The organism is Saccharophagus sp. K07 (assembly GCF_014336955.1).
Taxonomy (GTDB): Bacteria; Pseudomonadota; Gammaproteobacteria; order Pseudomonadales; family Cellvibrionaceae; genus UBA5868.
This window is the reverse complement of the sequence record NZ_QRAI01000006.1, coordinates 115,344-173,014: the sequence shown is the minus strand read 5'-3', so window position 1 is coordinate 173,014 and position 57,671 is coordinate 115,344. Positions and strand designations below refer to the sequence as shown.

Genomic DNA, 57,671 nt, shown 5'->3' with positions numbered 1-57,671 from the left:
TCAGTGCCATAAGTGTCCCGCCCCCAAGGAATAGGCGCGCGCGAGAAATACAGAGCCTTGCCCTGAAGATCGCTGACCACTTTGACGATATTGGGATTGAAGCAATCGCCTATGGAATGCAGCGGCTCGGACAGGGTCGCGACGCTGGCAAAGGGGTTGGCTGCCAAATTGGTCGCCACCTGATCGATTACCTCGGGGGGCAGCAAAGGCTCATCACCTTGCACATTCACCACTATGGCATCGCCCGGCAAGCCAAGCTGCGTTACCACTTCCTGCAATCGATCAGTGCCGGACTCGTGGTCACCGCGCGTCATACATACGCGGGCGCCAAAGGACAGAGCCACATCCATAACCCGCTGATCATCCGTGGCAATCCAAACTTCCTGGGCAGAACTGCGGCTGGCCGCTTCATAAACCCACTGGATCATCGGGCGACCACCAATCAATTTGAGTGGTTTGGCGGGTAAACGAGTGGAGCCGTAACGAGCGGGGATAATGACAAAAAAGGGAGTCATGAGTTCTCTCGGGTCAGGTCAGACGATCAGTGCTTAGGCAAAGCCTGAATCAAGCGATCTAGCAACGCGTCAGGAATGGACACTTCGACAACCAGCGCCCACCAGTCTTGCGCAGCAAAGGCGCGAACCTTAACGGCATCTTTCTCGGTCATCAATAAGCGGACGTTTTGAAACTGGCGCAGATCACCCGCAGTAAAATGGTGGTGATCCGGAAATTCAAAAGTCGCGCCCTCAAAGCCTAGACCATGCAAGGTGGTAAAAAACCGCTGCGGGTTGCCAATTCCAGCCAGGGCGCTGGCATTCTGCAGGTCGAGCTCGGCAAGCGGCACAACTCGCCCACTGGCAATATGGCGCCAGCCCACCGGTTTGAGGGAAGTTGTAAAGGTTTTGTTCTGCGGCAGCCAGGACTCATTAAACGCTGCGCCGTTGATCAACACAGCGTCGACCTCGCGCAATCGACCCGGCGCCTCCCGTAAGGGTCCCATCGGTATACGCCAGCCGTTACCCAAACGACGCTTGCCGTCGATCACCGCCACTTCCCAGGTGCGTCCCAAACGATAATGCTGCAGGCCATCATCACTCAGGATCACATCGCCCAGTTGGTTTTCCGTTGCATAGCGCGCGGTCGCTACACGATCAGCGCCAACAACAACCCGGCAGCCTGTGGATTCGGCGATCAAAACGGGTTCATCGCCATACTCATCGGCAGCGGCATTAGCTGGCAGTTGGCGGACGGATGTATCGCGGGCACCGTAGCCGCGGCTGATAATCACCGGATTGCGACCGGCCTGCTTAAGTGCTTTGGCGAGCGCGATGATGATGGGTGTTTTGCCAGTGCCGCCGACATTGATATTGCCGATCACCACAACAGGCAGAGAGGATTGGCAAGAAGCGCGGCGCTGGCGGACGCGGCGGATGGCCGCGAGTCCGACAAACAACCACACCAAAGGAAGAAGCAGCCAGAGCCAGTCAGGACGGCTGTACCACTGCCGTTCTACACTGCGGCGCAGCCAGTTCATTGAGAGGAATGTTTTCCTGTCATCACCGCCGCGCCTGTCATTTCTCCACCGGGCGCTTGGTGGTCATGCTCAGTTTGGTGTAACCCAGGCGTCCCGCCGCATCCATTACCTGCACCACTTTTTCATAGGGCACATTGGCGTCCGCAGTGATGATAAATGGAAGGTCTTTGTTGCCCTGACCTTTCTGTTCAATCGCGGTGAGCAGGGTTTGCATCTGGCTATTGACGAGGTTTTCCCCATTAACAGCGTAATCGCCATTAGCGGAGATCATGATTTCGATCTGCTCAACCTGTTGCGGTGCCTGCTGGCCTTCGGCCTCGGGTAAATCCACCTTCAAGTGGGTTTCCTTGGTGAAGGTGGTGGACACCATAAAAAAGATGAGCAGCAAAAACACCACATCGATCAGCGGTGTCAGGTTGATCTCGTCGTGCTGTTTACTTTGGCGGCGAAAATGCACAGAAACATCCTCAACCGGTTTTCAGATCAATACGACGTTCATTGTGCAGAGCATCGACCAGCTTGACCGCCTCTTGCTCCATAGTCACCACCAAAGTGTCCAGACGGCGCAGGAAGAATCTGTGGGCGAGCATGGCGGGAATAGCGACGCACAAACCGGCAGCTGTGGTAATCAAAGCAACCGAGATACCGCCCGCGAGTGCTCCAGGATTACCAGACCCTTGCAGAACGATCTGGTTGAACACTTCGATCATACCGAACACGGTTCCCAACAATCCGAGCAAAGGAGAGACGGAAGCAATGGTGCCCAGTGCGTTTAGAAAGCGTTCCATTTCATGGATGACCTGGCTGGCCGTTTCTTCGATGCTGTCTTTCATCACATCGCGGCCATGACGGGAATTGCTGAGACCTGCGGCGAGAATTCGGCCCAATGGGGACGAGCGGCGCAGTTCTTTGAGTTTTTCACTATCCATCTGGTTGGTCTGAATCCAGTTCCAGACCTGGCCCAGCAAGTTGGGCGGCGCGATTTTGGACGGATTCAACGCCCAAAAACGTTCGATGGTGATGGCGATAGTGACAATGGAGCAAGCAATGATGGGCAGCATCAACCAGCCGCCAGAGACAATGATTTCGAACACCGGTTATCCCCGTTCTCTTTATTTTGCGCCGTATCATACATGATTTACCCTTTGGCGGCGCAACCTGCCGTAGGGAAGCAATGCCGAAGCTGGCTTATGTCCAACTAAGGCACACGGTGCCACAGTTTCTTCCACCGTTCCCGTGCCCGCTCAATTTCAAGACCGCGTTCACTCCAATTGAATATCAGGGCACCTTCAGCCGCCGTGTTGTACATCTCGCTGCCGATTTCCTTGTAGCGCTTTTCGATCGAAGGATGCGGATGGCCGTAGCGATTTTGATATCCCGCGCTGAACACCACATGCCGCGGCTGAGTGCGATAGAGCAAATGGTAGGACGAAGAACTTCGGCTGCCGTGATGGGGAGCCAATAACCAATCCAATTGTGGCAACTGGCCGAGCAAACGACGCTCGGTCGCGCGATCAATGTCCCCCGGCAATAACAGGCGCACTGTCTTCCCTGCCGCCGGAAACTCGATCAGCAATACACATGAACTTTGATTGCCCGCGTCATGTTTTCCAGCAGGCGGCCAGAGAATGGAAAACTTCACTTTTCCGCTGTGCCATTCCTGGCCGGCCTGGCAAAACTCCCCTTCCAAATTGTCTAATGGCTCACCGAAAAAAACGCGTTGTAAGCGGAAAGCCTCAGAGATCCCCGCTATTCCGCCAGCATGATCCAAATCCGCGTGGCTGACCATCAGATTTAATTTCCGCACACCAATACGCCGCAGATAGGGCGCAACTATACGACTGCCTGCATCAAATTGATCGGAATAGGCAGGTCCCGCATCGTATAACCAGGTTTCCCTGGGTGTTTGCAGAACAACCGCCTGTCCTTGGCCGACATCCAATACCGTCACGCGCAGGTCGTAATTTTGCTCGGGGCGAATCCATAAACCTGCTATCAGCCATAAAAAACCGAGCCAGCGAATTGCCAACCCTGCTGGCGCCAACATTAAAAGAGTCCCGCCTGCTACGAGTATGCAGGCCAGCAGAGAGAACGGTTTGGCCGGCCACCAGACTGCCGCAGGCCATTGCTCCAGCCACTGCAGAAACTGCCACAACCAGGAAAAAATCACGTCCATTACCTGCAAGATGCCCCCGGCAAACGCTGGCAGCAGTGAGTGAATCACTGCGGCAATGATTAACGCAGGAACGACTATAAAAGACACCACCGGCACTGCGATCAAATTGGCAACCGGACCTGTCAGACTTGTCGGCAAACCGAGCATCAGCAGAGGCAAGGTCAAACCCAAAGCCATCATCGGTTGGGTATAGAAAAACGCAGACACAGGTTTTTGCGTAAGCCTGCCAGCAAAGCAATAAAACAACAGTGCTACAGCGAGAAAGGACAGCCAGAAACCTGCATTCTCCCAAGCTAGCGGCTCACACAAGCCAACCATCACCAACGCCATTCCCAGCAACGCGAATGGCGAAAAATTCAGCCCGAGCGCGCGGCACGACATCAACGCCATACAGGCTACAGACGCACGGATCGTTGGAATGGAGAATCCCGCTAGCGCCGCATATCCGCCCGCGCCAATACAGGCCATCACTGGAGGTAGGAATTGCATGACGATCGCGTTAGAGCCGCTATGACACAGCTGGATCAAGCGACTGAATAAGGCTCCAAGCAGAAAAAACCAGCCGCCCGCCAAGCTGATATGCAAACCGGAGATCACCATCAAATGCACTGTGCCGGTGGCTTGCAGAGTCTGCCAATCTTTTTGGGTAACCTGACTGAATTCGCCAATCAAGAGCGCGGCCCAAAATCGCTGATATTCCGTGTCCGCCGTCTGCAAAAGCGATTGCACCAAGCGCTCGCGGTAAAACGCCCAGACGCGTTTTTCGCCCTGCAAAGTCGCATTCTTGGAAACGGAACCTGTCGCCACCACGTCCTGCATCAACAACCAGGCGTGATAATCAAATCCATAGGGATTTACGAAACCCCTAGGCCGGCGCAGCTTGACCGTCGCCTGCCATACCTGCCCCGCTTTGAGTTCTTGCCCATCCTCCGCGCCCTGTGGGCGATACCACGACAAACGAACGATCTTTCCCTTCAGCTCGGGGCATTGCTCGACAGCGCAATGAATATCCTCAATCCGCGCAAGAAATACGGAAGAATTGGGATTGTGCTTGGGAATGGAAACTATGGTGAAAGAAAGAAACTGAGAAGACTGATCAAACTCTGGCAGCAATTGAGCGTCACAGATTTTCTGCAGATTCCAGCTGCCGATTGCCATGCCCAATAGAGCGCAGGCGAGATAACCCGCGAATGAAAACCAAACCCGTGCGATAACAAAACTCGCCAGGGTGGCGCAAATCAGTAGCCAAACGGACCAGGGGAAAGAATAAACCGGGATGTGAATTAATCCCGCAGCAAAGAACCAAAGATACAACATGACCGCCTCCATGCGATGACGCCGGGGGCAATCTACCACGAGCCAGCGGAGGGAGCCAATGCCACCTAAATCTAGTGTTAGACGCCATCACTCGGCATAATGGCCAGCCCTCGCAAAAACAAACTGCTGTGAATTCATGCCCCGAAAGCTAATAAAACGTTGGTCCCCCGATCCGCAAAAAATCCGTGAAACCCGGGGGCTGCGGTTTCTTGGCAAGCTGTTAGACGATCCCAACCTGTTTCATCTCAACCGCCAGTCGGTATCGCTTGCCTTTATGGTAGGTCTGTTCGTGTGCTTTATTCCGGTTCCCGGTCAGATGCCAATTGCAGCGGCCATAGCACTGCTGGTGCGCTGTAACTTGCCGATTTCGGTGGGGCTTGTCTGGCTGACCAACCCGGTCACCATGCCAGTGGTTTTTTACGCAGCCTATAAATTCGGGGCATGGTTGCTTGATCGCCCGCCGACGGGTTTCCATTTTGAATTATCGTGGGAGTGGCTGCAGACGGGATTTTTGACGATCTGGAAACCGCTTTTACTCGGCAGCTTGATCTTCGGAGTTGTGTCGGGGATTACGGCGTATTTTTTGGTTCAGGCGTTCTGGCGCTGGCATGTCGCGGATCGCTGGAAACAGCGCCGCGAACGCCGTCAGCAAAAATAATTAGGGCAAAGTAAAAACGACTTTAACCCCGTCTTTTACCGCTGCTTTATCAACATAGGCAATAGCACTGGGATCTGCCGCCACTTTCGCAACAGCTTCGGCGGAATTCCCCAGCTCTGGCGGTGGAGTACCCTTACCGGTAAAAACCAATTTTGACCAATAGGCTTTTAACTGGGAACTCGATTTTCCCAACACCTTTTCATCAAACTGGTGCCGATTGTTATCATCCGCCGACAAATAATAAACCGTTGCTTTGCTGCCGTCGGCGAAGTTGGATTTTTTCACCATAAACAAAGCTTCGAGTTCGTCTTTGGCAAAACTGTTGCTGTTTGACGGATGCACTATAACCACGACTTCCGCAAAGGCAGCCGCGCTTGCAACCGCGCTAAAAAGACAAATTAATAGGCTGTGAATAATTTTCATGGTGCGGCTCCTCAGAAGACCAGGTCAACGCCGAAGCGCAACAAGCGATTTTTTTCACCGGCTTTATCTTCCTCTTCCGTCAAAGCAATTTTAAATGCGGCGGAATGGTGAAAATCGTAACGCAATGTCAGATCTATAAGTGTTGTCTCATCCTCTGCCTGACTTGCTGCACCCGCGAGATACAACGGGAGAGGAACACCGTTCATCAAAATATCTGCTGCTGCACTCGGTATACCATTGAGCACTTCTCGGGGTGCATCGGATTTGGACTTGGAATAGGTCAACAAGGGAATCCACTTACCAAATCGGTATCCAGCAGAAACATAATAGGCATCCGTGTCAGCCAAAAGGCTATCACTCACCTTGTATTGGATGTATTCCACATCAAATAAAAAGTTATTGCGATCTATACCAACTGCGAGCCCCAAAAAATCACCATCGTCGCCATCCAATCGGATGTCACTACCGAGGACGGACAGATCCAAAGCGTTTAAGCCTCCAACAAGCTCTACTCCACTAGCCAACTGCTCATATTCCGTTATCAATATAGTGGCTTTGGCGCGCATATAACCGGCGCGCAGGGTCAACCAATCACGAGTAACCGTCCAGTTAATGCCGGAGAGATTTTCCAGATTCGCCTCATAGCCCATCGCTTCGCCTTCAAACTGGCCATAAATTACCTGCAAAGTGGAATCCCAGCTGCCGAGCTGATTGTTGTATACAAATGAGAGGCCGTCATAACCAGGAAATTCAAGGCCATATACCGTCTGCGGCACATTTATCCAGTTGTAGGCATACCTCACATCAATAAAATCGGAATAGCGGTAAAACGGAATACGGATACGTCCCGCGCTGACCTGCAATTGTTCGCTGATATCGTAGGTCAGATAAGCCCATTCAATAACGGGATCATAAGAATTTTCGCCGCGCCCAATAATCTGCATGGTGGCTTTTAGCTTTTCATCGAGTTTCGCATCGACCTGCAACGCCATCAACGATTCGTGACGAAAATTCAGAGTATCGTCATAATCGTATAAAGTGTCGTCGGAACTCAGCGTCGAACCGCCAACAAACGAGGCAAAACCGCGAAATTGGATATCCGCCGCATTGACCGTCTGAGCGGCTAAGCCCAGCGCCAATGAACAGGCGGTACAACGCCAGATTTGTTTCTTCATAAATCCCCCTTTTATTGTGATTGCCCGGATAGATCAGTGCGTCACACACGAAAACTGCGCGTGATTTCGCTCATTTCCCTGGCAGACTTTGCCAGGCGTTGACTGACAGAACTCAGCAACGCGGAGCGTTCCGCAGTTCTCTCAGAACCTTCGTGAATTTCATTTATTGTCTGCACCACTTCCTGGACGACCCGCGCCTGAATATGGGTGGCCTGCGCAATTTTTTCGTTCATCTGATTGATATTACTGATGGACAAATTAATGGCCTGCAGACTGTCACCGGCATTATTGGCTTTTTCCACACTGATCTGCGCCTGAGCTGCACTTTCCTGCATCACCGACACAGCCGACTTGGCGACCTGCTGCAATTGACTGATGGTTTCCTGAATTTCGAGAGTAGATTCCTGCGTGCGCGACGCGAGCGTGCGCACTTCATCGGCAACTACCGCAAAACCTCTGCCCTGCTCTCCCGCTCTGGCGGCTTCGATTGCCGCGTTCAGAGCCAATAAATTGGTCTGCTCGGCAATGTTTTTGATCACATCCAGCACATTGCCCACTTTACTACTATCTTTTTCCAATTGGCGAATAACATCCTGAATATTTAACACGTTATCAGCCAACTTCTGAATGCTGCGAACAGTTTGCGTCACAATTTCGTGGCCAGCGCTAGCGGTTTTGTTCGCCTCTGCTGCGGCTTTGGCTGCGAGTGTTGCGCTGTCCGCTATATCGCTGACGTTATTGCTGATTTCATCTATAGCGGATTTTGCGCGAGTGGAAGCGTTGCGCTGTTGCTCAATGGTTTGATTAGCAGTCTCAGCCATTTGGTTGAGATTGCCGGCGAGCTCGTTTAAAGGTTCCGACGTTTCCACCACACGCGCGATGACTTTTTGCAATTTGCCCATAAAGGAATTGAACCAGTAAACCAGCTGGCCAATTTCATCGCTACTGCGGGAGTGCAAACGCACAGTTAAGTCACCATTTTCTTGGGCTATATCGCGCAGGGAATTCACCACCTCAATCAAACTGCGCTTAATACCGCGCACCAGCGGGACCGTTACCAGCATCAGCAAAATCAGCGTGATAACTCCCATCACCAAGCCCAACTCCACCAGCTTTTCTGCGGCTTTGTTGGTATCGGCAAACCGGTTTTGAAATTGCTGCAGGCGCTCTTCCTGAAATTTCTCGAGCTTGTTACGGATATTGTCGTAGGACTGATTCATAGCTGCCGAGCGGCTGCCGAGGAGACTGAAATCATCTGCGCCCTCCAACATCATTTTGGAGAGTTCATAGGCTTGGCCGAAATAAGTAGCAAAATCCCGCTCCATAACATCGACTTCTGGACGCAGCGTCCCTACCAGAGTGGCAAGCTGTTGAAAATCCTGTTGCAGCGCCTCATAGGATTTTTGCGCGAGCTGTAGCGACTCTTCATCCGCTGTAGTGGCTGCAGCCTGCAGATCTTCGTTAATACGTTCCAGACCAAAAAGAATCCGATCAGAGAGCCGCAGCACGGGGAAATCGCGATCGCGCGCCGTTTGCAACATTTCGGCATTGCGTAACGCCATACTGGCGTTGATCGTCAAATAAATAGCAAAACTTATCACCGCAAGCAGTGGGATAATATAAATCTTGCGGTCAACTGACAGACCAGAGAGAACAGCCATAAATCATCCGTTGGACTTTGCGCGCCAATAATCAAAGGAAAACCTGGTAGCAAGCGCTTATCACAAAGGAGTATAGACAAGGCCTATTAGGCCGCGAGGCGGGGAGCGGAAAAAAGCAAAAAAGTTTCAATTAGAATGGGTTAATTATAATTCTTGATAACAAAACAGGTTCACTTAAAAGGATGGCATAAGACCTGAAATGGAAACGTAGAGCCAGAACTAGGACCTTTATTCGTAGCGCAACACATCTGCCGGCCGGGTTCGGCTGGCGCGCCACGCGGGGTAGATAGTAGCCAAAAAGCTCATCAGCAAGGCTGTTACCGCGACCTGGGTAATATCACCCGGGGAGATTTCGATAGGAAGATAGGTCAGCGGGTATACATCCGACTTCAAAAATTGGGTGTCAAAAAGCAGTTCAAAAAGGCGCAGCAGCGGCTGCACCACCAGCGACAGCAACAATCCGAACACAACCCCTAGCACGGTACCGATTACGCCAATCAGCGTACCCTGCACCATAAAAATGGCCATGATGTCGCGCGTCGACGCCCCAAAGGTTCGCAAAATGGCGATATCGCCCTGCTTTTCCACTACCACCATTACCAGCGTAGAAACCACATTAAAGGCGGCAATGGCGACGATCAGGGACATCAATAAGGCCACCAGCTTTTTGGACATATGAATGGCCTGATACAAATTGCCATGGGTATTCAGCCAACTGGCGCCATAGTAATTTCTGCCGAGTTGAACCAGCGCTTTCCACACAATATCCCGCGCAGAAAACAGATCATCCACTTTTAAGCGCATACCTGTGACTTTGCTGGGTTCTGGGGTAAAACGCGCGACGCTGGCCAGATTACTAATGGCAAGTGAATTATCCAATTCGGTTTGCGTCTGCAAAATTTTCAGCAGGGTAAAATAGCCGATTCGCGGGGCAACACCGCCATTTTGATCCGGCACCACCAGCATTACCTGTTCGCCTTCTTGCACGCCGAGCCGCTGAGCAATAGCCTGCCCTAATACCAATTGATCATCCGCGGTCTGCAGATGTGTCATTGCGGCCTTCTCTAAAAACTCCTCCATGCGAGACACGCGCAACTCTTCCCTAGGTTCTATGCCGAATAAAACCACAGGTTCGGATTTACCCTGATAGGACACCAAACCCTCCAATTGCACGAAAGGCGCGGCGGCCAAAATACGCGGCTGTTCTTCCAATTGAGCCTGCAATTGTCGCCAATCATCTATGCCGCCCCGTTCATAAACTGCAGCTTGAGGAACCAGGGCGAGAATTTTTTCGCGCAATTCCCGATCGAAGCCATTCATGATCGATAGCACTGTGATCAAAAGGCCAACGCCCACCACCAAACCGGTGATAGAAACGCCGGAAAAAAAAGATACAAACTGATTTTTGCGCGGCGCGCCGGTATAGCGCAGGCCGATAAAAACTGGGAGCTTCATTCTGGCTCCACCTGTTTGAGAGTGCCTTCATCGAGTTCAAAAACCGAATCCATAGTGCGTGCAAATTGTATATCGTGCGTCACTACCACAAATGCGGTATCGATCTGCTCACTCAATTCCTGCATCAATGCTTGGATAGCGCGCGCATTTTTTCCATCGAGATTTCCTGTCGGCTCATCCATCAAAACGCAGGCGGGATTATTTGCAAGCGCACGCGCAATAGCCACACGCTGACGCTCGCCTCCGGATAATTGCGCGGGCTTGTGTGACTCGCGTTTTTCCAAGCCTACTTTCTGCAATAAATGCTGCGCACGTGCCAGAGCCTCTTGCTTGGCAACCCGCGCAATCAATAAAGGCATTGCCACATTTTCCAATGCGGTAAATTCCGCGAGCAGATGGTGGAATTGATAAACGAAACCGAGATATTGATTACGCAATTTGCCGCGCGCATTTTCCGACAGTTTGGAAAATGGCTGATCTTTCAGATACACAACACCGGCATCGGGTTGATCCAAGCCGCCCAGCACGTTCAATAAAGTGGATTTACCGGATCCTGAAGCACCGACAATCGCCACATGCTGACCTGCTTCCACGCGAAAACTGAGACCGCGCAATATTTGCAGCTGCTGAGGGCCCTGCTGGTAGCTCTTATCGATATTGTCGCAGTACAAAACACCACTCATGGCAATTCTCGGCTGGATCAAATGTTGTAGCGCAAAGCTTCAGCGGGAGCGATTTGCGAAGCGCGCCAAGCGGGATAACAGGTGACAAGGAAACTGATCAAGGCTGCACCACTACACACCCAGATCACATCGGACAACATCAGCTGCGAAGGCATGGTGGTCACAAAATAAACCGTCGGATCAAAAATCTGCGCCCCCAGAAATTCTTCTACAGCAGTCACCATAGTCGCCAAATTAAGCGCAACCAAAATTCCGAGCACCGCACCTATCACAATGCCCACTATGCCGATCACCGTGCCCTGTACCATAAAAATGCCGACGACCCCTGCTGCGGATAAACCCATAGTGCGCAACACGGCAATATCTGCGCGCTTTTCCGTAATCATCATGATCAAACTGGTGATGATATTGAACGCCGCCACGGCTATGACAATGCCGAGCATAAGACCAACTACGGCCTTTTCCATTTGAATGGCTTGAAACAGATTTCCCTGAGTTTCACTCCAGTCTTTGGTGATGTATTCAGGTCCGAGATCTTTTTCGATTTCGCTCAACTTGCGCGGTGCTGAATAAATATCGGCAAACCGCAAGCGCAAACCATCCACCCCGCCCTGCCGTCGCAGCAATTTTTGCGCGTCTTCAAAATGGAGCAAGGCGAGCGATTGATCGAGCTGCGCGCCGACTTCAAAAACGCCAACCACGGTAAAACGTTTGGTGCGGGGGAAAATTCCGGCGGGGGTTACAGAGACATCCGGCAAGGTGACTTGAACCTTATCACCCAAGGTCACACCCATATAACGGGCGAGCAGACTGCCGAGCACAATGTGATATTCACCCGGTCGCAAGTCATCAAGGTCGCCGACCAGCATATGCTGATGCACTACGGAGACACTCTGCTCTGCCTCCGGATCTATGCCCTGGATTTCCAGACCGTGCACACTGCCGTCGTAGGTCAAGAGCCCATGCCCTGCAACAAAAGGAGCGGCCCCCACAACATCAGCGCGACTCAGCACTCGATCGGCCACCGAACGCCAATCCTTGAGCGGTTCTTCAGTCTGGATAAACCCGTGCGGTATCACGCGCAAAATCCGGTCTTTCAGCTCCCGATCAAACCCATTCATGACCGACAGCACCACGATCAAAGCAAACACCCCAAGCGCCATTCCAATAAACGCAAACAGGCTGACGAACGAAATAAACGTATTCCGCCGCTTCGCCCAGGTGTAACGCAGGCCTATGTAAAAAGGTAGGAGTAGATTCATGGCGGGCATTAGAGCGGAATTTGTGGGGCAGGACAAGCTGGCGCGCACCTGCGCGACATCCGCAGTGCCAAAGCCTACAAAGAAGCGCACAAACGCAGCTTCAAAAAAGCCGCGCAATACCAGGAAGGCCGAGAGGTTCGCAATAGCCGCCGAGCTAGGGCCATGGAAAAGGATCAAAATTCGGTCGCCACTGGAAGAGACTTGGCAGAACGCGGAAATCGACGCTTTGATCAAACTCGCCAATGCCGGCGCAGCACCAATTTCTAACACAGCTTCAAAATGCGATACGAGATCATTTTCTGCTAGAGAGCCGCACAACAGATTATTTACTACCGGGGATATTGATATATGCGCGCCATTCGGCGGCTATTAGGGGGAAGGAAATCAGGAAGGTCAAAATCAGAAAAGTTAACCGGCACCTACGGCTGCTTGCTACATCATTTCGTCAAAGAAAAGTCCACCACGGGTTACTTAACTTAATAAGCAAACCTTTGCCTTGGCCATAAATAAAAACGGCCCCCGTAGGGGCCGTTTTATCAGTTCTAAAAAATTACCAACCAGTAATTTCTTTCAAACCGTTACCAATGTCCGCCAGACTGCGAACGGTTTTAACACCGGCATCTTGCAGAGCGGCGAATTTCTCGTCCGCCGTACCTTTACCACCGGAAATGATGGCGCCAGCGTGGCCCATGCGTTTTCCTGGAGGAGCAGTTACACCTGCGATGTAAGAAACAACCGGCTTGGTTACATTGGCTTTGATAAAGGCAGCGGCTTCTTCTTCAGCAGTACCACCGATTTCACCGATCATGACGATCGCTTCGGTTTGCGGATCGTTTTGGAAGAGTTTCAGGATATCGATGAAGCTGGAACCTGGGATAGGGTCACCACCGATACCAACGCAGCTGGATTGGCCGAAACCGAAGTCAGTAGTTTGTTTAACAGCTTCGTAAGTCAAAGTACCAGAGCGAGAAACGATACCGACTTTACCTGGCTTGTGGATGTGGCCAGGCATAATGCCGATTTTGCACTCACCAGGAGTGATCACACCTGGGCAGTTGGGGCCGATCAGACGCACGCCGAGTTCGTCACACTTCACTTTGCACTGGAGCATATCCAGAGTCGGGATACCTTCAGTGATACACACGATCAGTTTTACACCGCTGTGTGCAGCTTCCAAAATGGAGTCTTTACAGAAAGGAGCTGGAACGTAGATAACAGAGGCGTCCGCACCAGTTTGTTCAACCGCTTCCGCCATAGTGTTGAATACAGGCAAGCCCAGATGTGTTTGACCGCCTTTACCTGGGGTTACACCACCAACCATTTTGGTGCCGTATGCAATGGCTTGTTCGGAGTGAAAGGTACCTTGAGCACCTGTAAAACCCTGACACAAAACCTTGGTGTCTTTGTTAATTAAAATGCTCATTATTTACCCTCCGCCGCTTTAACAACCAGTTGCGCCGCATCTGTCAGCGTTTTTGCAGGAATGATATTCAAACCGCTTTCTGCCAGAACTTTTGCACCCAGCTCGGCATTGTTACCTTCGAGACGGACAACTACAGGCACTTGCACACCAACTTCGTTTACTGCGCCGATCACACCATCGGCGATCAAGTCGCAACGCACGATACCGCCGAAAATGTTGATCAATACAGCTTTAACATTTTTGTCGGACAGAATGATTTTGAACGCTTCAACCACACGCTCTTTGGTTGCACCACCGCCCACGTCGAGGAAGTTGGCAGGACGGCCGCCGTGCAATTTAACGATGTCCATAGTACCCATCGCCAAACCAGCACCGTTCACCATGCAACCGATATTGCCATCGAGTGCAACGTAGTTGATTTCCCATTTGGCAGCGTGAGCTTCACGCTCATCTTCCTGGGAAGGATCGTGCATATCTCGGATTTTTGGCTGACGGTACAAAGCGTTGCCGTCGATATTAATTTTGCCGTCCAGGCAGTGCAGGTTGCCTTCAGAGGTAATGACCAGCGGATTGATTTCCAACAGCGAGAAATCGTAATCGTGGAACATTTTGGACAAGCCCAGGAAAAGATCAGTGAATTGCTTAACCTGTTTTCCTTCCAAACCAAGTTTGAACGCCAATTCACGAGCCTGGTATGGCTGCGCGCCAGTCAGCGGATCAATCACCGCCTTCAGGATTTTTTCTGGTGTTTCATGAGCGACTTTTTCGATTTCAACACCGCCTTCGGTGGAAGCCATAAACACAACGCGGCGAGATGAACGATCGACAACCGCGCCTAAATACAGCTCTTTGGCGATATCGGTGCAAGCTTCAACCAGAATTCTGCTTACAGGCTGGCCGCGCTCATCTGTTTGGTAGGTCACCAGGCGGTTACCCAACCATTTTTTAGCGAACTCCTCGATTTCTGCTTTGGAGGAAACCAGCTTCACACCACCAGCCTTACCACGACCACCAGCGTGAACCTGGGCTTTTACCACCCATTTGTCACCGCCGATAATGTTTGCGGCGTTGGCAGCTTCTGAAGGAGTTTCTGCCGCGATTCCCTTGGAAACGGGCAGGCCGTATTCAGCAAAAAGCTGTTTTGCCTGATATTCATGCAAATTCATGATTGTTTTCCGTTGGTTGATGCGTTTCCAAATAAGGACGTGGCAGCACGCTTCCTAATCTGGTAACACTGAGTTGAACAACTGGAACTTCGGCGGGTAATGCCTAATTCCCAACAATTTATTGCAAAAGGGTCGAATAACCACCCGCTTTTTCCGATCCTGATTTGCAAAAGGCGCAAGACGATTTTTGATCATCGTTGCGCCTAAGATTTGCGACTTTGCAGTCGTCTGGTTTTTACTTGCGTTTGCGGTTGGTCATGTGGATAGCGTGACCGTGAACCGCCAAAGCAGCTTCGTGAACAGCTTCCGACAAGGTCGGGTGACCGAACACCATCATGCCGAGATCTTCCGCGCTGGAACCGAATTCCATCGCGATAGCGACCTGCTGCACCAGATCCGCCGCGCTGGGGCCAACGATATGGCAACCGAGGATGCGGTCGGTTTTGGCATGAGCGATGATTTTAACGAAGCCGTCTTTTTCGTTAGCAGCCAAAGCTCGGCCGATAGCTGCAAACGGGAAAACGCCAACGTTGTATTCTTCGCCTTCTGCTTTCAATTTCTCTTCCGTTTTACCAACGGAAGCAATTTCAGGGTGCGTATAAATGACGTTCGGAATGATGTCGTAATTCATCACGGTTTTTTGCCCGGCGATACGCTCCGCAACCATCACCCCTTCTTCTGACCCTTTGTGAGCCAGCATAGGACCGCGCACCACGTCACCGATTGCCCATACGCCAGGCGCACTGGTTGAGCACAAATCGTTGACGTAAATAAAGCCGCGTTCATCCAATTTAACGCCGCTGTCTTCGGCCAATAAGCCTTGGGTAAATGGACGGCGACCAACGCAAACAATCAACTTGTCGAAGGTTTCTTTCTGTTCCTTGCCTTCTTTATCGGTATAGGTCACTTCCACTTCTTTTTTGCCGCCTTTTTCCTGCACTTTAGTGCCAGTTACACGGCAGCTGAGGCGAATATCCAAACCTTGTTTGGTCAGGATCTTTTGCGCTTCTTTGGCAACCTGCTGATCCATCATCGCCAGGAAGTTGTCCATGGCTTCCAAACATACGACTTTGGCACCGAGACGGTTCCATACAGAACCCAATTCCAAACCAATAACCCCAGCACCGATCACGCCCAGGCGCTCTGGCACTTCCGAAAACTCAAGCGCACCAGTGGAGTCGACGATGACATCACCATCAACCGGCGCAACCGGAATATTCACCGGAATAGAACCGGACGCCAAAATGACGTTTTCGGCTTCGAGAATCTGCTCTTTTCCTTCGAAGTCAACAAATTGGACCTTTTTACCTGCCAACAATTTGCCGGTGCCGTACAGCGCAGTCACTTTATTGCCCATAAACAGACCAGCGATACCGCCAGTCAACTGCTTAACGATGGCCTCTTTGCGCGCGATCATCGAAGGAACGTCGATTTTCACACCGTCGGCGCTAATGCCGTGAACGCCGAAATCCGCTTTCGCTTCGTGATATTTGTAGGAGCTGTCCAACAGAGCTTTGGAAGGAATACAACCGACGTTCAGGCAAGTACCGCCGTTAACGCCCTTTCCTTCCTTGTTTTTCCACTTTTCGATACAAGCGGTTTTCAGGCCCAGTTGCGCGGCGCGAATCGCAGCCACATAACCCGCCGGTCCGGAGCCAATGACGATAACGTCGTATTTTGTTGACATAGGTTTTATCCCCAAGTGTTTTGTTGTCTCTCAGGAACACTTCTAAAAACCGCAAAGATTTTTAGCCGCGCCCTTTTCGGGTGAAGGGGTTGCGACGCAACCCCGCGACAGATGGTGAAAATTAGACTTCCAACAAAATGCGCGCTGGATCTTCGATCATGTCTTTAATGGCAACCAAGAATTGCACGGCTTCTTTTCCATCGATCAAACGGTGGTCGTAAGAAAGCGCCAAGTACATCATGGGCAGAATTTCTACCTTGCCGTTAACCGCCATTGGACGCTCTTGGATTTTGTGCATACCCAAAATGGCTGCCTGAGGAGGATTCAGGATAGGCGTGGACATCAGCGAGCCGAACACTCCACCGTTGGTAATGGTGAAGGTTCCACCAGTCATTTCCTCAATGCCCAGTTTGCCGTCGCGTGCACGCGTACCAAAATCGCGGATGGCGTTCTCGATTTCTGCGAGACTCATATTCTCCGCGTTGCGCAGAACAGGGACTACCAGGCCTTTATCGGTAGAAACAGCAACACCGATATCTTGATAGCCGTGATAAACGATATCGTTGCCATCAATAGATGCGTTAACTGCGGGAATGCGACGCAGCGCTTCAACTGCAGCCTTGACAAAAAAGCCCATGAAACCGAGTTTGGTACCTTTGTGTGCTTTTTCGAATTGATCTTTGTAACGGCTGCGCAGCGCCATCACCGGCCCCATGTTCACCTCGTTGAAGGTGGTCAACATGGCGGTGCTTTGTTTGGCGTCGAGCAAACGTTCAGCGATACGCGCGCGCAGACGAGTCATAGGCACGCGTTTTTCGATGCGCTGACCTTGACCTTCCAACACTGGAGCTCCGGCAACAGAAGCTTTGGGAGCATCCGCTTTGGCTGGTGCTTTAGCGGATTTTTCGTAGTTGACGATATCTTCTTTGGTGATACGACCGTCGCGACCAGTCCCAGCCACTTTGGAGAGATCTATGCCTTTCTCGCTCGCCAATTTCTGCGCCGCGGGATTTACCAATCCAGCTGCGCTGCTTGCGCTAGAAGAAGATGAAGAAGCGGCAGCTGCGCTGGAAGCTGATTCAGCTGACGCAGAGGACGCGCTGCTGGCGGCTGCGCCTTCGGTGATTTGAGCAATAGTTTCGTTGCTCAGAACGGTTTCGCCCTGTCCTTTGAAAATTTTGGCGATCACGCCGTCGGCGGGAGCCACTACTTCCAAAGTAACTTTGTCGGTTTCAATGTCGACTACCAGTTCGTCTCGAGCGACGGTATCACCTTCTTTTTTATACCAAGTGGCAATAGTGCCGTCTTGTACGGATTCTGGAAACGTGGGGGCTTTAATTTCAATGGTCATTCCGGTTTCGTCCTTCTGTTAAGGCTCATATTTGGCGGGCGTAGCGCACCCTTGGCAAAGCGATTTCTTCATGTAACAGCGCATGTCCCTAAGCTCAGCGACACAAGACGGAGGGTCAGATTGCTTTCCAAGTTGGACAAATCATCTGCCGGGGCAACCGCCGCGCCGCAATCGTATCCGGTGAAATTGCACACAGGCTGAATCAGCCTGTGTTATACCGTCACATCCAGAGCGGCGTTGATAAATTTGTTTTGCTCCTCGACGTGTGTCGACATATATCCGGCAGCGGGAGCGGACGAAGCGGCGCGACCCGCATACCGTAAAAAGGCGTCAGAGTTTACCCTATCCAACACTCGCTTCATACGGTGCTGGCTCGAATACCACGCACCTTGGTTCTTCGGCTCTTCCTGACACCACACAATGTCGGTTACATGTTCGAATGGCTTAAGCGCCAGACGCAGATCTTCTTCAGGGAACGGATACAGCTGTTCAATGCGAATCAAGGCCACGTCTTGCTGCTGTCGCTCTTCGCGCGCTTCAAACAGGTGGTAATAGACTTTACCGCTGCACAAGATAACGCGTTTAACCTTCGACGGATCTACAGTGTTATCTCCGATAACCGTCTGGAAGCTGCCGTGCGCCAGCTCTTCCAAAGTGGAAGTAGCAAGCTTGTGGCGCAAGATCCATTTGGGGCTCATGACCACCAGCGGACGTCGCATCGGCCGAATCGCTTGACGGCGCAGCATATGGAATACCTGTGCTGGCGTAGTGGGGATGCACACTTGGATATTGTGCTCCGCGCAGAGTTGCATAAAGCGCTCGAGACGAGCAGATGAGTGCTCAGGCCCCTGCCCTTCATAGCCGTGAGGCAACAGCAGAGTCAAACCGCACAAACGCCCCCACTTGTGCTCCCCACTGGTAATAAATTGGTCGATCACAACCTGCGCACCGTTGGCGAAGTCACCGAATTGCGCCTCCCAAATAACCAAGGCGTTAGGCGTTGTAGTGGCGTAGCCATATTCAAACGCCAATACCGCTTCTTCAGAAAGGAATGAGTCATAAATAGCGAATGGTGGCTGCCCTTCGTAAAGGTTTTGCAGCGGGATATAGGTCTCGCCCGTTTTCTGACTGTGAATGACTGCATGACGGTGGGAGAAGGTACCCCGACCAACGTCCTGCCCGGTAATACGTACGCGATAGCCCTGCTCCAGCAATGTCGCGTAGGCCATGGTTTCTGCCATACCCCAGTTGATTGGCAGAGCGCCGCGCGCCATTTTCAGGCGGTCTTCATAAATTTTGCTCACCTGCTTCTGCACGACGATTCCGTCGGGGATCTGACAGGCTTTCTCTGCTACGTCTTGCAGAGCTTTGAGGTCATAACCTGTATCAGCAGGTGTCTGCCAATCGTGGCCAAGATAGGGCGTCCAATCGACAAACAAGGTTCTGTCCGGCTCACTGACCAGTCCGCGGGCAACGTGTTCGCCTCGGTCCAACGCCGCGCGATATTCAGTGGACATTTCTTCTACTTGTTGCTCAGTCACCACGTTTTCAGTGACCAAACGCTCTGCATACAGAGTACGTGTCGTCTTGTGTTTGCGGATGATGTTGTACATCACCGGTTGGGTTGCTGACGGCTCGTCGGTCTCGTTGTGACCACGGCGGCGGTAGCACACCAGATCGATCACCACGTCTTTCTTGAATTCGTTGCGGTAATCCATCGCCAAACGCGCAGCAAAAACTACCGCTTCCGGATCGTCGCCATTCACGTGCAGGATCGGCGCTTCGATCATTTTGGCTACGTCGGTGCAGTAATCCGTGGAGCGGGCGTCTTCTTTGCGGCTAGTGGTGAAGCCAACTTGGTTGTTGATGACGATATGAACCGTTCCGCCAGTCTTGTAGGCGCGAGTCTGCGACATCTGGAACGTTTCCATAACGACGCCCTGGCCTGCGAAGGCAGCGTCGCCGTGAATAACAACGGGCACAACTTTCGTTCCCACGACGTCTTGACGACGATCCTGGCGAGCTCGTACCGAGCCTTCCACCACAGGAGAAACGATTTCCAGGTGTGAAGGGTTGAATGCCATGGCCAAGTGCATCTCGCCACCGGGCGTCATGACGTTGGAAGAGAAACCTTGGTGGTACTTCACGTCACCGGAGGTGTCGACGAGTTTCTTACCTTCGAACTCGTTGAACAGCTCGGCCGGGTTTTTACCCAAAATATTGACGAGCGTATTTAGACGGCCGCGGTGTGCCATGCCGATAACCATCTCTTTAGCGCCGTAAGTGCCAGCGCGCTTGATGATCTCGTCCAACATGGGGATAAGACTTTCACCACCTTCCAGCCCGAAGCGTTTGGTACCGGGGTATTTACTGTCGAGGTGACGTTCCAAACCTTCTGCAGCAGTCAAGCTTTGCAGAATCGAAACTTTTTCCGCCGGGTCGAGCATCGGCGTCGAACGCTGGCTTTCCAGGCGGTTCAGCAGCCATTTGCGCTCGGTGAAATTGGTGATGTGCATGACCTCAGCGCCGATGGTGCCGCAATAGGTCTTTTCCAAATCCGCAATAATGTCGCGCAAAGGCGCTTCTGCTTTGCCGAAGGACAAATCGCCAGTTTGGAATACCAAATCCAAATCTGCCGCTGTCAAACCGTGAAATTGCAGATCCAGTTCTGCCAGATTGGAAGGCTTTGCCAGTCCAAGAGGATCCAATTTGGCTTTCTTATGACCGCTCAAACGATAGGCATTGACGAGTTGCACCACCTCGACTTGCTTGCGCTCGTATTTAACATCCGCCGAACCTGCCCCAGGCGCCAACATCGGGCGCGACCGGCTTTTGCCCAGCTCTTCGAAGTATTCGATGATTTCGGAGTGCGGAATATCGTTAGTGACTACACCATCGACACGAGGAAGTTGCTCGAAATAAGCGCGCCATTCGCTCGATACGGAGCTGGGATCGCGCAAAAAGGACTCGTAAAGCTCCTCAACGTAAGCGGCATTACCGCCGGAGAGATGGGAGGTGCTCCAGAGAAGTTCCATTAAACTTTGCTGCATTGTTTTCCACCTGGTTCGGACTACAGAGCGCTAAACGCGACGATGTCGGCTAAATTTCAGCAGGCTGATGACAGCGTTTTGAACGGATCATTGGCCTGTTCCGGCTTATATCAGCCACCCGTCCAAGGCTGCGCTGATGTGCAAAACCCCGCACAGGCGGGGCACTCGAATTATCCAACTTCAGATCAAATAGCCGTTTCGATCTGGACTGACTTCACTCACGCGGCGAGATCATACACCGCGTTGCAACAACATATTGCGAATGTGGCCGATTGCGCGTGTTGGGTTGAGGCCTTTCGGACAAACCGCAACACAGTTTTGAATTCCATGGCAACGGAATACGCTGAAGGGATCATCCAGCTTGCTCAGGCGATGCTCAGTCGCGGTGTCGCGGCTGTCTGCCAGGAAACGGTACGCCTGCAATAAACCAGCAGGACCGATGAATTTGTCGGGGTTCCACCAGAATGATGGGCAGCTGGTTGAACAGCACGCACACAAAATACATTCATAGAGGCCATCCAACTTCTCGCGATCTTCAGGCGATTGCAGACGCTCAATCGCAGGTGCTGGAGTATGGTTCTGCAAATAGGGCTCGATTTTGCGGTATTGCTCGTAGAACTGCGACATGTCGACGACCAAATCGCGGATCACCGGCAGACCTGGCAGAGGACGCAGTACCAAACGACCCTTTTTCACCACAGTGGACAAAGGAGTGATACACGCCAAACCATTTTTGCCCGAGATATTCAAACCGTCGGAACCGCAAACACCTTCGCGGCAAGAGCGGCGAAAGGCCAAGGTCGGGTCTTGCGCCTTCAACAGCTCAAGCACGTCCAAAACCATCAAGTCCTTACCTTGAGTGTTCACCTCATATGTCTTCATATAAGGTGCTTTATCGGTTTCCGGGTTGTAACGATACACTTCAACTTTCAACATACTTTGACCCTTTTACCTCACTCGATTAATAGGTACGGACTTTGGGTTCGAAAGCCTTCATAGTCTTGGGCGCAAAGTTCACTGCGCGCTTGCCAACACGTTTTTCCGCAGGGAAATACAGTGAGTGGCACAACCAGTTCTGGTCATCGCGCTCTTGATAATCTTCACGCGCATGAGCACCGCGGGATTCTTTGCGAGCTTCAGCTGCGATCGCAGTCGCTTCGGCAACTTCGAACAAGTTCTGCACCTCAAGCGCTTCGATACGTGCGGTATTGAAGGTTTGACTCTTGTCCTGCAGCCACAAATTCTCAACTCGACTGCGCAACGCGGCCAGCTGTTTGATGCCTTCCTGCATATATTCGCCTTTGCGGAAAACACCAAAGTAATTCTGCATGATGGTCTGCAGATCTTTGCGTACCACAGAGGCAGATTCACCTGATTTGGATTCATTCAGGCGATTGAGACGCGCCATGGCAGCGTCGATATCGCTGTCACTGGCTGGGCGATATTCCACCCCTTCGCGCAACGCTTTTTCGATATACATACCGGAAGCTCGGCCGAATACCACCAAGTCGAGCAGCGAGTTGCCGCCGAGGCGGTTAGCGCCGTGAACAGATACGCAAGCGACTTCGCCACAAGCATAGAAGCCATCGATCACTTTGTCGTTGCCGCTGGCGTCTTGGGTCAAAGCTTGACCATCAATATTGGTAACAATTCCACCCATCATGTAGTGGCAGGTCGGCACAACCGGGATGGGTTCTTTGACTGGATCCGCGTGAGCGAAGGTACGAGAAAGCTCCAGAATGCCTGGCAATTTCTCATTCAGGGTTTTCTCACCCAGGTGATCCAGCTTCAGGTAAACGTGGTCACCATTAGGACCACAACCGCGACCTTCGAGAATTTCCATGATCATGGAGCGAGCAACAACGTCGCGTCCCGCCAAGTCTTTGGCATTCGGAGCATAACGCTCCATAAAACGCTCGCCATTTTTATTGATCAGATAACCGCCCTCACCGCGGCAACCTTCTGTGACCAGAACACCAGCGCCGGCAATACCGGTCGGGTGGAACTGCCACATTTCGATATCTTGCACAGGGAAGCCTGCGCGCAATGCCATACCAACGCCGTCACCTGTGTTGATGTGAGCATTGGTGGTTGACGCGTAAATACGACCGGCGCCACCAGTTGCAAACACAGTCGCCCGGGAACGGATATAAACAACTTCACCATCTTCCATATTGATGGCGATAACACCAACGACTGCGCCGTCCTGGTTTTTCACCAGATCAACAGCAAACCATTCGTTGAGGAAAACCGTATTGTTTTTGACGTTTTGCTGATAGAGGGTGTGCAACAACGCGTGACCGGTACGGTCAGCCGCAGCGCAGGTACGCGCTGCTTGGCCACCGCGCCCGAAGTCTTTGGACTGACCACCAAACGGGCGCTGATAAATCCGGCCGTTTTCGGTACGCGAGAAAGGCAGGCCCATATGCTCCAGTTCAAATACGGCCTCTGGGCCGACGGAGCACATGTATTCAATTGCATCCTGGTCGCCGATGTAGTCTGACCCTTTTACGGTGTCATACATGTGCCAACGCCAGTCGTCATTGGGGTCCGCGCTGGCAATGGCGCAGGTGATGCCGCCTTGGGCAGAAACTGTGTGAGATCGAGTCGGGAAAACTTTGGTTACAACAGCAGTCTTAAAGCCGGATTGAGCCATTTGCAGCGCTGCTCGCATACCCGCGCCGCCGCCGCCTACCACTATGCCGTCGAAACTGATTGTGCGCATATTAGCCATTTAAGTTAAAACCCCCAGAGAATTTCTAAACCCCAGACGAGGTACGACAAGGTCACCAGCGCATATGCGCTGAGGGCCAGAATGCGCAGAGTCAGCGCCTTTTTGCCCATCATGCGATCCGTCACATAGTCTGTAAGAACGGCCCACAAACCAATCCAGCCGTGGCCAGCAACACTGATTAATGCGAGAAAACTGAAAATGCGCATCCATTGCTGGTCGAACAGGTTACGCCAGGTTGCGTAATCCAATTGCGGATGCGAGGCGATAAAAGCAACTATGAAAATTGTATAAGCAGCCAGAACAATTGCGCTGACTCGTTGAAAAACCCAGTCAAAGAGCCCGCTACGGCCCAGGTTTGTTACCGCCGTTACCATACTAACCACCCCGCTGCTGCCAGAATCAATACAATTGCAACCACTAACGCCAACTTGGCTCCGCGCTGTCCGCCTTCCAATGACTCGCCAATTCCGAGATCCATAAATAAGTGGCGAATGCCCATTACCATGTGATAGGCCAAAGCAGCCAAGACAGCCCAAAGGACAAGCTTCACTACTGGGTTGGCCAGGCATTCTTGCAGCTGATTAAAGCTTTCTTCAGATGTCAGACTTGCATCCAACAACCACATCAACACCAGAATTCCGCCCAACAGAACGACGCCAGAAATACGGTGCGTAATGGAAACGATCGCGGTGATGGGAAATTTAATGGTGGACAGATCTAAATTGACTGGTCTTTTCGTGTTCACAGTGCGTTTATACCTTTTGCTATGGTTGCAATATACCGTCGGTTAAAGGTCAATCCGTCGTACTACGTATTTAAGGGAGCAATAGACGACTCAGAGCGAGTCGGGTAAATGGAAGGCCGCACGTTTGTGCATCTTTGCCCAGTTGACCTTAATAAAAGCAAACAAGGCAAAAGTTGAGAAAACAAGCGCGGTTACGCCTCTCAAAAACGCGCCGAATTATAGTTAGGTGCCTAGGAAAACACAAACAAATTGACACCCAATTCCCCTTGTTTTTCCGGAACTTAATTGAATAAACGCATCAAAACGGCCTAATCGAAAAAATTATGCACCTTAAAGTCGCAGTAGTCTGGGTTCCTCAACTCAAAAACAGATCAAGGACTTAAAGATAGACATTTAAAATAGAATTCGCCTCCGTAGACCTACCCCAAAGCAAAGGCTTTTCTCTATACTAAGCCGCGTCCGGCAATGATCGTTGCATAGAACAAGGCGCTCAGGATGTCGATGTTTGCAGCGCCACCGCAAACTCGATGGTTCCCCCAAGTCTCTCATGCACCCCCTCCGGCGATACATCCGGAAGGAATCTTCCGGTTCCCCGGCAACTCACTTTGCTGACTCCTTCTTTGTTTGGCTACTTCAGCCACGACAACGGTTGCGCGCCAGATCCGCAAGAAGGACAGGTTGCCGGAACCACTTGTATGCTCTTTGAAAGAGTGTTTTGATGGCGCACTTGCAAACCCTGGGGCATAAAGTCTTTTACTACATTAGTTACAGGAGTCCGTAATGACTGATAAGAAAGCACACCTTACGGTCGACGGTTTGAACGAAAGTATTGAGCTGCCGGTCTACTCTGGCAGCGTCGGCCCGGACGTGATTGACGTCCGCGCGCTCACCGGAAAAGGTTTTTTTACCTATGATCCGGGTTTCGTTTCCACCGCGTCATGTGAATCCAAAATAACCTACATTGATGGCGATAAAGGTGTCCTTCTACACCGCGGTTACCCCATCGAAGTTCTCGCGGAGAAGTCAGACTACCTGGAAACCTGTTACCTGCTGCTCCACGGAGAGCTGCCCAATCAAAAACAATACGACGAATTCGTGGATGTCATTACTCACCACACCATGGTGCACGAATCGATCTCCCGCTTCTTCCAAGGCTTCCATCACAACTCTCACCCAATGGCTATCATGTGTGGTGTGGTTGGAGCTTTGTCTGCGTTTTATCACGACTCGCTGGACATCAATAATCCACAACACCGGCTGATCTCTGCCCATCGCCTGATCGCCAAAATGCCGACCTTGGCTGCCATGTGCTACAAACACCACATAGGTCAGCCCTTCATGTACCCCAAAAATGACCTGAGCTATTCCGAAAACTTCCTCCACATGATGTTCGGCACACCATGTGAAGATCCTAAGGTGAACCCGGTGCTGGCGAAGGCAATGGACCGTATTTTCCTGCTGCACGCGGACCACGAGCAAAATGCGTCCACCTCGACAGTACGCTTGGCAGGCTCTTCTGGTGCCAACCCCTTTGCGTGTATCGCTGCCGGTATTGCCACTTTGTGGGGACCTGCCCACGGCGGTGCCAACGAGGCGGTATTGGATATGCTGGAAGAAATTGGCGATGTGAAAAACATCGACAAGTTCATCGCAAAAGCGAAGGACAAAAACGACCCATTCCGCTTGATGGGCTTTGGTCACCGGGTTTACAAAAACTTCGACCCACGCGCCAAAGTCATGAAGCAGACTTGCGACGAAGTTTTGGCAGAGCTCGGATTGGAAGACGATCCGCTGCTGAAAATCGCCAAGCGCCTCGAACAAATTGCCCTGGAAGACGATTATTTCGTGCAGAAGAAGCTCTACCCCAACGTGGACTTCTATTCCGGCATCATCATGAAGGCTATTGGAATTCCAACGGAAATGTTCACTGTGATTTTTGCCACTGGCCGCACCGTTGGCTGGATTGCGCATTGGCACGAAATGATTTCCGAAGGCTTCAAAATCGGTCGTCCGCGCCAGCTTTATACCGGCTACACAACTCGCGACTTTACTGCGCGCGACAAGCGCTAAACTCGCACACTTCTTCCATTTTTTAACGCCCCGCTTACGGGGCGTTTTTATTTCAGCCAACCGCTTTTTATTGGTTAAAAATCACTCTCTCCAAATAACGTAACGCTCATCGGGCTCAGGCGGGTTCCCCCAAGGCTTTCCACGAAGTTATCCACAGATATTGTGGATGGCGCAAACTCCCACCCTACCGCCCATCCAGCAGCTTTTAGTGATACATTGGCCCGCACCTTACCTAAGGAGTCTCGATATGAAATACAACAATATCCTCGAAACCATCGGCAATACTCCTCACATTCGCATCAATCATCTGTTCCGTCCGGATTTGGAAGTGTGGATGAAAGCGGAACGCTTCAATCCTGGCGCAAGCATTAAAGATCGCATTGCCTTGACCATGATCGAAGAGGCGGAAAAAGCCGGAATCATTAATCGTGAAACCGTCATTATTGAACCCACCTCCGGCAACACGGGTATTGGCTTGGCAATGGTGGCCGCAGTTAAGGGCTACAGACTCATTCTGACCATGCCAGAATCCATGTCAGTCGAACGCCGCAAATATATGAAGGCGTTGGGTGCAGAACTCGTCTTAACACCCAAAGAAAACGGCATGGGAGGCGCTATTGCGAAGGCCCAGGAACTGTTGCAGCAACACAGCAACAGCTGGATGCCGCAACAATTTGAAAACCCCGCCAATATCGAAGCTCACCGAACGACAACCGCGCAGGAGATTCTCGCTGACTTCAGTGATGGTCTCGATTATTTGATCACTGGTGTCGGCACCGGCGGTCACATAACCGCGTGCAGCGAAGTTTTGAAAAAAACTTTTCCTAATTTAAAAACCTTTGCCGTGGAGCCGGAAAAATCTCCGGTGATCAGCGGAGGAGAAAAAGGTCTTCACAGAATTCAGGGAATAGGTGCTGGTTTTGTACCGAAAAATCTGCGCAAAGAAGTTTTGGACGGAACCATTCTGGTTAAAGATGAGGATGCCTTCGAAATGGCCCGCCAGTGCGCGCAAAAAGAAGGGATACTTGTGGGAATTTCTTCTGGAGCCAGCCTTGCAGCCTTGAAAAACAAACAGGCAGAAATCCCTTCCGGAAGCCGCGTGCTGGTTTTCAGTTACGACACTGGCGAACGCTATCTTTCTATCGAGGATCTGTTTTAAAAACACCAACAGAAGGTGCATCAACCGATTGCACCTTCCCCCCCCCACCCTATAAAGAAAAGGTCAGTGCAATTCTTCAGGATTTTTTACAGTTTCGCCTTCACTGCGACACTTAGCGCAAATACCGTGCAACTCTAACTGCTGGCTTCTCATTTCAAATCCGGTTTTACGCACGCTATCGTGCAATTCTTTCACCAAGGTTTTTCGCAGCCCGACCTCGGCAACGGAATGGCAACTATCACAAATCAAGAATTGTGGAATTTCATGTTCATGGTCGCAGGCGATATGCGCACAAGGCAAAAATTGGTTGGTGGTTTCCAGCTTATGCACTAGGTTGTTATCGACCAGGAAATTCAGTATGCGGTAAACCGACATAGCAGGAAGGGACTCCTGAAATTTCTCCCGGTAACTTTCCACTATGTCATACGCGGAAAGCGGGGCATCCGACTGAAGAAGCACAACCAGAATGTTCTGTCTTTTGGGAGTCAATTTGACACCCGCGCGATCGCACTCAGTGCGCGCGCGAGCAATGATACTGTCAATCGAATGGATCATGGTCGATACCCAAAGAGAATACGAGCAGACATTCTACACACAACGGGGTGAAGATGGCCGAATCGGTGTACACACGCTGGCGCGGCTTAGGTGAACAATACTCTGGGAGTGAACTGCCGATAAATATTATTAACCGCCTTAATGAGAGACATTATCAAAAGTCGGCCACCAACAAATCCGGCGCTCAAGGGAAGGAACAGTTTGGAGATTGACCTGGCAGACGTTTCTGAAGAAGTCGACCACCAGGTCATACCTGAATTTATTTTTTGGAAAGATAATTTTCTATTATTTCTGCAATTATCTCTGCGTTTTTTTCTTTCAGTATTCCAAGATGATTTCCTTGGACATAAGTTACGCTATGGTCTCTGGCCAATCTCTTCCAGCGGAATTTGCTTGCACCCGTGTAGCTTTTCTCCTCCGTTGCGACAACAAGGTGGACGTGTCCTGCGTATGGTTTCATGCGAGGAGCGTAGTCCATAGCTGATGCTATGTAAGCAAACTTGCGAATGGTTTCGAGGGTTTTGTCTTCCCTGGCCACCTGCTTAGATTCGGCTTTCGGAAGCAAATTATATATCTGCTCCAGAGAAAGCTTTGCCATCTGCATCAGAGGTGCCTGAAAGTTGCCTACACGGATGGACTTTATGAGGCATTGCATTTTTGCCATATATGTCATCGGTGGCTCAGTATCGAATAGCATGAGCAGGTCAACTTTTTCACCGATCTGCGTCAATTGCTGAGCCACTTCATAAGCAAGAATACCCCCGAAGGATGCACCGCATAGCCGATAGGGTCCATTTTTTTGCTTCAGCCGTATTAGCTCTATGTAGTCTTTTGCTAACGACTCGACTGTCTTTATGTTGTTGTCCTTATCGGTGACTTCAATGTCACTGCGCGAATATACCCCGTAATTCGAGAACGACTTTTCGAGATGTTTAGCAATGTCCTTATATAAGTGCACCCCCAAAAGGAAAAAGATTGGTGGCGCGTGCGCAGCACCAGAAAGAAGAATGGGCTTGGGTTGCAATTCTTTTAAGTTCTGTATGGCATATACAATTTGACGCGGTGAAGAGTTTTGGAAAATCTGTCCGATCGGAAACTCAATGCCAAATGAATTGCTAATCATGGATGCCAGAGACACGACCATTAACGAATGTCCGCCATGCTCAAAAAAATCACTATCCATGCCCAAGGCAGGGTTTCCAAGAACTTTTCTGAAAATTTCTAACACATGCCTTTCTACTGGAGTCCCTACAAAATCATCATGAAATTCGGTGGTATCTTGTATTGACGCAGTAGGCAACTCCTTGCGGTTCAACTTACCGTTCGCCGTGCGGGGAATGCGATCGATAGGCGCTATATGCTGTGGCAGCATGTATGGCGGCAGGTGCTTGCTGAGCTGGAGCCTAAGTTCGGCCATATCAGGCAAACTATCACCCTGCACAAACAGCACGAGACGCTGGTCACTTGGAGAATGCTCATGAACAAACGCCACGCAATCTTCTGCCAGCCCCAGTTTCCGAACAACAGACTCGATCTCTCCAAGCTCAATACGATGACCTCTTAATTTGACTTGGCCATCGAGGCGTCCCAAATGTTCGTAGCGGCCGTCGTGGAGCAAGCGTATCCGATCTCCTGTTCGATACATCTTCCCCAATGGCGCTTCTAGGAATGGATCTGCAACAAATCGTTCGGATGTGAGTTCTTCTCGATTCAGGTAACCCAGAGTTACCCCAGTTCCGCCAATATAAAGCTCCCCAGGGGCGCCGATGGGCTGGCGCTGACCGGCAGAGTTGAGAACGTAAAAAGAGGTATTTTGTATGGGGCGTCCGACAGTAATTCGAGAACTGTCAGTGATGCGTTCACAGCTTGACCACACTGTGGTCTCTGTAGGCCCATAGGCATTCCATAATTCAATGCCTGCGGACAGCAAATCTTCCGCTAAGTCTCGGGGTAAGGGCTCTCCTCCGATGATGGCGCGAAAGCCTGGAGAGAGGTTTACTCCGGCATCGCGCAACATTTTCCATGTCGAGGGTGTGGCCTGAAGCACTGTTGCCCCAGTCGTCTTTATCAGCGAGCCGAGTGCCTCACCATCTCGGACCTGCTCCTCGTTGGCAATCACAACTGTAGCCCCATGAGTAAGGGGCAGGAAAAGCTCAAGCACCGAAATATCAAAACTGAGGGTCGTTACTGACACGAGTACATCGTCCGAACGAATACCCGGTTCGAACGCCATTGCATCGAGGAAGTTATCAACGGCCCTGTGCGGAACCGCGACTCCCTTAGGTAATCCCGTGGAGCCGGATGTATAAATCACATAGGCGACAGATTCCGGTGCCGCTGTCACCGGCTCAATCGCACTGCATGCCTTAACGGTATCCAAGTCGATACGTTTGACGGTTGTTGGCAGGTGGGATGCAGCACCGCGGCAGAGCACCACCTCAAGACCGGAATCCTCCACCATATGACGCAGGCGATCTTGTGGATATGACGGGTCCAATGGCACGTAACCACAACCCGAATACAGTACTGCCAAAGTCGCCACGGGAAGGTCACGGGTGCGAGGAACCGACACTCCCACCAACGAACCTGGTTTCACGCCAAATTCCTGCAGCAGAACTCGAATTGCAGCTACTTCTTCCAACAGCTCCCGATAACTTAGTGTCCCCCGGCTGCAGATCACTGCATGTCGTTCAGGCTCGCTTGCCGCCCGCTCTCTAATCCAATCGAGGAACGAGCCAGGCCGCACAGGTTTACTTGTTGACTTGTTCCATTCGCAAATCCTTTCCTGCTCCGCCTCACTGAGGAAGCACCATTTATCTACTGCCCCCCATGACCCAGATGCCAAATAGCGCAAACCAGTTTCCAACTGTTGCACATAAAGTTCAGCTGTCTCTCGATCAAACAACCCGGCGTTGTAGCTCAACACCAATTCCAGCTGATCACCTCGATCAACCAGCCAGAGGGCCAAGTCGGTCAGGGCGCCAGGCAGCGGGGGCCGCTTAACACCGCAAATCAAATCCCCCGACCGAGTCTCCCCCTGCTCTTCAAAAATCACTAATGTGCGAAACAGCTCAGCTCCACTGCTATTTCGGTTGGCGCCGGCCACACGAACGATTTCCTCGAAAGGCACCGCACTGTGCTCTATGGCCTCAAGGCAAACGGTTCTCGTGGTTTCCAGAAAACCATCTATATTCTGCTCGACCGGCACCGGAATTCGCAGCGGCACCAAGTTGATGAAACAGCCGATCAGCTTTTCCGCCTCAGGGAGCAGACGGTTAGCCACTGCGGTGCCGATCACCACTTCGTCCTGGCCCGAATGTCGCTGCATAAGTGCTCCCCATGCAGCAACCCCGAGGACGAAAAGCGATGCACTTCGAGCTCGGGCCAGTTGTCTCAGGCGAGCGAGATCCTGTCCTTCAAGTCGACATGAAACGCTGCCGCCGTCAGTGCTCTGCGCGCTGGTACGAGGACGATCGGTGGGAAGATCCAGCGGGCTTGGCGGGACTTGAAAGCGCTCTCGGAAATATGCCAAGTCGGCATCCCAGGCGCCCGACAACCAATGTTGTCGCTCGCTATAGGCGTAATCGGCAAATGACACCGAGAGTTCTGGTAGAGCGGCTGCGCGACCGGTTACTTCGGCGTTATAAAGTTCTGTGAGTTCGCGCTGCAGAATCTTCGATGAGAACTCGTCGAAAACTATGTGATGGAAATGGAAGAAAAGTACGGGAGATTCGCCTTCGATATCGAAGAGCACTGCGCGAGCCAATGGTCCCGAGGACAAATCGAAAGGACGCATCTGGCGTTCGGCGAGAGCTTCTTCCAAAGCTGCACGCCGAATTGACACCCGCTCTAAAGACCGCCCTTCAGTTTCGAGCAGCCTCTGATAAAGCTCAGCACCATCACCGGCCACTACAGTTCGCAGTGCAGCTTGGCGTTGATAAAGACTCTGTACGGCTCGAGAGAGTGCCTCGACATCGACGCCTGCAGCGAGCTCAAAAACCAGGGGGACGCCATACGCCAGCCCCTGACCTTGCACTACATCCGCAAACCAAATACGTGTCTGGGACAAACTGAGAGGACATGGATCCGGTGCGCGCTGAAGCTCAATTTGTCTCCGGGCGCCCTCCCCTCTGGCCTTCAAAGAATCCAGAAGGCGCGCCAAATCCCGTAAAGTGACATCCTGCGCAAATAGGTTGCCCAATGGAATCTGAATTCCGGTCCGAGCCAGGATGCGGGAGCCAAAGCCAAGCAGTGTCAGAGATGAGCAGCCCAGATCCACAAGAGTTACGTTCAGATCAATCTCCCCTGAACCAAGGACCTCCCCCATGGCTTCAAGTACGATGATCTCGGCTTCATTATCTGCCTGACTGGTATCAGTAGTAACAGGAAGAAGATCAGGCAAAGCCTTGCGATCAAGCTTCAGATTGATATTGAGGGGCAGAGCCTCCAGTTGCATAAACGCCCCGGGAACCATGTAATCCGGCAGCTGCGTTAAGGCAAACCGACGCACTCGCTCTATATCCAGCGGCTCATCTCCGGCGACCAAGTAGCCTACGAGAATGGGGTTTTTTTCCTGCCCTTGAGGGACACGCGCCGCCACAACGGCATCGCGCACGCCCGGAGCGCGTTTTAGCACCCCCTCCACTTCACCGAGTTCAATACGGATACCGGCCAGTTGGATCTGAAAATCTTCCCTGCCAAGAATCTCGACATTACCGCAAGGATGAAATCGTCCCACGTCGCCAGTTCGGTACCAGCGCCGCCCATCGAGTTCGATGTAACGGGCCGCAGTCAAATCTGGCCGCTGAAAATACCCCGACGTAACGCCCGGCCCTGAAAAAATGATCTCCCCGCGCACCCCCACGGGAACTCGCTGCAGCTGCTCGTCGACCACGCGAACTTCCACGTTGGGAAACGGCTTTCCCACAAAGCTCCGCGTTGTTTTAACGTCACGTGCAATCGGGTAGGTCAAACCCATGCAACTGACCTCGGTGCAGCCGTAGATAACGAATAGTTCGGCGCTGCCCGTGTAAGGTTTAAGTCGCTCAACGAGGTCCGGCGGGACCAGGTCACCCCCAGTTGAGAGGTGATGCAGATGATCCAAGCCAGTCCGTTGGCCGGGGAATGTCTCTATGTGCCGCACCAGCGCTTTTAGCAAAGCTGGACCTGCATGCAGCACAGTGACCGCTTCCAATGCTTTGCGCAGACTGCCGGGATCCAAAATGGTGGCTCGATCTAACAAACGCAGAGAGCCGCCACAATAAATGGGCAAAAGTAGATCGAAGAGACTGATACTAAATGTGCTTCGGGCAATCGAGCAGAATACGTCTGACTGATCAAAGCTGTAGCGGGTCTTTGCGGATTCCAGATAGAACAGGAGATTCCCGTGCGTCGCTACCACCCCTTTGGGATTCCCCGTAGTCCCCGAAGTGTAAAAAATGTAAGCCGGTGCCTCAGGTCGAACTTCGGCGCGAGAAGCCGCGCCGAGATCAACTACCTCGGTAAACGGATCGATATCGACCCGCCAATTCTGCCACGCCTGCAGCTCCAGCCCGCCAACCAGATCATCCGTAGTAATGATGACTTTAGGTTGGACCTCCTCCAAAATCGTGTGAATACGTGCTTTGGGATGAGTGGGATCCAGCGGCACATAGACCGCCGCGGCGCGTAGAATGCCAAGAATCGCCGGAAGGAGTTCAAGAGAGGGAGGCAGACAAACCGCGACATTCGCACCAGCCTTTACGCCAGCCAATTTCAACCGCTGCGCCACACAGTTTACCCTGGCGTCCAACTGCGCCAGAGTCAGGCTGCCGCTAGGTGTTACCAGTACACGATGCTCGGGGCGCAGGCGGGCATTCTGTGCCAGGATTTGCGGTAGCGAGACAAATGGAACTTCTCTGGTTTCACTAGACCATTCATGTTCGTACCAACGCTGCTCTGCCGCCGACAGCAGAAGAAAGCCGTCGATAGTCTGGTCGGGACTATCCAGGAGGCGAGCCAATACTGTCGAATAGCGTTCAAACCAAAACGAAGGCACAACGAGGGAATCGGGAGACGCCGCAACCTGCATACTCCACCCGCTGCCCTCAGACAACACAGCGGACAGTGCTCCCGAATGAGCGTCAGATCCCACAAAAGATAAGGTCCAGTCGTTGGGGGACGGCTCCAGTTCAGGAAAAGCAGTGTTGTTACTGAGCACGGCATGAATAAGCTGCCGCACCTCACCCAATCGCTGATCCTTAACGAGGGGAATCTCCAGCATTCGGGATCCCGAAGGGAGCTTCACATGAAGGCGTACCGCTTCACCTGGTAAATCGCGGAAGCGAACCACGGCAAACGCGGCAATGAATATAGAAGCGAGGGCATCCCAGCCATCCCTGCCAAGCACCAGAGCCATGGTCTCCTGCAGAGAGGGTGCAAAGTTATAATTTGGTGGTAACTCAGGAGGTAAGTGACCGGAATCTGCGGTCACATTACCTCGGATTTCTGCCGGGCTGGGCTGCAGTTGGGATGTGTTGAAAAAGGAATCCAATTTGTACAGTCCTATATAATTCACATCATCTATGACAAACCAAGTCTAGAAGGGAAACGGCATCCCCAATTACACCAAAACCCCCCTTCGCTCCTGGTCAAGCTCGATCGACTCAAACAATGCCTGAAAGTTACCCTCACCAAAACCGCGATTACCTTTCCGCTGAATAAACTCGAAGAAAATTGGCCCTATGCTGTTTTTGGTGAAAATTTGCAGCAGGACCCCCCCCCCCTGCTTTTCTCCACCATCAATAAGAATTCTGCGTTTGTGGAGCTCTGCCACACTCTCACCATGCCCAGGAAGTCGCTGGTCAATTTTTTCGTAATAGGTATCCGGCGTATCCTGGAACGGAATTCCGTTATTGCCCAGGGCATCCACAGTTTTGTAGATGTTGTCACTCAGCAGCGCGATATGCTGAATGCCCTCTCCGTTGTACTCACGGATAAATTCCGCGATTTGCGATTTATCATCTTTGGTTTCATTCAGCGGAATGATCACGCGCCCGCAAGGGCTGGCGACCACCTCACTGTATAGACCGGTTTTTTTGCCTTCAATATGGAATGAGCGAACGCGTTTGAAGCCGAATACAGTCTCATAGAAGCGGCACATCCTCTCGACACCGCCACGATTCAAGTTATGAGTCAAATGATCGATTCTTTCCAGGCAGTACTCGCTATCCCGAACATATTCTCTAGTGTAGCCAAATTCGGCAAACAGCTTCTTCTCTGCCGCTTCATCAACCAGATAGATCAAAGACTGGCCGACGCCGTGAATAGCGGGAATGTCATAATCCTTGGTGGTTGCTGGCACCGCGCCAAGCTTTACAGCAAGATCAAACGCCTGCTGGGAATCAGCCACCTTGAAGCCCATTGCGCTCGCGCCACGATAATGAACCGCGCGAAACAACTCCGCGTTTCCACCAGAGGAAGGATTGGAAATGAAGTGGATATGCCCCTGGCGATGCAAAGTTATGGGCTTTTTCTTGTAATGCCCTACCTGGACAAATCCCATCTGCTTAAAGAGCTTTAACAGAGAGCGCGGCTGACTGCCGGAAAATTCAAGAAATGCAAGGTCCAGAACCTGAACAAAGTTCGCAACTGCCATAGGGGTATCCTCAGTATTGACTACTTCTTATTTTCTGATCTTAAGTAAAGCTGGCACCCCTAATGCAAACGCCCGGCCATCCTAGCAAAAGACCGGTAATTTCTCCCCAATACTTTCATTTATTGTCACAAATCGACAATTTAAGTAGCCCCGACAGCTAATTTTTTTCAACATTCATCACAGAAATGATCAATTCTCTGCGGCCTTGAGTTTTCCGCCGCGAAAATTATGTAAAAACCTCCGACATCAACTTTTCGTAATTAGAATTCAGATTGAGAGATGTGACGCAACAAACCTCTTCCAGCTTGTTGTTCTACAAATCAGACCTCCAAAACACCAGTCCTTGCTTGAAAGCCAACACTTACAAACAAAATTGAGGCGAGCCTTAGGCTTTTTGCAGATAGCTTTGAAGACCGAAATATCAAATTTTTCGACGACGGCCTGGTGCAACATCACCAAACCCGCGGGATCAGCCTATAGCGAGTTACCGCTGCATAATCGCGGTATTCGCGAAACTTCATTAAAAAACGCTCTTCGCATAGGATTCGTACTATATAAACCCCCATCCAAAACACAAAGGCGGCAATAATCGGAGGAGTCCAGGCGGATTCAAAGCGGAATATCGTCAGGAAGAAAAACAGGATTTTGAACACTGTGCCGGGATGCCGCACAACAGCATAGGGCCCTCGTGTTTGAATCTTTTTATAGGAAAGGTTTGAGTAGGAAAAACCGAGGCAAGTCGTCGTCAGCACAATTCCCAACAGACTGACAATCGTCGCAACGTTAATCACCATCTCAAACACAGGGTGCATTATCACCAGAGATCCATTCCCGGTAGGAAATGGTACAAAGTTGGAGGCGAAACCGATAAACGGCATATAGCACATCAGAACCACGATCCAGTGAAATGCATTTGGATCAATTTCACGAAATCGCGTTTTTGTCAGCGCTGACTCCCAAAAATATCCCATGGATGCATTGATTGCGTCTATGAGAAACAAAAGTCCCACAAAGAACATCACATTAGTCAACGCCAATTCCGGTCGTCCCAATGAATTGACGACTTGGTTCGTGCCCCAGTACACCTGCTCCACCATCACCGGAATAAAATGCAGTCGTACAATCCAGGACAGCAGCAAGCTTTTGTATCCACGCTTCAGCAAACGGTAGCGCAAGCTCGCCCAATTCCGTTTATAAATGGTGCGAAAAAAAGACAATATTTTTAAGTAAGAATCGTTAAACCAATCAAATCGGCCAGTTTTATATCGCTCCAGATAGAGAAAATAAAATGGAGCCAAAATCAAATAACACTTCAGGAAAAAGCCCACCATCGACACTGTGTGAACAGCAAAATTGGCGTAGAAAGGATGATGGCGATATATGCCGTAGAGACCACCTATCACCCCAGCCCAAAATACGTATTTTCCTGCGCTTTTCTTCAACACCTTGGACCAAGGTTGCTTGTGATTTTGTCTCCCGGGGGTCAGCTGCATGACCAGCGTGTGATAAGCAATCAATACAAAAATTGGTACAAAGAAGAAGGTTGTGTGCGGGAGCACTTGGTATTGAAAGAGCAAGATGCTCACAACAAATGAAATCACTACGCCTACAATGGCCAATGTGGGAGATAGCATCTGGATACAATCCGCTGGATAAAAACGCCGCTTAGCCTAGCGACATTTGCCGAGCGCTTCTATGAACACCATTGCTAATCGAACATTTAATCCAACGCGTCGCCACGCTTATCAGTGAGCGAAGCCTAACCGCCAAACCCTAACAACGCAGCGATTATTGGCATACCAACACACTTGCAAGACTTTCAGCGCGCCACTGAACAAATTAAACGGGCGTATTGCGCCAACTGAGCTAGGATTAAGGGGAGTAAAAGATCGGTACTGGAGAGTAATGACTCACGGATATCGGCAGACTCTAACGAGATATACCAATCCCGGGCTTTTTATATGCGTATTAATGGTCCTATTACCGGGCGAGAAGTGAAGCTCACCCCCGATGATGAAATCGTTTCATCTTCCGACTTGCAGGGCAACATCATCTTTTGCAATGACACCTTCTGCCGGATATCTGGCTTTTCCAGGGAAGAGCTTATCGGCCAGCCCCACAATATCATCCGCCACCCTGACATGCCTCCAGCGGTCTTTGGGTTGATGTGGCAGCGCCTCAAGAGTGGTAAACCCTGGATGGGCGTGGTGAAAAACCGCTGCAAGAACGGCGACCATTATTGGGTAACGGCTTATGTCACTCCGGTTTGGGATGGTGACAAGATTTGCGGATACGAGTCCGTTAGATTCAAGGTGGACCCCGCGTACATCGAACGGGCGGACCACCTTTATAAACGAGCCAATGCTGGCAAATCCTACTTTTCCCTATTCCAGCGCTGGAAAGCCAATTGGGGAGTGAGCACCCTTGCGACGGCAATCTGCTGGCTGCTGTTTGTGGTTTTGTCCGCACTATTGTCTAAGTTTTCCATGTCACTTAGTGCATTGCTGCTTCTTCCCGCCCTCATCCTCGGATTGTTGGCGCGCCAAGTTCGCCGCGTTTCACTGCGAACCGTGCTTAAAGAATCTCATGCTGTCATTCAAGACAAGATTGCAGCCTATGTCTTCACAGGTGGCGTCAGCGAAGTTAACGAGATAAGACTCGCTCAACTGGCCACCCAACTCCGTTTGCGAACAGCCCTGGGCCGCTTCCGTGAATCCGCCTTGGCACTTATGCAGAAGGAGGGCGACGTTGACGCTTCCAGATTACGCATTTTCGAAAGCATGGCGGAGCAACAAGCGGAAACCGCAAATGTCGCCGCCGCTATGGTACAGATGGCCTCAGCAGTACAAGAAGTGGCGTCGGGCGCGAGCCAGACATCCGTGTCGACCAGCAAAGCTGCCGATGATGTTGCCAATGGCCACCGAGTAATGACGGCAGCCCAGGATGCGGTAAATACCCTCTCCTCCACGGTCGCCTCATTGAACGAGGTTATTGGACGCTTGATGTTGGATGGCGGACAAATCGCGCAGGTAGTCGGAGTTATTCGCGGCATCGCCGAACAAACCAACCTTCTCGCCCTGAACGCTGCTATTGAAGCGGCACGAGCGGGTGAGCAAGGCCGCGGCTTTGCTGTGGTGGCTGATGAAGTACGCTCCTTGGCACTGCGCACGCAGGAATCGACCGAACATATCCATTCAATTATCCGTCATCTCGTCAGTGCAACCGACGACGTGCGGACCGGTATGGATAAATGCCTTGCCTCGGTGGATCGCAGTGTTAGCGCCATGAGCAATGTTCACCAGGCGCTCACAGCGATTTCCCAATCAGTCATTCATATAGACCAGATGTCTCACCAAATCGCTGCCGCGGCTGAAGAACAATCGGTTGCCGCTGCGGATATTCAGCGAAACACAAAAACAATTACAGATATCGCGTCCAGGACCCAGAACGATATACAAGAAGCCGAGCAACTGGGAAAAGAGATGGGACAACTCACGGAGAAGCAGTTGGAGTTAGTGTTGCGCTTCCGGTAATACATACGCTTCTGGTACACATAGAGCCAGCGGGGGAAGCTTATAACCCCGGCTGGCTTTGCTTAAGACATTACGCCGCAAGACATTAGCCCGCAGACAACTTCAACCCGATAATTCCCACAATCACCAAGGTCAGGCTGACGACTTTTAACAAAGTTACCGGCTCGTGAAAGGCAATAACGCCGAGTATCGCAGTGCCAACAGCGCCAATACCAACCCAAACGGCATATCCCGCCCCTAGCGGAAGCGAACGAAGAGCAAGACTTAACAGGTAAAAGCTGACGAACATCGCCGCCAAAGTGATAAAGGATGGTACGAACTTGGTAAACCCTTCGGTGTACTTGAGCGAAGTCGCCCAAACCACCTCAAAAATTCCCGCCAGCACCAACAAAAACCAACTCATGATTGAATCCTAAAGCCCCGGGTCGTCCCGGTGTTATTCGAAGCGTAACGGGGTCGTCCCCGGCGCTATAGATGCTCGTACCGCAGCAAAATATTTTACGGCAAGCATTATAGAGTTTACGCCCGAATAAAGATTCTTCCAGATCTCAACTTTAGGCTTTTAAGAGGCCGCCGAATTTGCAATAAAAATGCAACCGCCCACGATCATTAGCGTACCGATGATTTTTGAGAAATTAACAGCTTCACCCAGAAAAAACATCCCGAACAGCAGGGTGAATATGAAACTCAACCCGACGAAGGGATAAGCGATGCTCAGCTCGACTCGAGACAGCACCCATATCCAAATCAGCACACTCACGCCATAAGTAAAAATGCCGGACAAGATCAGGGGTGAAAACATGACTTTCACGACGAGTTCATAGGGTGTACTAGGTTGCCCTACACCCAAGGTCGCTGCCGCGCCCATTTTGAGCATCAATTGCGCGCACGCTGAAAGAAAAACTGTGAAAAGTATGACGACAAAATTAAGTAAACCCATAACGGTTCCTAAATTGACAGAAAAAGAATAACCGCGATGCAAAAACCAGCGAGCCAACTTCGGCGATCCTTTAATGCAAATACAATAGGATCCTCGTCGATTTCACCGCGCGAACTCATGACTAAAATGCGCACGATCCAATAAAGCAAAACTGGACACACCAGCCAGAGAAGATAGGGAAATTGATAGAGCGCTATCACATCGTCACTGTTGAGATACATGGCAAAAACCAGAATGGAAAGCATGCCTGACGATGTCGCCAAACTGGTCAATATCTGCAAGTCGGATGTGTAATAACCGCGTCCGGATATTTTTTTTACTGCGCCGTCGCCCCCGTCCGTTTTGAGAATTTCCGAAATGCGCTTGATGAGTGCAAGGCACAAGAACAAGAACATGGAAAATGCCAATAGCCAAAATGACGGCACAATTCCTACAGCTGCACCGCCAGCAACAATGCGTAATGTGTACAGAGATGCGAGAGTGATAATGTCCACAGTTTGCAAGCGCTTTAGCAAAAAGCTATAGGCGAGGGTTACAACAACATATACGCCGAGAACAAGCAGGAATAACAGGTCTATGTAATACGCGAGCAATGCAGAAACTGGAAGCGTCAATGCAAGAATCAGAAACGCCCGACGAATCGACAAGGTACCAGCTGCCAAAGGTCTAAATTTCTTTTTCCGATGGCAGCGATCCGAGTCCAAATCGGACAGGTCGTTTACCAAGTAGGTAGCCGAGGCACACAGCCCAAATGAGATGAACGCCAATACGCAGGTCCACACCAAGTCCAAATTCATAAATTGATGGGAGGTCAGCAACGGCACAAACAAAAGAATATTTTTTACCCACTGGTGCAGTCGGAGCGCTTTGGCAATAACTTTGACAGAAGGCACAAGTGCTTTGCAGGTGTGCTCCACAGGACAGAGTTCCCGCACCTTTTTGGCGAGCTTTTCCCCGCGCTCCACGACAATCGCACTGGCAGCATGTTTCCAGATTTTCAAATCTCTGGTTTCATTGCCGACATAGGTAAAATTGCCCTCTCCATATCGCTCTACCAGCACCTTCGCTTTTTCACTGCCGGTGAGGTTCAGAGTGGCGGTACTGCCTATGGCGCCGTCAAAAAAGCCGAGATGCGCTGCGATGTTCTGCGCTAATTTTTCGTTGGTCGCCGTGCAGAGAATGATTTCGCGATCTTTTTGTTCGCTCAGATAATTGAGCAGCTCCTGGTTATAGGGAAGCGCCGCAATATCGAAATCCACCAAGGAGGCCAGTTTCATTTTCAAATAAGCTTTTCCGCTAAGCAGCCAGGGGATCAGCATGAGCAAGCACCAGGGATGGCGAAAAACTGCTCTTACAAAAGTCTCATACAAAATATCCGTATGGATAAGGCTGCCATCCAGATCTACCGCAATTGGTGTTCCTGATTTCACGCTTGCACCCCGACCTGTTTCTGCCGCTCTTGCCGATGGAGCGCAAACTGGTGAACAGCGTAAGCACCAAAGGCAAAAACAAAGGGTACTATCGGAAAATGGTATCGATCTTGGGCAGCAATCAGCGCATGCAGCCCGGCAGAGCTGGCCCACAACAACAAAAATGGGTGAAAGACCTGCAGCAGCGGTGAGTTCCGTATAAACAAAACTGTACCGATCAAACTCAATAGCAAAGCTCCGAGCCAAAATGCTTGCGAAAGAAGTTTTAGCGGTTTAATCCATTGAGCCCCTAACACTTGCTCTATTCCTTTTTCGTTCCAGCTTACGCCAATCGTTTCCCAGATATGGAATTTGATGAACTTCTCCAGAGTGCGCAGTACAAATGCGCCGGGCTCCGCCTTGATATATTCCATGGCGTCATGTTTCAGAGCTTTATTCCGTTCTTGTTCGTTCATGTTTGTTACATAATCCGGCATGGGGTGGTAACCACCTTCTGTGCCAGGAGTATTCCCCATCCAGAACACAGCTCCACCATTAGTGGACATGGGGACAATTTCGCCATACAAGTCGTAATTACGCTTGGCCCAAGGGCTGACAGCCAGTGCCATGATCAAGAGGAGCAACGAAGTCTTTAATGCAGTTACAGATAATTTCTTTCCTCCGGCGACCACTGCACCAAAAGCACAAACCAGTAAAACTGTGGTGGCGAGAGGACGAACGTAATAAGCGAGAGCGAAGCTGATTCCCGCAACGAGAATATTTATGACCGTCACTCTATCTTCTTTAAAAAAGTAATAAATGCCGCTCAGGGTAAGCACTGTGTAAGGCAGCTCGCTGGCGAGAATAGTGACGAAAAATATATGAGTGGGCCAAACCGCAATCAGCAGCGCGCTCCATCGAGCAACTGATTCACTAAAAAAAAGAAGGGTGACTTTATAAGAGAAAAATACGATGGCAATCGACAACAGCAAATTAAGGACTACGATGAAGGAGTAATTGTGCCCGAAAATCTGATACACCAGTGCGTAAAGAGCGGAGGTGCCAACAGGCCAAAAAGAAGTTGGTGACTCAGGTGTCCAGCCGTAGACTCCGTGCTGCCATATATTTAAAGCAAAGGTGTCGTATGCGTGACTGTCGGATATAGGAACCACCGGAATCAGGAGTGCCCATAAAATCCGGACTACTGTCGCTATAGCCAATATGGTTCCCAACTTGGGCGGGAATGTCCCAGACTTCCAGTAATCAACATTATTTTGTTGCACAGATACCTCCTTTATTGGCTAACGGAAATACATTCCCGCCCTTCACCACCAAAAAGTTGCCATTCTACTTCATCCTGCCTGCAAAAAAACCGAACTGAGCCCTTGGCATTAGCCGCCAGATAGCATTGCAATTGCCGAGCGTATCGAACAAATGTATGAAAAGTCGATAATCAAACGCCTAAAACGAAAAAGGCCGCGTGATTTCTCACGCGGCCTTTCGAGATTTGGTGGAGCTAAGCGGGATCGAACCGCTGACCTCGACACTGCCAGTGTCGCGCTCTCCCAGCTGAGCTATAGCCCCTGAAACAAGGAGCGCGCATTTTAGGTAGGTGCTTTCCCGAAGTCAACAGTTGAGTTTTTTTGTTGTGACGGCTTGCGGTTATTGTGGACTGGAGTAGAGTTTCTAAAGCCATCACAGATGAGAGAGCGACCTTATGACGGATTCTGCCCCGCCTATCTATATCCCCTACGCCGGCCCCGCCCTACTCACCACCCCCCTGCTCAATAAAGGAAGCGCCTTCACCCAGGAAGAACGATCCGCCTTCAACCTCACCGGACTTTTACCCCCCCGTTACGAAACCATCGAGGAACAGGCAGAGCGCTGTTATCAGCAGTACCTGAGCTTCGATACAGCGATGAACCGACATATCTACTTGCGAGCCATCCAGGATAAAAACGAGACCTTGTTTTACCGACTGGTCCAGGATCATCTGGAAGAGATGATGCCCATTATCTACACCCCCACCGTCGGCGATGCCTGCGAACATTTTTCCGACAGTTACCGCAGTTCCCGCGGATTGTTTATCGCCTATGAAGAACGGGAACATATGGACGATATCCTGCACAACGCCACCAAGCGCAATGTGCGCGTGATCGTAGTAACCGACGGCGAGCGGGTTCTCGGTCTGGGCGACCAGGGCATCGGTGGTATGGGAATTTCCATCGGCAAGCTCACGCTCTACACCGTGTGCGGCGGTATCAGTCCAGCCTACACACTTCCCGTGATCCTCGATGTCGGAACCAATAACGAAAAGCTGCTGAACGATCCCATGTATATGGGCGCCCGCCACAAACGTATTGGGCCACAGGAGTACAGAGAATTTGTCGATTGCTTCATTAAAGCGGTAAAACGCCGCTGGCCCAAGGTGATGGTGCAATTTGAGGATTTCGCTCAGCCCAATGCCATGCCGCTACTGCAGAAATATCGCAACGAGATCTGCTGTTTCAACGACGACATTCAAGGGACCGCCGCCGTCACGGTCGGGACATTGCTGGCGGCCTGCCGCCGCAAAGGCGTGCGCCTTGCGGACCAGAAAATTGTATTTGTCGGTGCGGGGTCTGCCGGCTGCGGTATTGCTGAACAACTGATCATGCAGATGCGCAGTGAAGGTATTTCCGAGCCGCAAGCGCGCAGCCAAGTTTATATGGTGGACCGCTACGGTTTGCTGGTGGAGGGAATGGAGAACTTGCGGGATTTTCAGCAACGCTTAAGTCAACCTCTCGCGGCCGTTGCTCATTGGAAGACTGAAAATCCATATCCATCGCTGTTGGAAACCGTGGAAAATCTGCGGCCGGATATATTGATCGGGGTTTCCGGCCAGCCCGGATTGTTTACCGAAGATGTTATCCGCACCATGAATCGCTATTGCACGCACCCCATCATCTTTCCGCTGAGCAATCCCATCAAACAAATCGAAGCCCTGCCACAGCATATTTTGGATTGGACGAATGGCACGGCGATCGTTGCCACCGGCAGCCCTTTTCCGCCGGTGATTTATCGCGATCAGATTTATCCAATTGCCCAGTGCAACAACGCCTATATTTTCCCGGGCATTGGTTTGGGTGTGGTGGCAGCGGATATCTGTGCCATCACTGATGAAATGCTTGCTCTGGCGAGCACCATACTGGCGGATGAGTCACCACTGGCGAATACCGGCACAGGGAATTTATTGCCGCCATTGACCCAAGTAGCGCAGTTGAGCAAAAAAATCGCCTTCGGTATCGGGAAAATTGCGCAGCAACAGGGCTTGGCATTGGAAATGTCGGACGAGCTGCTGATACGAAAAATCGAAAAAGCGTTTTGGCGACCGGTGTATCGCCCCTACAAGCGAGTCGCCATTTAACAGTTACAGGTCTTTTGCATTAAAGGTATCGCACGCTTCTATCGACCCGCTGGTAAAACCTTTTTTGAACCAACGGACGCGCTGTTCCGATGAGCCGTGGGTAAAGCTATCGGGCGTCACATAACCACGCGATTGTTGCTGCAGCCGGTCATCGCCAATGGCCGATGCCGCGACAAGAGCTTCCTCCAGGTCGCCCTCCTCCAACATATTGCGCTCGCGATTGGCGTAATGCCCCCACACGCCCGCAAAACAATCCGCCTGCAACTCCTGCCGTACCGATAACTCGTTAGCCGCTTTTTGCGAGGTCTTTTGTTTTGCTGCATGTACCTTGGCGGATATGCCCAACAAGGTTTGCACGTGGTGACCGACTTCGTGAGCGATCACATAGGCTTGGGCAAAATCGCCTGGGGCTTGATGGCGGGTTTTCAGATCGTGATAGAAGGTCAGGTCAATATAAAGCTTGTGATCAGCCGGACAGTAAAAAGGCCCCATGGCCGACTGTCCCAGACCACATGCGGAGGACACGCTATTGGAGAAAAGGACCAGCACCGGCTCTTTATAAGTGCCGCCCAAAGCCTGAAATTGTTGTTGCCAGGTTGTTTCCGTATCCGCGAGCACGACAGAAACGAAATCAACCAACTCCTCTTCTTCCGGGGGAATTTGGCGTTTTACCTCCGGCTGACTGCTGGTTCCCAGCAACAATGGCAATACATCGATTCCCAACATGCGTGCGCCGAAGATCACCACAATCCCGACAATCAAAACCGTCCGACCGAATTTACTGCGCAGCAGCCAGGGCAGAATGCGCAACAACATTACAGCGCCGCCAGCGCCCATGGCCGGTGACGGGCTGCTGCCGCGTCTGTCTTCGATATTGGAACTGCGTCTACCGCCCTGCCAACGCATAAGCATTTCCTGCCTGAACCGAGATTGCGCGCAGCTTAGTCGGAGCTTATGGGAAAAATCCATTCGCGAGCGCACATATTCAAAAGCGCTACAGCCTGAACCGACTTTAAGAAATCGGTATACTCCGCCCTTTCCTTGTTCGGTCCCACGTTATGCCACAGCCAAAACCCGTCGATTGCATCATCAGCGCCAGATGGATTTTGCCAATTACACCTGCGGGCAAGCTGTTTCGGGATTGCAGCTTGGTCATTCATAAAGGCTGCATCCAAGCCATCCGCCCTAGCGATAATGTTCTGCAGGATTTCACTCCGACTCAGCATGTTCAGCTGAACGAACACGTGTTGATGCCGGGCTTGGTCAACGCCCACACTCACGCGGCCATGTCCCTGTTGCGTGGTTACGCGGACGACCTGCCGCTGATGCGCTGGTTAAAGGACCACATTTGGCCCGCGGAAAAGCGCTTTGTCGACGCCGATTTCGTGCACGACGGCACCCAGCTGGCGATGGCGGAAATGTTGCGCACCGGGACCACCTGCTTCAGCGATATGTATTTTTTCCCTGATGCCGCTGCGGCAGCGGTGCATCAGGCGGGTATGCGCGCGCAAATTACCTTTCCCATAATGGACTTTCCCACAAGCTGGGCGACCGACGCGGACAATTACATTCACAAAGGACTGATGCTGCACGACGACTACCGCTCCCATCCGCGCATTCGCATCGGCTTCGGCCCGCACGCCGGTTATACCGTGTCCGATATACCCATGAGACGCATCGCAGTATTGGCGGAAGAATTACAGGCGCCGGTACAAATTCATTTGCACGAAACCGCCACCGAAGTGCTGCAAGCCGTGGATGCAACCGGCATTCGGCCGATCGAGCGACTAATGGATTTGGGCGTACTGACGCCGCTGACCCAGTGTGTGCATATGACGCAATTAAGCGACGGCGATATCGACCTGCTACAGGAAAGCGGCGCCAGCGTTATTCATTGCCCTGAATCGAATTTGAAACTGGCGAGTGGCATCTGCCCGGTGCAAAAACTGATGAATCGCGGTATCACCATCGGCCTTGGCACCGACGGCTCGGCCAGCAATAACGATCTCGATATGTTCGGCGAAATCACCACGGCGGCTTTGGTCGGCAAAGTCGCGGCCCACGACGCCGCAGCACTCAGCGCTTGGCAAGTACTGCATATGGCCACTCTTGGCGGTGCCAAGGCTTTGGGACTCGACAGCCAGATTGGCAGCCTGGAGGTGGGCAAAGCGGCGGATGTGATTGCGGTTCAGCTGGACGAGCTCAGCTCCCTGCCCCTTTACGATCTCGCCTCACACCTGACCTACAGCAACCGTCGTACGCGCGTCACTCACAGTTGGGTGGCAGGAAAACTGTTATTGCGGGACGGCGAATTGACCACTTTGAATGAAACCGAACTGCGCAATCGCGCGCTGCATTGGCAACATGTGATTCAGCCGCCCGCCGCAAAACCGGAGAGCCTTGCATGACCGAAATTCAATTTTCGTCCACGCGTTCAGCCAACGTGGATAGCAGCGAAATCGCCAAATTCGAGCGCATGGCAAACCGTTGGTGGGACCCGCACGGGGATTTCAAACCGCTGCACCAAATGAACCCGGTGCGCGCCAATTACATCGATCTGCGCGCGCAAGTCGCAGAAAAGAAATTGCTCGATGTCGGCTGCGGCGGCGGCTTATTAAGTGAAGCCATGGCCTCGCGCGGCGCATTCGTCACCGGCATAGATATGGGCGAAGCGCCTTTGGAAGTCGCCAGAATGCATGCGGAAGCCAGTGCCCTGTCCATCGACTACCGCAAAATCACCGCCGAACAACTCGCCGCCGAAATGCCGGGGCAGTTTGACGTGGTCACCTGCCTGGAAATGCTGGAGCACGTACCGGATCCCGCCGGCGTGATCGAAGCCTGCACAACCCTGGTCAAACCCGGTGGCCATGTATTTTTCTCAACGCTGAACCGCACACCCAAGGCTTACGTGATGGCGGTGCTCGGTGCGGAATACGTATTGCGCTGGCTGCCCAAAGGCACCCACGACTACCGGAAATTTATTCGCCCATCCGAGTTGGCTGCCTGGTCCCGCCAAGCCGGTCTGCTGGTGCGCGACATCACCGGTATCGTCTACAACCCGCTGACACAAACCTTTAAAACGGTCAGCGGTGATGTGGATGTCAACTACATCATGCATCTGCAAAAACCTGAGATTTAACGCACCGGAGAGACTGAGTGACAGCTGTATTGAAAGCCGTTTTTTTTGACTTGGACGGCACCTTATTGGATACCTCCGAAGATCTCGGCCACGCATTGAATCAGGTACGCCGGGAGCACGGCCTGGAGGACCTGCCGCAAGCGGTTATCCGCAAAGAAGTGTCGAACGGTGCTACGGCACTGGTCAAACTCGGCTTCGGTCCACTAAGCCAGGAAAAGCTGGAACCGCTGCGGCAGCGATTGCTGGAGATGTATCAACAGCATATTGCTCTGCATACCAAGCCGTTCGAGGGCATTGAAGAGCTGATTCAGAACCTGGCCGATCACGGCATCAACTGGGGCATAGTGACCAACAAGCCGCAGCTTTACACCGCTGAACTCATGCGCCATTTCCAGTTTGCGACACCACCCTGCGCAACCGTCAGCCCGGACCAGGTGGGCGTTGGCAAACCCGATCCTGCGCCGCTGTTTTTTGCCTGCGAGGCGGCGGGCTGCTCGCCAGCCGAGGCGATCTACATCGGCGATCATCAACGCGATATTGAATGCGGCCGCAACGCTGGCATGCCCACGATTGCCGTTGGCTACGGTTTTACCGCCGATCCCGACGAGCACCGCAACTGGGACGCAACACATGTGGCGGACCGCGTGGCAGATATTTGGCCGATCATCTCCACCTATCTTCCAACCCCTTAGCACGACGCGACGACATGATTGATATCAATCTTTTTCTCCATTACCAACCACCTGCCGACCTGCTGCGCGACCGCATCATAGTGATTACCGGCGCGGGGGACGGTATAGGCAAAACCGCCGCTCTGACCTTTGCCCGCTTCGGCGCCACCGTTGTTTTGCTCGGTCGAACTCTCGCCAAACTCGAACGGGTTTATGACGAAATTGAAGCTGCGGGCGGTCCCAAACCGGCGATTTTCCCCATCAATTTCGAAGGTGCAGCAGCGCAGGATTACGAGCAGTTGCGCTCAGCGCTGGCAAATGAATTCGGTCATATAGACGGCTTGTTACACAACGCATCCGCTTTGGGAGCGCGCACGCCGATTGGCCAATATTCCCTATCGGATTGGCAAAAGGTGATGCAGGTAAATGTCACCGCACCATTTTTATTAACGCGTGCACTGCTGCCGCTACTGCAGAAATCAGCGGATGGCCGCATCCTCTTTACAGGATCGTCTGTGGGTGTGCGCGGACGCGCCTATTGGGGAGCTTATGCAGTTTCCAAAGGCGCGACGGAAACCCTGATGGAAGTACTTGCCGATGAATTGGAAGCGACATCGGTGCGGGTCAATTCCATTAACCCAGGCGCTGTGCGCACTGCTATGCGCGCATCAGCCTATCCAGCAGAAGACCCTAATACAGTCACGCCGCCCGAAGCCATAATGAACCGCTATTTGTATTTATTTGGACCTGATGGAAAAGCTGTGCACGGTCAGCAACTGGATGCACAGCCCAAAGCGTGATTTAAAGGGAATTGGTTGCCGGAGATTCTGCGGAATTTCTGGCAGGCTCTGCAGAAGCTCCTTCGGAAATATCCGTCACAGGCACTGGAAGCGCGGCATTTTCGCTAATTTCTGCTGGTGCGGCACGTACGCGTTTGTAGCCGAGGGCAGTCATGATTCGCGGTACGTCCACCGTTTCCAGTTCATCCCGCCATGCCCTGACCACTATGTCGTTGTCCGTAATGACATGCAGATATTCATACTGCTCGCTCAAATGACGCGAACGAAAAATTAAAAATACCCGGGTGACTTTTTGCTTTTCGCGCTGAAATCGCCAAGTATTGATTTGCAGTTCTTCCGGGTACTCGTAAGCCGCTCCGCCACTGACAGACCAGGGACTGCCAAAATGTTCGCGCACCCAGGTTCCGGTGGTTTGCAACAAGCGAATTTGCGTGAGCAGATCCGTTTCGAAATAACCTTCGGCATCGCGATAGCGGGTTTTATGCTCGACAGAGATCAAGCTGCAACCGGCCAGCGAACCGCATAAAAGTACGGATAACAAAAACTTTATTTTCATCGAGAGGATTCTGCCGGCGTTTTTTTGCTTGCTGCTTTAGCAGATGGAGGTGATTTTTTGGCCTGCACGACGGGTTTTGCAAATGCTTGGGCAATTTGCTCATTGGCATTTTGGGTTTGAGCATCGGACGATTTGCGCAATTGTTGTTGCACCAACGCCATCAACTGCGCTTCTGAGCTGGATAAGCCGCAATTGGAGACCACGGTGGAAACGTCGGCCCCCTGTTCAAACATTTGCAACGCTTGGCTATAGGTAAATACATCTTCTGTGCCGATGTTTTCCAACTTTTCCTGCGCGGCTTGCAGTTTTTCCTCCAGCGCCACAATTCGATGCCCCATACCAATGGCACCGCTGGTGGCCATGCTGATTTTTTGTTCGAGCAGCTTGTTCTGTTGTTTAAATATATCCGTCTGGCGCTGGAAAAACTGCCACAGCGCAGCCAGAGATACGAGGCAGATCACGTTCACCGCGATACTCGCCGCGAGAATCCAGAATATGCCGCTCGGACTTGCCATAAAAATCAGGTTTCCAAATCTGCCCACTCGTCATCTGTGAGCAATTTGTTAAGGTCGATCAAAATCAGTAGTTCGCCATTTTTATGGCAAACGCCCTGAATAAACTTGGCGCCGTCGTCGTTACCAATGTTGGGAGCGGTTTCGATTTCGGACTGACGCAGGTACACCACCTCGGCCACGCTATCGACCAGAATACCCACCACGTGTTTTTCCGCTTCGATAATGACTATGCGGGTGTTGTCGGTAATCTCACCCGGATCCAGACCAAAACGGTGGCGTGTGTCGATAACGGTCACCACATTGCCGCGCAGATTGATAATGCCGAGCACATAGGCCGGCGCGCCGGGCACTGGGGCAATTTCGGAATAGCGCAGCACTTCCTGCACCTGCATCACATTGACGCCGTAGGTTTCTCCAGACAGATGAAACGTCACCCATTGAAGTACCGGATCTTCGGGCGAGACGTTCGTTTTATTCATGAACTTGGACATGGAGAAATTCCTCGACGTACAGCAAATATCTAAAAAGACCGCGTTATGGAAACAACGTCAAAAAACCGTGATGAAGCCTTTTAAATATAGCCAAGAGCAGTATCTATGCCACACGGCCAGACGTGTGGAGAGGCGCGTTAGCTGGCTTTTAGCCGAGAGGGTCACTGGCCTTTGCCCGATTGCGGTCCTGGCTTTCCAGCATCTGTCCCATACGCGGAATATCCAACAAGGCGCACATAGCCGATTTAATCGTACCGGCCAGCCAGGGACGCTTGCTGCGTTCGCCACGCCAGGTGACATCCTCAGGATTCAGGCGCGTCGGCTGCTGTACCTGATCGATCGCCAATCCCCAATCCAACCCATCAATGGTGATAACGTAACGAGCGGACTCGACAAACGCCGGGTCGTAGCGCTCCGGCATCACAAATAACGCCGTATTCACGACGCGAATTTGGCCCGCTGGTGTCGGCTGCAATCCCATAAACCATTCCGCCTGTCCAAAAATTGGCGTCAGCTGTTCGGTAAGAGGATGGATATGGCCCAGCGCCACCAGAGGAACCGCCAGGGTAAGGCCGGACACACGGCACAACAGAACTTCAAAATGCTTCTGCGCCCAGAGAGGGCGGCCGTTTTCTGCCCAGGAGTTATCCTCCCGCACTTGCACAGCGGTAGCGGCGAGCACTTGAGGCTCAACCACCGCTTCTGCCACGGGAGTTACGGTTTCGGCTAGGGGAACAGGTGTGGCAGTTATAGGAGCGGCTGTGACGGCTTGAGGCACGGGAGACCGGTCCAGCAATGCTTGCAATTGCTGGCGCCGGACCTGTTCCAGAGCCTCTTGGTGCGAATCTCGCGGTTGCACCTGCACCTTGGTCGCCACTTTTGCGACGGGCGCTGTGTTAGGCGATGGCACCGCTCTAATCGCTGCCAGGGGTAAATCAGCCGTCTTGGCTTCCGGCTCGAAGGAAGGCAATTCCGCCAGCAAATCGTCCAGATAAGCCTGTACGGCTCGCTGGTCATCACTGAACATGAACTACCTCAAGGGAAATACCCAACACAAACATTGCCTCAAGCATTAATGACCCTTTAAGCCTAGGCAAAGTTTGTCAAATTGGTAGCAGTTACAGGTCTTGAACGCGGGAGAATCTCACCAACTCTAACCGATCTGCTACCAACTGGGTCAATCGCTGTGCCCCTGTTTCATCCAGATGGTAGGCATCCACAAAGTAGGTGTCGTCAAAATTCAACTCTGCGTGGGCATTGATATAAACAAAGCGTTGGACTTTGGATAAACGCTTTAGATAGTCCGTATGCGTGTGGAAAAAGGACTGAAATTCCTCATCAGACTCTATCAGCTCCTGCCGAAATGGATTGGTGATCACCACCAATTCGATTCCTCGATCTTTGAGATAATCATTCAACGCCAGCAGATGCTTAAAATAACTGTCGTCAAGAGGCGTTTTCGGAAATGGAGGGATCTCTTCCCATTTATGTTTATTGATCTTAAATCCCTCTCTGACGAAATTGACATCGCCATGCTCGTCGAACTTCAGATAGCGTTGAGTGCCCTGATGGTCCTCCTCAAAATAACGCATAAAACTCTCAGGCAAGCGCGCGATGTTTTGAAAATAAGTTTTTAATACCCACTGGCCTTTCATATAGCGGGCTAGTTCGCGTTCATCCAAGACCTTGTCAACTTCACCCTGATAATCAAAATACTGCGATGAATAAATCACCCGGCGAACATCGCTCAAATCCACCATTTGCAAGAACTGCAGAACTTCAGAGGCTGCCAACCCCCAGGATGACAGATTCAACACATGTTGGGATACGTGGGAACTCTCCAATACCGCACTATCAATATTATTGAGTGCCATGGAGGATCCTACGATGAAGGTATCAAAAGATTTTTCTTCCAGCTGTTCGCGAGCAAATTTGATTTTGACATCATAGGACACTGATTTTGTGAATCTCAGCGGCATATCAGTGTAATGTTCAAGGCCGACAACCAACAAAAACGCTGCAGCAACGAAACCCACTGCATACCCAAACCACGCTTTCAACCAACCTGCGTAATCCACGGCCCCTCCTAAAAGTTGAAATATAAAAATTCCGTTACTTGATACATGCCAAACAAGCTGATTACAAAACTGTTCGCAGCAAGGGCTAGCCGGTACTTATTCGGTTCGAAGGACTCCATTTTCTCCATTGAGTTTTTGCACAACAGAACGAGCGCAAAACCCAGTGCGATCCAACAAAATGTTGCTATAGACCCCTGCACTCCGGAAATGTAATCGCCAAATTGGATACCCCATTTTTCCAATCCCAAGCCAGACAAGACCCCGCCCAGGGCGGTCGGCAGCACCACTCCGTTTAGTCCTAACATACCGCGCAATATATTCACGGCATCCTGCCAATGCTCTGCGCGAAAAAAGACCCATGCAATGTTCACGAAATTAAACGTAATCAGCCACGCCCAAAATCGACCGAGCTTAAAGCCAAACTGCGCCCAGGCTCGATGAATCGCGAGGGCGGCGCCATGCAAAAAACCCCAAAACACAAAAGTCCACCCTGCTCCATGCCAAATACCACCGATCAAAAACGTCAGCATTAGATTGACGTAAACGCGCGACGGTCCTTTGCGATTTCCCCCCAACGGAATGTAGACATAGTCGCGCAGGAAGCGCGATAACGTCATATGCCAACGCCGCCAAAAATCCTGAATGTTGAGAGCCTTGTAAGGGGAGTTAAAGTTAATAGGCAGGCGGATATTGAACATCAGGCCAATACCTATGGCCATATCCGCATAGCCACTGAAATCAAAGTACAACTGAAACGTATAAGAGAGTGATGCCACCCAAGCCTCTATCAGCGCGAGGTTTTCCGTATTGGAAAAACCCGCATTTGCCCACTGAGCAAATGTGTCCGCCAATGCAACTTTTTTAAACAGCCCTATAGAAAAGACAAATATGCCTATGGCGATATTTCGGTAGTTGAGGAATTTTGTATCCGCTGAGCCGAACTGCGGCATCATTTCTTTGTGATGCACAATAGGACCTGCTATCAGCTGAGGAAAAAAAGTAATAAAAACCAGATAATTCAAAAAGCTCGATTCATTCGTTTCGCGGCGGTAAATATCAACCAGGTAAGCAATTTGTTGAAATGTGAAAAAACTGATGGCAAGCGGGAGCAACAAGTGAAGGAGAGGAATATTAGTGCCGAACAGCCAGTTGAGGTTGGCAATAAAAAAATCCGTGTATTTGTAATAGCCCAATAACCCCACGTTGAACACAATCCCGCCAATCAACATGGTTCTTCTTGACATCCACCGCTGGTCCGCCTTTGCCAGCCGATGCCCTATCCAATAATTAACCAAAATAGAAGTCAAAATCAGCGGGACGTATACCACATTCCAGTAGCCATAGAAAAACAGGCTGCTCAAAACGAGAAATGCTTTTGCAGTTTCCAATTTCCCCGCCCGATTCAATCCGAAGTAGACAGCGAAGGTCACCGGCAAAAAAGCCAGAATAAAAACATAACTGTTGTACAGCATACCCCACCTCCTGCGTTAGCCCTTCGTATCATCCACGCCACATGTGATCGCATCGCGGCCTTCAATAGACTCGAGCGTCATTTTCCGCTCTCGTATTGACGAGACTCGCAGTCTTAACCTTTAAGGAATTATTAGATTGTCATGGGCACATAATCGGCATAAGCCTCAGATGCAACTGCCACGACTTTTGCAGATATTCTGTAGATGGCAAACTGCCATGCAAGACGACCCAGAGCGACAAATCGGGCACACTTAATGATGAGACGCCCGCTGCGATTATATTCCTCTGATTTTCACCTTAGCAATCGCCATTTTTCTAATGAAAACGTTTAACTTAATTAACAGACGAATAATTCGATTGGATTAAACAGAGGGCTTGGCATTTCTAAAAATCATTATTTAGTGCCAATTATCCTATTTTCCTGCCGTCAGGTAATCAAAAAGTCGGGTATAGGCTTCGACTCCTCGACTATCTGGCGAAAATAAATGTGGCGGGATTCCCATCTTGCTGGCATCTCTTAATTTGGTATCGACAGGAATGTGGCCGGGCCAAACGTTGTTACCATGGCTGTTGCGCAGTGTGCGCAAACTGGTGATAGACGCTTGAGTGCGCCGGTCAAACATGGTGGGCACCACAACGAATGGCAGTGGACGGCTGCGTGAACGTTGCATCATTTGCAGTGTGCGCAAAATTCTTTCCAAACCTTGCAAGGCGAGAAATTCTGTTTGCACCGGAATAATGAGTTTTTGGCAGGCGGCCAGGGCATTGATCATTAAAACGCCTAGTTGCGGCGGGCAATCCAGAATGGCGAGATCAAAATCCTCCCATACTTGACTCAAGGCTTTCGAAACCACCAGCCCCATACCGTCATTTCCTATTGCTTGGCGTTCGAGCGTAGCCAACCCCGTCGTAGCAGGCAATAAGCTCAATCCCTGATATTCGGTAGTGACGATTAACTGACCTACCAAATTCACATCAAGATTTTTGCGCTCTTGAAACAGGGTATAGGTGCTGTGCGGCAACTGGTCCGGATTAAGCCGGAAATAGCAGGTCAGGGATCCGTGGGGATCGAGGTCTAATACGAGTACGCGTCGCCCCGCGTTTGCCGCCAAACCGGCAAGCGCCACCGTAGTGGTGGTTTTTCCCACTCCCCCCTTTTGATTGGCCACAGCCCAGATCTGCAAAACGACACCTCTCGCCAAACTTCTGACGCATCGAAACTTTGGAGGGACTTAGGCAAAAAGTGTGCTGAAGAGGAAAAAATGTTGAAAACTCGTTACTGCAGCCGTTTGTCGTCCTTTTTAGACGGGTCACTGGTAAACAAAAGCCCGCCGTGGTTCAGGCGAACAGGCTGAATGCCAGGTTCTTTCTGCGATGTATCTGCCGTTATTTCATCCGGCGCAGCAGACTGAGTTATTTCAGATGGAGCGGGGGTTGTTGCTGGGGAACCGGAAATTTGCGGTGGCGCGACCTCCTCTTGCGAGGATTCAAACTCGCTAAATGGCATTACAGAGCGTTCCACAGCGTGGCGGGCAATCATCAGGACGACGCGGCGATTCGCCGCTCTCCCCTCTTCCGTTCCGTTGTCAGCGACTGGGCGATATTCGCCATAACCCACCGCAGATAGTTGCGCGGGATTTACGCCATTGTCCGCCAAAAGACGTACGACCGAAGACGCTCGCGCCGAGGACAATTCCCAGTTGCTGTGATATTTCACCGTGCGAATGGGAACATTATCCGTATGACCGGACACTTCGATTTCATTTTCGAACGGAGCCAATTTTCCGGCGATTTCACGAAAAATCTCTTGCGCGTCAGGCTTGGGTTCAGCGCTGGCGGAATCGAACAGCAGATTAGCGTTGAGATCGATTTGCACCCACTCTTCAGTCGCCGCAATACGCACGTTCCCCGGCCGCACAAACTCGGCCAAAGCGTCTTCCAATTCTTGCGCCAATACATTGGTATCGACCAAGGTCGGACCGACACCAGAACCTGAATGAGAATTGGAGCCATCGGTTTTTTCATCCGCGCCTTGAAAAATATTGCCAAGGGTTTCAGAAAGCACCCGATATTTTTGTTCGTTGACTTGCGATACCGAATACATCACCACAAAAAAAGCAAACAACAAGGTGATGAAGTCCGCGTAGGAGACCACCCAGCGCTCGTGGCCGGATTTTCGCTGATATTCTTCCTCGCGGCGTCGACGAATCATGGATCGCCTCAATGCAGATAGCCGCTGAGTTTCATTTCGATGACTTTGGGGTTTTCCCCGTTGGCAATGGCGATAATGCCCTCGATCATCAATTCCCGAAAATGGGACTGTTCGCGAATGCATTGACGCAATTTATTGGCCATAGGGAGTAACAGCAAATTGGCAAATGCCACACCGTAAATGGTGGCGACAAACGCAACCGCAATTCCGGGACCGAGTTGCGCCGGATCGGTGAGGTGTTTCATTACATGGATCAGACCAATAACCGCGCCGATAATACCTATGGTCGGTGCATAGCCGCCCATGCTTTCGTAAAAATGGACAGCGTCAAAATCGCGTTTTTCCGCTACCAACAAATCGGTTTCCAATACATGGCGGATCACTTCCGGTTCACTACCATCCACCAGCAATTGCAAACCTTTGCGGCTGAACGGATCTTTTTCCGACTCTGAAATATTTTCCAGACCGAGCAAACCGTGCTTGCGCGCGGCAATCGCCCAACTGACAACTGTGTCTATACCTTTTTGA

Annotated in this window: 47 protein-coding genes and 1 tRNA gene (2 of these 48 cut by a window edge); 9 read left to right on the top strand and 39 right to left on the bottom strand. The window is 51.4% G+C overall.

Annotation, left to right across the window (positions count from 1 at the left end; translation table 11 throughout):
• The 5 genes from kdsB to DWB84_RS16905 form a co-directional block, all read right to left on the bottom strand.
• On the bottom strand, positions 1 to 515 hold the 5' portion of the coding sequence (gene kdsB, locus DWB84_RS16925) for a 3-deoxy-manno-octulosonate cytidylyltransferase (protein ID WP_187410993.1). 253 nt of this gene lie to the left of the window's left edge; 515 of the gene's 768 nt are visible here — the first part of the coding sequence; it begins with the start codon at positions 513 to 515; the stop codon falls past the left edge of the window.
• A gap of 26 nt (positions 516 to 541) precedes the next feature.
• On the bottom strand, positions 542 to 1,534 hold the full coding sequence (gene lpxK, locus DWB84_RS16920; RefSeq protein WP_187410992.1) for a tetraacyldisaccharide 4'-kinase: 993 nt from the start codon (positions 1,532 to 1,534) through the stop codon (positions 542 to 544).
• Between the two features lie 37 nt (positions 1,535 to 1,571).
• Complete coding sequence (locus tag DWB84_RS16915; protein WP_187410991.1) at positions 1,572 to 1,991, bottom strand: biopolymer transporter ExbD; 420 nt, start codon at positions 1,989 to 1,991, stop codon at positions 1,572 to 1,574.
• Between the two features lie 10 nt (positions 1,992 to 2,001).
• Positions 2,002 to 2,628 (bottom strand): MotA/TolQ/ExbB proton channel family protein, encoded by a 627-nt coding sequence (locus tag DWB84_RS16910; RefSeq protein WP_187410990.1) that lies wholly within the window; start codon positions 2,626 to 2,628, stop codon positions 2,002 to 2,004.
• A 104-nt stretch (positions 2,629 to 2,732) separates the two neighbouring features.
• On the bottom strand, positions 2,733 to 5,027 hold the full coding sequence (locus tag DWB84_RS16905; RefSeq protein ID WP_187410989.1) for a DNA internalization-related competence protein ComEC/Rec2: 2,295 nt from the start codon (positions 5,025 to 5,027) through the stop codon (positions 2,733 to 2,735).
• A 136-nt stretch (positions 5,028 to 5,163) separates the two neighbouring features.
• Here DWB84_RS16905 and DWB84_RS16900 point away from each other — a divergent pair, with 136 nt between their 5' ends.
• Positions 5,164 to 5,685 carry a DUF2062 domain-containing protein gene (locus tag DWB84_RS16900; RefSeq protein WP_187410988.1) on the top strand — a complete coding sequence of 174 codons (522 nt, stop codon included), beginning with the start codon at positions 5,164 to 5,166 and terminating at the stop codon, positions 5,683 to 5,685.
• Here DWB84_RS16900 and DWB84_RS16895 read toward each other — a convergent pair whose 3' ends face one another.
• From DWB84_RS16895 to sdhC, 15 genes are all read right to left on the bottom strand, one after another.
• A complete protein-coding gene (locus tag DWB84_RS16895) occupies positions 5,686 to 6,108 on the bottom strand; it encodes a phosphate ABC transporter substrate-binding protein (RefSeq protein ID WP_187410987.1) in 423 nt (140 codons plus the stop codon).
• Between the two features lie 11 nt (positions 6,109 to 6,119).
• Complete coding sequence (locus DWB84_RS16890; RefSeq protein WP_187410986.1) at positions 6,120 to 7,283, bottom strand: porin; 1,164 nt, start codon at positions 7,281 to 7,283, stop codon at positions 6,120 to 6,122.
• 41 nt (positions 7,284 to 7,324) lie between these two features.
• Positions 7,325 to 8,944: a methyl-accepting chemotaxis protein gene (locus DWB84_RS16885; protein WP_187410985.1), complete on the bottom strand. Its 1,620-nt coding sequence runs from the start codon at positions 8,942 to 8,944 to the stop codon at positions 7,325 to 7,327.
• 228 nt (positions 8,945 to 9,172) lie between these two features.
• The gene (locus DWB84_RS16880) at positions 9,173 to 10,399 is read right to left on the bottom strand and encodes a lipoprotein-releasing ABC transporter permease subunit (protein ID WP_187410984.1); all 1,227 of its coding nucleotides are present in this window, start codon (positions 10,397 to 10,399) and stop codon (positions 9,173 to 9,175) included.
• On the bottom strand, positions 10,396 to 11,082 hold the full coding sequence (gene lolD / locus DWB84_RS16875; protein WP_222868238.1) for a lipoprotein-releasing ABC transporter ATP-binding protein LolD: 687 nt from the start codon (positions 11,080 to 11,082) through the stop codon (positions 10,396 to 10,398). Before lolD ends, DWB84_RS16880 begins: the two co-directional genes overlap by 4 nt.
• A 17-nt stretch (positions 11,083 to 11,099) precedes the next feature.
• Entirely contained in the window at positions 11,100 to 12,614 is a 1,515-nt protein-coding gene (locus DWB84_RS16870) for a lipoprotein-releasing ABC transporter permease subunit (RefSeq protein ID WP_370589741.1), read from the bottom strand.
• A gap of 280 nt (positions 12,615 to 12,894) precedes the next feature.
• On the bottom strand, positions 12,895 to 13,767 hold the full coding sequence (sucD, locus tag DWB84_RS16860) for a succinate--CoA ligase subunit alpha (protein WP_187410982.1): 873 nt from the start codon (positions 13,765 to 13,767) through the stop codon (positions 12,895 to 12,897).
• Positions 13,767 to 14,933 carry an ADP-forming succinate--CoA ligase subunit beta gene (gene sucC, locus DWB84_RS16855; RefSeq protein ID WP_187410981.1) on the bottom strand — a complete coding sequence of 389 codons (1,167 nt, stop codon included), beginning with the start codon at positions 14,931 to 14,933 and terminating at the stop codon, positions 13,767 to 13,769. Before sucC ends, sucD begins: the two co-directional genes overlap by 1 nt.
• A gap of 235 nt (positions 14,934 to 15,168) precedes the next feature.
• Complete coding sequence (gene lpdA / locus DWB84_RS16850; RefSeq protein ID WP_187410980.1) at positions 15,169 to 16,620, bottom strand: dihydrolipoyl dehydrogenase; 1,452 nt, start codon at positions 16,618 to 16,620, stop codon at positions 15,169 to 15,171.
• Positions 16,621 to 16,741: 121 nt separating this feature from the next.
• On the bottom strand, positions 16,742 to 17,971 hold the full coding sequence (gene odhB, locus DWB84_RS16845) for a 2-oxoglutarate dehydrogenase complex dihydrolipoyllysine-residue succinyltransferase (RefSeq protein WP_187410979.1): 1,230 nt from the start codon (positions 17,969 to 17,971) through the stop codon (positions 16,742 to 16,744).
• A 212-nt stretch (positions 17,972 to 18,183) separates the two neighbouring features.
• Entirely contained in the window at positions 18,184 to 21,021 is a 2,838-nt protein-coding gene (locus DWB84_RS16840; protein ID WP_187410978.1) for a 2-oxoglutarate dehydrogenase E1 component, read from the bottom strand.
• A gap of 231 nt (positions 21,022 to 21,252) precedes the next feature.
• Positions 21,253 to 21,957 carry a succinate dehydrogenase iron-sulfur subunit gene (locus DWB84_RS16835; protein ID WP_187410977.1) on the bottom strand — a complete coding sequence of 235 codons (705 nt, stop codon included), beginning with the start codon at positions 21,955 to 21,957 and terminating at the stop codon, positions 21,253 to 21,255.
• Between the two features lie 25 nt (positions 21,958 to 21,982).
• Positions 21,983 to 23,755 (bottom strand): succinate dehydrogenase flavoprotein subunit, encoded by a 1,773-nt coding sequence (gene sdhA / locus DWB84_RS16830; protein WP_187410976.1) that lies wholly within the window; start codon positions 23,753 to 23,755, stop codon positions 21,983 to 21,985.
• 5 nt (positions 23,756 to 23,760) lie between these two features.
• The gene (gene sdhD, locus DWB84_RS16825) at positions 23,761 to 24,129 is read right to left on the bottom strand and encodes a succinate dehydrogenase, hydrophobic membrane anchor protein (protein ID WP_187410975.1); all 369 of its coding nucleotides are present in this window, start codon (positions 24,127 to 24,129) and stop codon (positions 23,761 to 23,763) included.
• Positions 24,123 to 24,500, bottom strand: a complete 378-nt coding sequence (gene sdhC, locus DWB84_RS16820) for a succinate dehydrogenase, cytochrome b556 subunit (protein ID WP_187410974.1) — start codon at positions 24,498 to 24,500, stop codon at positions 24,123 to 24,125. Before sdhC ends, sdhD begins: the two co-directional genes overlap by 7 nt.
• Before the next feature lie 780 nt (positions 24,501 to 25,280).
• Between sdhC and gltA the strand changes: the two genes are divergently transcribed.
• Both gltA and cysK read left to right on the top strand, forming a co-directional pair.
• Complete coding sequence (gene gltA, locus DWB84_RS16815) at positions 25,281 to 26,570, top strand: citrate synthase (protein WP_187410973.1); 1,290 nt, start codon at positions 25,281 to 25,283, stop codon at positions 26,568 to 26,570.
• Positions 26,571 to 26,817: 247 nt separating this feature from the next.
• Positions 26,818 to 27,729 carry a cysteine synthase A gene (cysK, locus tag DWB84_RS16810; RefSeq protein WP_187410972.1) on the top strand — a complete coding sequence of 304 codons (912 nt, stop codon included), beginning with the start codon at positions 26,818 to 26,820 and terminating at the stop codon, positions 27,727 to 27,729.
• 63 nt (positions 27,730 to 27,792) lie between these two features.
• Here cysK and DWB84_RS16805 read toward each other — a convergent pair whose 3' ends face one another.
• The 4 genes from DWB84_RS16805 to DWB84_RS16790 form a co-directional block, all read right to left on the bottom strand.
• Positions 27,793 to 28,284, bottom strand: coding sequence for a Fur family transcriptional regulator (locus tag DWB84_RS16805; RefSeq protein WP_187410971.1), 492 nt, complete (start codon positions 28,282 to 28,284; stop codon positions 27,793 to 27,795).
• 259 nt (positions 28,285 to 28,543) lie between these two features.
• On the bottom strand, positions 28,544 to 34,681 hold the full coding sequence (locus DWB84_RS16800; RefSeq protein ID WP_187410970.1) for a non-ribosomal peptide synthetase: 6,138 nt from the start codon (positions 34,679 to 34,681) through the stop codon (positions 28,544 to 28,546).
• Between the two features lie 204 nt (positions 34,682 to 34,885).
• Positions 34,886 to 35,920, bottom strand: a complete 1,035-nt coding sequence (gene hppD, locus DWB84_RS16795) for a 4-hydroxyphenylpyruvate dioxygenase (protein WP_187410969.1) — start codon at positions 35,918 to 35,920, stop codon at positions 34,886 to 34,888.
• Between the two features lie 452 nt (positions 35,921 to 36,372).
• Positions 36,373 to 37,554 (bottom strand): isoprenylcysteine carboxylmethyltransferase family protein, encoded by a 1,182-nt coding sequence (locus DWB84_RS16790; protein WP_187410968.1) that lies wholly within the window; start codon positions 37,552 to 37,554, stop codon positions 36,373 to 36,375.
• A gap of 327 nt (positions 37,555 to 37,881) precedes the next feature.
• On the opposite strand from DWB84_RS16790, the gene DWB84_RS16785 reads away from it, so the two are divergent.
• Positions 37,882 to 39,453, top strand: coding sequence for a PAS domain-containing methyl-accepting chemotaxis protein (locus tag DWB84_RS16785; RefSeq protein WP_187410967.1), 1,572 nt, complete (start codon positions 37,882 to 37,884; stop codon positions 39,451 to 39,453).
• An 85-nt stretch (positions 39,454 to 39,538) separates the two neighbouring features.
• Here the strand turns inward: DWB84_RS16785 and sugE are convergent, their stop codons facing one another.
• From sugE to DWB84_RS16760, 5 genes are all read right to left on the bottom strand, one after another.
• On the bottom strand, positions 39,539 to 39,856 hold the full coding sequence (gene sugE / locus DWB84_RS16780) for a quaternary ammonium compound efflux SMR transporter SugE (RefSeq protein WP_187410966.1): 318 nt from the start codon (positions 39,854 to 39,856) through the stop codon (positions 39,539 to 39,541).
• Positions 39,857 to 40,015: 159 nt separating this feature from the next.
• Positions 40,016 to 40,393, bottom strand: coding sequence for an EamA family transporter (locus DWB84_RS16775; protein ID WP_187410965.1), 378 nt, complete (start codon positions 40,391 to 40,393; stop codon positions 40,016 to 40,018).
• 8 nt (positions 40,394 to 40,401) lie between these two features.
• Positions 40,402 to 41,823, bottom strand: coding sequence for a UbiA family prenyltransferase (locus tag DWB84_RS16770; RefSeq protein ID WP_187410964.1), 1,422 nt, complete (start codon positions 41,821 to 41,823; stop codon positions 40,402 to 40,404).
• Entirely contained in the window at positions 41,820 to 43,085 is a 1,266-nt protein-coding gene (locus DWB84_RS19185; RefSeq protein ID WP_187410963.1) for a glycosyltransferase family 39 protein, read from the bottom strand. The genes DWB84_RS16770 and DWB84_RS19185 overlap by 4 nt, the downstream gene beginning before the upstream one ends.
• Before the next feature lie 225 nt (positions 43,086 to 43,310).
• Positions 43,311 to 43,386, bottom strand: a tRNA-Ala gene (locus DWB84_RS16760).
• Between the two features lie 133 nt (positions 43,387 to 43,519).
• On the opposite strand from DWB84_RS16760, the gene DWB84_RS16755 reads away from it, so the two are divergent.
• Positions 43,520 to 45,208, top strand: a complete 1,689-nt coding sequence (locus DWB84_RS16755) for an NAD-dependent malic enzyme (protein WP_187410962.1) — start codon at positions 43,520 to 43,522, stop codon at positions 45,206 to 45,208.
• Between the two features lie 3 nt (positions 45,209 to 45,211).
• Here DWB84_RS16755 and DWB84_RS16750 read toward each other — a convergent pair whose 3' ends face one another.
• Positions 45,212 to 46,114 (bottom strand): neutral zinc metallopeptidase, encoded by a 903-nt coding sequence (locus DWB84_RS16750; RefSeq protein ID WP_187410961.1) that lies wholly within the window; start codon positions 46,112 to 46,114, stop codon positions 45,212 to 45,214.
• A gap of 152 nt (positions 46,115 to 46,266) precedes the next feature.
• On the opposite strand from DWB84_RS16750, the gene DWB84_RS16745 reads away from it, so the two are divergent.
• From DWB84_RS16745 to DWB84_RS16730, 4 genes are read left to right on the top strand one after another with little or no spacing between them, the layout of a single operon-like run.
• The gene (locus DWB84_RS16745; protein WP_187410960.1) at positions 46,267 to 47,616 is read left to right on the top strand and encodes a TRZ/ATZ family hydrolase; all 1,350 of its coding nucleotides are present in this window, start codon (positions 46,267 to 46,269) and stop codon (positions 47,614 to 47,616) included.
• Positions 47,613 to 48,347: a bifunctional 2-polyprenyl-6-hydroxyphenol methylase/3-demethylubiquinol 3-O-methyltransferase UbiG gene (gene ubiG, locus DWB84_RS16740; RefSeq protein ID WP_187410959.1), complete on the top strand. Its 735-nt coding sequence runs from the start codon at positions 47,613 to 47,615 to the stop codon at positions 48,345 to 48,347. The genes DWB84_RS16745 and ubiG overlap by 4 nt, the downstream gene beginning before the upstream one ends.
• A 17-nt stretch (positions 48,348 to 48,364) precedes the next feature.
• Positions 48,365 to 49,039, top strand: coding sequence for an HAD family hydrolase (locus DWB84_RS16735; protein WP_370589740.1), 675 nt, complete (start codon positions 48,365 to 48,367; stop codon positions 49,037 to 49,039).
• 14 nt (positions 49,040 to 49,053) lie between these two features.
• Complete coding sequence (locus DWB84_RS16730; RefSeq protein ID WP_187410958.1) at positions 49,054 to 49,818, top strand: YciK family oxidoreductase; 765 nt, start codon at positions 49,054 to 49,056, stop codon at positions 49,816 to 49,818.
• Position 49,819: 1 nt separating this feature from the next.
• On the opposite strand, the gene DWB84_RS16725 is transcribed toward DWB84_RS16730, so the two are convergent.
• The 9 genes from DWB84_RS16725 to DWB84_RS16685 all read right to left on the bottom strand — a co-directional run.
• Positions 49,820 to 50,374, bottom strand: a complete 555-nt coding sequence (locus tag DWB84_RS16725) for a hypothetical protein (protein WP_187410957.1) — start codon at positions 50,372 to 50,374, stop codon at positions 49,820 to 49,822.
• Positions 50,371 to 50,889 carry a DUF2802 domain-containing protein gene (locus DWB84_RS16720; protein WP_187410956.1) on the bottom strand — a complete coding sequence of 173 codons (519 nt, stop codon included), beginning with the start codon at positions 50,887 to 50,889 and terminating at the stop codon, positions 50,371 to 50,373. Before DWB84_RS16720 ends, DWB84_RS16725 begins: the two co-directional genes overlap by 4 nt.
• A 5-nt stretch (positions 50,890 to 50,894) precedes the next feature.
• The gene (locus tag DWB84_RS16715) at positions 50,895 to 51,368 is read right to left on the bottom strand and encodes a chemotaxis protein CheW (protein ID WP_187411011.1); all 474 of its coding nucleotides are present in this window, start codon (positions 51,366 to 51,368) and stop codon (positions 50,895 to 50,897) included.
• 160 nt (positions 51,369 to 51,528) lie between these two features.
• Positions 51,529 to 52,407 carry a chemotaxis protein CheW gene (locus DWB84_RS16710; RefSeq protein WP_187410955.1) on the bottom strand — a complete coding sequence of 293 codons (879 nt, stop codon included), beginning with the start codon at positions 52,405 to 52,407 and terminating at the stop codon, positions 51,529 to 51,531.
• A 91-nt stretch (positions 52,408 to 52,498) separates the two neighbouring features.
• Positions 52,499 to 53,458 carry a hypothetical protein gene (locus DWB84_RS16705; protein WP_187410954.1) on the bottom strand — a complete coding sequence of 320 codons (960 nt, stop codon included), beginning with the start codon at positions 53,456 to 53,458 and terminating at the stop codon, positions 52,499 to 52,501.
• 8 nt (positions 53,459 to 53,466) lie between these two features.
• Complete coding sequence (locus DWB84_RS16700; RefSeq protein ID WP_187410953.1) at positions 53,467 to 54,930, bottom strand: MBOAT family protein; 1,464 nt, start codon at positions 54,928 to 54,930, stop codon at positions 53,467 to 53,469.
• 414 nt (positions 54,931 to 55,344) lie between these two features.
• Positions 55,345 to 56,115, bottom strand: a complete 771-nt coding sequence (locus DWB84_RS16695; RefSeq protein ID WP_187410952.1) for a ParA family protein — start codon at positions 56,113 to 56,115, stop codon at positions 55,345 to 55,347.
• A gap of 92 nt (positions 56,116 to 56,207) precedes the next feature.
• Positions 56,208 to 57,143 carry a flagellar motor protein MotB gene (locus DWB84_RS16690; protein ID WP_187410951.1) on the bottom strand — a complete coding sequence of 312 codons (936 nt, stop codon included), beginning with the start codon at positions 57,141 to 57,143 and terminating at the stop codon, positions 56,208 to 56,210.
• 8 nt (positions 57,144 to 57,151) lie between these two features.
• On the bottom strand, positions 57,152 to 57,671 hold the 3' portion of the coding sequence (locus tag DWB84_RS16685) for a flagellar motor protein (protein WP_187410950.1). The gene runs 221 nt beyond the window's last position; only the last 520 of its 741 coding nucleotides appear in the window; its start codon lies off the right edge, out of view; the stop codon is at positions 57,152 to 57,154.

Excerpts from the sequence above, each read along its gene's own strand:
- DWB84_RS16750 (WP_187410961.1), bottom strand. The coding sequence starts at position 46,114 with ATGCGTTGGCAGGGCGGTAGACGCAGTTCCAATATCGAAGACAGACGC.
- sucC (WP_187410981.1), bottom strand. The coding sequence starts at position 14,933 with ATGAATTTGCATGAATATCAGGCAAAACAGCTTTTTGCTGAATACGGC.
- sdhD (WP_187410975.1), bottom strand. The coding sequence starts at position 24,129 with ATGGTAACGGCGGTAACAAACCTGGGCCGTAGCGGGCTCTTTGACTGG.
- sdhA (WP_187410976.1), bottom strand. The coding sequence starts at position 23,755 with ATGGCTAATATGCGCACAATCAGTTTCGACGGCATAGTGGTAGGCGGC.
- DWB84_RS16885 (WP_187410985.1), bottom strand. The coding sequence starts at position 8,944 with ATGGCTGTTCTCTCTGGTCTGTCAGTTGACCGCAAGATTTATATTATC.
- DWB84_RS16715 (WP_187411011.1), bottom strand. The coding sequence starts at position 51,368 with ATGAATAAAACGAACGTCTCGCCCGAAGATCCGGTACTTCAATGGGTG.
- DWB84_RS16700 (WP_187410953.1), bottom strand. The coding sequence starts at position 54,930 with ATGCTGTACAACAGTTATGTTTTTATTCTGGCTTTTTTGCCGGTGACC.
- DWB84_RS16880 (WP_187410984.1), bottom strand. The coding sequence starts at position 10,399 with ATGAAGCTCCCAGTTTTTATCGGCCTGCGCTATACCGGCGCGCCGCGC.
- gltA (WP_187410973.1), top strand. The coding sequence starts at position 25,281 with ATGACTGATAAGAAAGCACACCTTACGGTCGACGGTTTGAACGAAAGT.
- DWB84_RS16840 (WP_187410978.1), bottom strand. The coding sequence starts at position 21,021 with ATGCAGCAAAGTTTAATGGAACTTCTCTGGAGCACCTCCCATCTCTCC.
- DWB84_RS16710 (WP_187410955.1), bottom strand. The coding sequence starts at position 52,407 with ATGTTCAGTGATGACCAGCGAGCCGTACAGGCTTATCTGGACGATTTG.
- DWB84_RS16775 (WP_187410965.1), bottom strand. The coding sequence starts at position 40,393 with ATGGGTTTACTTAATTTTGTCGTCATACTTTTCACAGTTTTTCTTTCA.
- DWB84_RS16785 (WP_187410967.1), top strand. The coding sequence starts at position 37,882 with ATGCGTATTAATGGTCCTATTACCGGGCGAGAAGTGAAGCTCACCCCC.
- lolD (WP_222868238.1), bottom strand. The coding sequence starts at position 11,082 with ATGAGTGGTGTTTTGTACTGCGACAATATCGATAAGAGCTACCAGCAG.
- DWB84_RS16790 (WP_187410968.1), bottom strand. The coding sequence starts at position 37,554 with ATGCTATCTCCCACATTGGCCATTGTAGGCGTAGTGATTTCATTTGTT.
- ubiG (WP_187410959.1), top strand. The coding sequence starts at position 47,613 with ATGACCGAAATTCAATTTTCGTCCACGCGTTCAGCCAACGTGGATAGC.
- lpdA (WP_187410980.1), bottom strand. The coding sequence starts at position 16,620 with ATGTCAACAAAATACGACGTTATCGTCATTGGCTCCGGACCGGCGGGT.
- DWB84_RS16805 (WP_187410971.1), bottom strand. The coding sequence starts at position 28,284 with ATGATCCATTCGATTGACAGTATCATTGCTCGCGCGCGCACTGAGTGC.
- DWB84_RS16835 (WP_187410977.1), bottom strand. The coding sequence starts at position 21,957 with ATGTTGAAAGTTGAAGTGTATCGTTACAACCCGGAAACCGATAAAGCA.
- DWB84_RS16725 (WP_187410957.1), bottom strand. The coding sequence starts at position 50,374 with ATGAAAATAAAGTTTTTGTTATCCGTACTTTTATGCGGTTCGCTGGCC.
- odhB (WP_187410979.1), bottom strand. The coding sequence starts at position 17,971 with ATGACCATTGAAATTAAAGCCCCCACGTTTCCAGAATCCGTACAAGAC.
- hppD (WP_187410969.1), bottom strand. The coding sequence starts at position 35,920 with ATGGCAGTTGCGAACTTTGTTCAGGTTCTGGACCTTGCATTTCTTGAA.
- cysK (WP_187410972.1), top strand. The coding sequence starts at position 26,818 with ATGAAATACAACAATATCCTCGAAACCATCGGCAATACTCCTCACATT.
- sucD (WP_187410982.1), bottom strand. The coding sequence starts at position 13,767 with ATGAGCATTTTAATTAACAAAGACACCAAGGTTTTGTGTCAGGGTTTT.
- DWB84_RS16730 (WP_187410958.1), top strand. The coding sequence starts at position 49,054 with ATGATTGATATCAATCTTTTTCTCCATTACCAACCACCTGCCGACCTG.
- sugE (WP_187410966.1), bottom strand. The coding sequence starts at position 39,856 with ATGAGTTGGTTTTTGTTGGTGCTGGCGGGAATTTTTGAGGTGGTTTGG.
- DWB84_RS16900 (WP_187410988.1), top strand. The coding sequence starts at position 5,164 with ATGCCCCGAAAGCTAATAAAACGTTGGTCCCCCGATCCGCAAAAAATC.
- DWB84_RS16755 (WP_187410962.1), top strand. The coding sequence starts at position 43,520 with ATGACGGATTCTGCCCCGCCTATCTATATCCCCTACGCCGGCCCCGCC.
- DWB84_RS16745 (WP_187410960.1), top strand. The coding sequence starts at position 46,267 with ATGCCACAGCCAAAACCCGTCGATTGCATCATCAGCGCCAGATGGATT.
- DWB84_RS16905 (WP_187410989.1), bottom strand. The coding sequence starts at position 5,027 with ATGTTGTATCTTTGGTTCTTTGCTGCGGGATTAATTCACATCCCGGTT.
- DWB84_RS16720 (WP_187410956.1), bottom strand. The coding sequence starts at position 50,889 with ATGGCAAGTCCGAGCGGCATATTCTGGATTCTCGCGGCGAGTATCGCG.
- lpxK (WP_187410992.1), bottom strand. The coding sequence starts at position 1,534 with ATGAACTGGCTGCGCCGCAGTGTAGAACGGCAGTGGTACAGCCGTCCT.
- DWB84_RS16895 (WP_187410987.1), bottom strand. The coding sequence starts at position 6,108 with ATGAAAATTATTCACAGCCTATTAATTTGTCTTTTTAGCGCGGTTGCA.
- DWB84_RS16800 (WP_187410970.1), bottom strand. The coding sequence starts at position 34,681 with ATGGCTCTGGTGCTTGGCAGGGATGGCTGGGATGCCCTCGCTTCTATA.
- DWB84_RS16890 (WP_187410986.1), bottom strand. The coding sequence starts at position 7,283 with ATGAAGAAACAAATCTGGCGTTGTACCGCCTGTTCATTGGCGCTGGGC.
- DWB84_RS16690 (WP_187410951.1), bottom strand. The coding sequence starts at position 57,143 with ATGATTCGTCGACGCCGCGAGGAAGAATATCAGCGAAAATCCGGCCAC.